Below are 57,671 nucleotides of genomic sequence, written 5' to 3'. Positions count from 1 at the left end.
ACACCATTCATTGTTGCATCAACAACAAGATGTGGTGTTAACTCGTTATCTACAATCCATTCATAAAATGCACGTAACAAGTATGGGCGACGGGGCATCATTGAACTAATATCCATTAGTTCGTTAGACGCAGTTCACGCTCAACTTCAGTCAATGAAGCTAGGAATGAATCACGTTCAAATACACGGTTCATGTAGATCTTAAGTTCTTTAGCACCAGGGCCTGATAATTCAATACCCATAGATGGTAAACGCCATAATAACGGAGCTAAGTAGCAATCCACTAAGCTAAACTCATCACTCATGAAGTATGTGTATTCAGCGAAGATTGGACCTAGCATTAGAAGGTCATTACGCAGTTTTGCGCGTGCTGCTTCAGATTCTTCAAAAGATCCTTTTGCAACTTTCTCTGCTAATGAATACCAATTAGTTTCAACACGGTGCATCATTAGACGGCTGTTACCACGAGCAACAGGGTAAACAGGCATCAATGGCGGATGAGGGAAACGCTCATCTAAATATTCCATGATGATATTAGAGTTGTATAAAGCAAGCTCACGATCAACAAGTGTCGGTACAGTTTTGTAAGGGTTTAATTCTACAAGTTCTGCTGGTAAGTTGGATGGATCAACCAATTCAACTTCAACACTTACTCCTTTCTCAGCCAGTACGATGCGTACTTGGTGACTGTACATGTCAGAAGCGTCTGAAAAAAGCGTCATTACTGAGCGTTTGTTGGCAGCAACAGCCATTGAGCCCTCCGGTATTTATCTAGGAGCAAAAAGCACCGAATTTAGGTGCCTGTCAGCTATCTATTTAGTATGAAATAGTAGTGACACAAAAACAATGGAGGCTTAGCCTCCATTGCGTACAATTAACGATCTAGAATATCATGATTAGTGGACATCGCGCCAATATTCTTTCTTAAGCAAGTAAGAAACAAAAGCAAATATCACTAAAAACCCCATAACCCACCAACCTAAGCGATGACGCTCAAGTTGAACAGGGTCACCTGAATACTCTAAAAAGTTAACCAAATCAAGAACGGCTGCATCATACTCGCCAGGACTCAGCTCACCTGTGCCATCAGATTTCACGCCAATAACAACTTTACTCTCCACACCATCAATCATGGTTGTCTCATAAATCGGTGTTGTAACTCCTTGAAGTTCCTGTAGTACATGAGGCATACCAACGCTTGGGAATACCATATTATTGACACCAAATGGACGAGTTGGATCAGCATAGAATGTACGTAAGTAAGTGTATAACCAATCCGTACCACGTACACGAGCTACCAGTGTTAAGTCTGGTGGCGGCGCACCGAACCAATTCGCTGCTTGTTTTTCAGGAATCGCATTTTCCATTAAATCACCAATTTTGGCATTTGGCTCAAAAACAAGATTATCCATCATAAGATCAACGGGAATACCTAGATCTTCAGCAACACGGCCATAACGTTGATACTGAGTTGAATGACAACCAGCACAGTAGTTCATGAATAATTTCGCACCATTTTGTAGCGATGCTTGATCACTAATGTCGTTATTCGCATTATCTAGTGGAACCTTTGCACCTGCCGCTATTGCCATTGATGGCAACAAAGCGAAAAGTACTAAAATCAACTTTCTCATTTGAATATCACCCTTTCTGGCAGTGGTTTCGTCGCTTCATTTTTACTGTATACAAACAGCAGAACGAAGAACATAAAGTAAGTCAGACTGAAAATTTGTGCTAATAACGTATAAGTAGGCGTCGCAGGTAATGCACCAAGGACACCAAGAGCAATAAAGCTAACAGTAAACTGTGCAATATTCAGTAAATGCAACTTACTACGGTAACGGTATGAACGAACTTTACAACGGTCGAACCAAGGAAGAAGGAATAGCACAACAATCGATGCACCCATAGCGACAACGCCTAATAACTTATCAGGAACCGCACGCAAGATTGCATAGAATGGCGTGAAATACCAAACAGGAGCAATGTGCTCAGGAGTTTTCAATGGGTTTGCCGCTTCAAAGTTAGGCGGCTCAAGGAAGTATCCACCCATTTCAGGGTTAAAGAACAACACATAACAGAAGAAGAATAAGAAACCAGCTACGCCAATCATATCTTTTACCGTTCCGTATGGATGGAAAGGCACCGAGTCAATAATGTTATATTTGCTCGTATAGTATTCATGAAATTTAAATTGTGTTTTATGCTCACCCTTGTCATCTTTTGCTTTTGGTATTTTCAACTCAATACCATCAGGGTTATTAGAACCAACTTCATGCAGAGCGAGTACATGTAATACGACTAATAGCAATAATACAATTGGGAGAGCAATAACGTGAAGCGCAAAGAAACGGTTCAGCGTCGCACCTGAGATAACGTAATCACCACGGATCCACAATGTTAAATCATCACCAATAACAGGAATTGCTCCAAACAGTGAAATGATAACCTGAGCACCCCAGTAAGACATTTGTCCCCATGGAAGTAAGTATCCCATGAACGCTTCAGCCATTAACACTAAGAAGATTAACATACCAAATAGCCATAGCAATTCACGAGGCTTCTGGTAAGAGCCGTAAATTAAGCCACGGAACATGTGCAGGTAAATAACAACAAAAAAGGCTGACGCACCTGTAGAGTGCATATAACGAAGTAACCAACCATAATCAACATCACGCATGATGTATTCAACAGAGGCAAATGCACCCTCACCAGAAGGTACATAGTTCATGGTTAGCCAGATACCAGTCACGATCTGGTTAACTAAAACCAACATAGCTAATGAGCCAAAGAAATACCAAAAATTAAAGTTTTTTGGCATTGGGTATTCAGATAAATGCTTTTTATACGCATTCATCACTGGTAGACGTTTTTCTACCCAATCGAATAACGGTTGCATTAGGCTTCCCCTCCTTCATCAACCCCAACTAGGATACGAGTATCACTAAGGTACATGTGTTTAGGAACCACTAGGTTCAATGGCGCAGGCACCCCTTGGAATACTCGACCTGCCATATCAAATTTAGAACCATGGCACGGACAGAAGAAACCAGAGTTAACCCCTTTAACTTGTTCACTAAAACTGTCAGGTAAATAGGTTGGTGAACAGCCAAGATGAGTACAAATACCAACGGCTAAAAATATTTCAGGCTTAATCGAACGATAAGCATTTTGTGCGTATATAGGTTGCTGCTCTTCAACTGAAGATGGATCTCTAAGTTCGCCATCAATTTCAGCCAATGATTGTACAAGAGCTGCTGAACGACGGACAACCCATACTGGTTTACCTCGCCATTCAACACGAACCATCTGCCCATCCTCGAGCTTACTGATATCGACTTCAACCGGAGCACCTGCAGCTTTCGCTCTTGCACTCGGATTCCAAGATTTAATAAAAGGTACGGCCACCGCTGCTGCTCCTAAACCACCAACAACTGCAGTTGTTGCTGTTAAGAAACGGCGTCGACCATTACTCACTGGCGCATTGCTCATCCAACTTTCTCCCATGTGCTCTTTATGTAGTTTTTATTATGTCCATACATTGTCGAGCTACGGCTAACTTCAATGGTGTGATACAACAGGATTTAGATGTTATAAATTCTTAAAATAACCACAGAATTTGTTCATATATTATTACGCTGTTGTTTTTACCCATAAATGATAAAGAAAACCTTACTTTTTGACAAGACAAAGCTACTTTTTTGCAACATTTGTGAGATAGGTAGACTTTTTATGGTGAGAAGGGAGAAAAGATAAGAAAAGTAGAAAAAATTCAAGCTATGAAGAGTATTTTACCTCACAAAAACAACAAAAGCCCAGCATAAATGCTGAGCTTTTGAACACAATATCCAAGTGGCTCTGAAAACAAAGCCACTGGTAAGCGTAATATTAACGCTTAGAGAATTGTGGTTTACGACGTGCTTTACGTAGACCAACTTTCTTACGCTCAACGCAACGAGCGTCACGCGTAACATAGCCAGCTGCGCGTAGTGCAGGACGTAGTGATTCATCGTATTGCATAAGAGCGCGTGTGATACCGTGACGGATCGCACCAGCTTGACCAGAAATACCACCACCAGAAACAGTGATGAATAGGTCTAGTTTATCAGTCATTTCAACTAGCTCTAGAGGTTGATTAACAACCATACGTGCTGTTGGACGACCGAAGTAAACTTCAAGGCTACGCTTGTTGATTACGATGTTGCCAGTACCCGGTTTGATAAAAACACGAGCTGCTGAGCTTTTACGGCGACCAGTGCCGTAGTATTGATTCTCTGCCATTGCCATAATCCCCGATTAAATGTCTAGTACTTGTGGTTGTTGAGCAGTGTGGTTATGCTCAGCGCCAGCGTAAACTTTAAGTTTACGGTACATAGCACGACCAAGAGGACCACGTGGAAGCATACCTTTAACAGCTAATTCAATAACCATTTCAGGTTTACGATCGATCAGTTTCTCGAAAGAAATAGATTTTAGACCGCCAGGGAATTCAGTGTGACGGTAGTAGATTTTACCAGCCGCTTTATTACCTGTTACGCGTACTTTCTCTGCGTTGATAACGATGATGTAATCACCAGTATCTACGTGAGGAGTATATTCTGCTTTATGCTTGCCACGTAGGCGAGATGCGATTTCAGTTGCGATACGACCAAGAGTTTTACCTTCAGCGTCTACAACATACCAGTCACGCTTTACAGCGGCTGGTTTAGCAACGAAAGTTTTCATGCTAATGATACCCGTTATTAAATAATTTCACTGATTAGGAGCTTTCGCTCCCACTGTATATTTTTGAGCCCAGTCATCACCCCTTCGAGTGGTTGGCACTCTTGGCAATTACGCCAGTACAGTAACGGTGGGTCGGAGGATTATAGTGAAGCGTGAAGAAAAAATCACCTTTTTTTTGAAGATATTTCACATATTATGAAAAAACAGCAAAAAAAATGAAATTTGACTCTCATCACACCAAATCCCCGCTATAAATTATAAAAATATAGGAGGTAATGATTAAGATAAATGTTCTTTTGCTAAGTATTCGTGGCTTTGCATTTCAACTAGACGAGACTGACAACGTTTAAATTCAAACGTTAAGCGCCCTTTTTCATAAATAGCAGCTAAATCAACTTCTGCTGAGATGATCAATTTGACGTTTCGTTCATAAAACTCATCAACCATGGCAATAAAGCGACGAGCAGCATCATCATTAAGTTCCCCCATGATTTTTACATTAGACAACAAAACCGTGTGATATAAATGCGAAAGCTCAATGTAATCGTGCTGGCTACGTGCACTCTCACACAGTGATTCAAAATCAAAATGAACCACACCATCCCCTTCCGCTTTTACTTCTAGTTGCCGATGATTTATCTCAATGGTTTTTGCCTTGTATTCGCTTTCTGAGGTCAGCTTGTCAAAATATATTTTCATGTTATTTTCCGCTTTCGCATCTAATGGAAAATGAAAAATTTCAGCTTGCTCTAACGTTCTTAATCGATAATCAATGCCACTGTCGACATTAACAATGTCACAATACGCTTCTATTAATGCGATAGCAGGAAGAAAGCGTGCTCGCTGCAAACCATTACGGTACAGGTTATGTGGTTCAATATTTGATGTTGCGACTAAAGCAATCCCACGCTCAAATAAAGCTTCTAATAAAGTAGCCAGAATCATTGCATCTGTTATATCTGAGACAAAAAACTCATCAAAACAAATAATGTCTGCCTCTTGTTTGAATTTATCAGCAACAATAAGTAAAGGATCAGACTGTTGTTTTAGTTCACCCAGTTCATCATGCACTCGTTGCATAAAACGATGAAAATGAACACGCATTTTTCTTTCTGTAGGTAATGCATCATAAAAGGTATCGACTAAATAAGTTTTACCACGGCCTACTCCGCCCCAAAAATAAAGTCCTTTTTCAGGCACGAGTTTTTGGGGTTCGTTTTTTTTAAAAAATCGTTTCCAAGACTTTTTTATTGGTGCTTGAGGAACTTTTAATTCTAAAAGCCGTCGATATAAATCATCAAGATGTTCTACCGCATTTTGTTGAGCGCTATCATGCATAAACCCCTCTTGATTGAGATCTTGCTGATATTTTTCTAATGGTGTCATCACTTTTCATCTTTTCTTTTGTTGATTGACTCCCTTCATAGTAGCATGGACTCAACTCACACTATGAGTGGGCTAACTCACAGTTATACCAATCTAAATATGCAGTTACTAAGGTTAGTATTAAATCGACTCATATTAATAAAAACAGTAAGGAGTACTTCATGGCGTGGACATACGCTTTAATTGGCTTAGCTATTGGTATTACCATTGGCTTTATAATTTCTCGATTTACAGTTCCTAGTATCAAAGATCAAAAATCATTAAAACAAGATTTAGAAAAATCTAAGTATGAGTTGGAACAGTATCGTCAAGAGTTGGTGGACCATTTCGCGACAAGTGCCACCATGCTAGAAGCATTAGCAAAAGATTTTAATAAAATGTATGACCACATGGCGTCAACATCTAAAGAATTAATGCCAAACTTGCCAGAGCAAGATAATCCATTCTCAGCTCGCTTGGATGAGATGACTCTTTCACCAGAGTTAAATAAAAAAATGGCTCATGTAAAAGATGAAATTAATAGCCCACCAAAAGACTATGCGAATGGTGCAAGTGGCTTATTAAAAGATGAACCACTTAGCGATGTAAGCGCAAAAAAAGAAGATAAAATCGCTTAAAATTTGCATTTACTATGAACTTTTACAAAGGCTTTTGAGTCGAATAAGTACACTTTGTTTAACTAAGAGTACATTATCGATGAAAAAGCCTTTGCTTGTTTTAGGTGCTTTAACTTTAAGCATCAGTGCAATTCTTACCCCTATTCAATCTCAAGCGGCCTTACCCCTTGCGGTCAACTCTCAGCAACTTCCTAGCCTTGCACCTATGCTGGAAAAAATCACACCAGCAGTAGTCAGTATCTCCGTTTCTGGAACTCAAGTATCAAAACAACATATACCTGAGCAGTTTCGTTTCTTTTTAGGGCCAGACTTTCCTGCTGAACAAGTTCAAGAGCGACCATTTAGAGGTCTTGGTTCTGGTGTCATCGTTGATGCTAAAAAAGGCTATATCGTAACAAACCATCACGTTATTAACAGTGCGAAAGAAATCCTTGTTCAATTGCATGACGGTCGTGAATACACTGCTGAATTGATTGGCAGTGATGAAATGTCCGATATTGCTTTATTAAAGCTAGAAGAAGCCAAAAACCTAACTCAAATCCAATTAGCTGATTCTGATAATCTACGAGTTGGAGACTTTAGCGTTGCAATAGGTAACCCATTTGGTCTAGGGCAAACCGTTACCTCAGGCATTGTTTCAGCCCTTGGACGTAGTGGATTAAACCTTGATAATTTTGAAAACTTTATTCAAACCGATGCGGCAATCAACAGCGGTAATTCTGGTGGCGCACTGGTGAATTTGAATGGTGAACTTATTGGTATTAATACGGCTATTTTAGGACCAAATGGCGGTAATGTGGGGATTGGATTTGCTATCCCATCTAATATGGTTCGTAATTTATCAGAGCAAATTTTAGAATTTGGTCATGTAAAACGCGGCATACTTGGCGTTCAAGGTGGAGAGCTTACTGCTGAATTGGCAGAAGCCTTTGATTACGACACCAATCACGGTGCCTTTGTTAGTCAAGTCATACCAGAAAGCGCAGCAGATAAAGCGGGAATTAAAGCTGGTGATATTCTTATATCGATTAACGGTAAAAAAATTCAAACCTTTGGCGAATTACGCGCCAAAGTCGCCACTCTAGGTGCGGGAAAAAAAGTGACCTTAGGGCTGATCCGTGATGGAAAAGAAAAAAGCGTCACAGCAACACTGAAAGAAGCGGAACAAGTAAAAGCGAAAGCCGAAAAGCTGCATGATGGCTTAAAAGGCGCCGAACTAGAAAACACATCCCATTCAGATCCTGTTGAAGGCGTGAAAATCAGCAGTATCCAAAAGGGGTCTATGGCTCAGCGTTATGGTTTACAAAAAGGAGATATCATTATTGGTATTAACCGAAGCCGCGTAACTAATTTACAGCACTTTAGAAAGCTATTAGAAGATAAACCACCTGTACTTGCTCTTAATATTCAGCGTGGAGAACAAACGCTTTACCTTGTGATTAAATAATTAAAGCCAAAAAAGAGAATAAGTGTTCAAGTGAGCGCTTATTCTCAACATCTACTTTTTTTAAACGTTCAATGTTATCCTAGCCCACTATTTTATGATTCTTAAAGGTTAGGAAGGCAATGCTTTCATTCTTATTGCGCTCAGCTATTATTGGAACAGCGACAGCTGCCGTTCTGCTATTTGCATTCCCTAATCTTCGCTCATCCATTACGACAGAACAACTTCAAGCAAATCAAGCCCCACAGCAAATAAGTAATCAAATATCATTTAATTATGCGGTTCGTCGAGCTGCACCTGCGGTTGTGAATATTTATAGCCGAAAATACAATGATGAAGACCGCCTTCGTTTAGACACAGAAGGTTTAGGATCTGGCGTTATTGTAAGTGACAAAGGCTATATAATTACAAACTATCATGTGGTTGCCGACGCTGATCAAGTGATTGTAGCCCTGCAAGATGGCCGCTTATTTAACTCTCAGTTAATTGGTAAAGATAAACGTACTGACTTAGCCGTATTACAAATTAAAGATGCTAACCTCCCTGTCATCCCATTAAATCCAAACTATCAAGCGGATATTGGTGATGTGGTTCTTGCTATCGGTAACCCCTATAACCTAGGACAAACTACCACGTTTGGTATTATTTCAGCAACTGGCCGCGCGGCATTAAATGCAGATAGAACACAAGGTTTAATCCAGACAGATGCTGCGATAAACCGTGGTAACTCAGGTGGAGCCTTAGTGAATACTCGGGGAGAGTTAGTTGGTATTAATACCGCCTCTTTCCAGCAGGCAACTGAGCTTGAAACCTATGGGATTTCATTTGCCATTCCTTATGCTCTGGCTGATAAAATCATGCGCCGCTTAATTGCAGATGGACAAGTTATTCGTGGTTATATAGGCATTGATGGTCGAGATATTAACCCGGCAATGGCTCGCTTAATGAATGCAGATAATATTAATGGTATTTTAGTTTTAGGCGTTGCGCCAAATAGCCCAGCAGAAAAAGCAGGGATCATAACTCAAGATATAATTACGAGCATTGATGGGAAAAGTATCATTAATCGACAAAATGTTACGGATATTGTGACCGAATTACGCCCAGAAACTGAGGTTGATGTTGATGTTATTCGTAAGGGAAAACCGCAAACCATTAAAGTTACCATTGCAGAAGATCCTTCAAACTGATCAACTTCAACATTATCAAAACAAAAAAATAGCGCATTGATCATGCGCTATTTTTATATTGAAAAACAACTACGGTTATACCATTCTGGATAAGTAGTTGTTCTGATAATTGCCTAGAAAAAATCGATTTTAACAAGCAAGAATGATCAAATACTTATGTAGATTGGTATTATTCACTCTCTTCAGTTACGATGTTCTCACCATTAATATCAATGCGAGTCACACGTTGCAACCCTCTTGGTAATAAGCTACCACGACGACCACGTTCGCCACGGAAATTATCCAGATCTGTAGGTTTCAAACCTAACTTACGCTTACCCGCATATAAGGTAATGGTTGCACCTTGAGGCAGTGGTAATAAGTGAGACAAGAACTCTTCACGAGACTTCGAACGCGCTGCTGGAATATTGATGATCTTATTCCCTTTACCTTTACCTAATTGTGGTAAATCTTTAATAGGGAACAGCAGCATTCTACCTTCATTTGTAATCGCTAAAATTTCATCATTATCTAAATCAGAAACCGCTTCAGGGTTCATCACTAACGAGTTTTCAGGAAGCGTCAATAACGTCTTACCATTCTTATTCTTCGATAGTAAATCACTTCCTTTACAAACAAAACCATAACCCGCATCAGAACTGATTAACCACGCTTGATCTTCTTCGCCCATAACAACATGAGTAATTTGGCTGCCCGCCGTAATATTCAATCGGCCTGTAATTGGCTCGCCTTGGCTTCTTGCTGAAGGCAAGGTATGGGATTCCAATGCGTAACTTCGACCGTTACTACCCATAAATACCGCAGGCGCATTACTCTTACCACGCGCATGAGCTAGGTATTTATCACCCGACTTATAGTTTAACGTGGTTGGGTCAACTTCATGCCCTTTCGCGTGACGGATCCAACCTTTGTCAGAAAGAACGACAGTAATGGTTTCGCTTGGAATTAAATCACGCTCTGTTAATGCTTTCGCTTCTTCACGCTCAATTAATGGAGAACGACGATCATCACCAAACTTCTCTGCATCCGCTAAGATTTCTTTCTTAATTAACGTATTTAGACGACGCTCAGAACCTAATAACTTCTCAATTTGATCTCGTTCTTTCGCTAACTCATCTTGCTCACCACGGATCTTAATCTCTTCCAGTTTTGCTAACTGGCGAAGTTTAATCTCTAAGATGGCTTCCGCTTGAATTTCAGTTAAATCAAAGCGTGTCATTAATTCGTGCTTTGGATCATCTTCGGTACGAATGATTTCGATAACTTCATCGATATTCAAATACGCAGCCAATAGACCATCTAAAATATGCAAACGCGCTAAGATTTTATCAAGACGATGCTGTAAACGCTTACGAACCGTCGTGCGACGGAATTCAATCCACTCATTAAGAATGCTAACTAAGCCTTTAACTTGCGGACGTAAATCCAAACCAATCATATTTAGGTTCACACGGAAACTTTTTTCAAGATCCGTAGAAGCAAATAGGTGGTTCATTAACGGTTCAGCATCAATACGATTTGAGCGTGGAACAATCACGATACGCGTCGGGTTTTCATGATCTGACTCATCACGAAGATCGTCTACCATTGGTAGCTTTTTCGCTCGCATTTGACTTGCAATTTGTTCTAATAACTTACTGCCTGAAACTTGATGTGGCAATGCAGTAATAACAATATCACCGCCTTCTTTATGCCACACTGCACGCATTTTAATACTGCCACGGCCAGTACGGTAGATTTTCTTAATATCGGTATGAGATGAAATAATTTCAGCTTCAGTTGGATAATCAGGTCCTTGGATAAAGTTCATCACTTCATCTAAATCAGCTTTTGGATTATCCAATAAATGCACCGTCGCATTCGCAACTTCACGCACATTATGAGGAGGAATATCTGTAGCCATACCAACCGCAATACCCATGATGCCATTCAGCAATATATGAGGAAGACGCGCAGGTAAGATCTTAGGCTCTTTCATCGTACCATCAAAGTTTGGCTGCCATTCAACCGTACCTTGGCTTATCTCACCAAGTAAGACATCAGCAAACTTCGATAATTTTGATTCGGTATAACGCATTGCTGCGAACGATTTCGGATCATCCGGCGCACCCCAGTTACCCTGACCATCTACCAATGGGTAGCGGTAAGAGAAAGGCTGGGCCATTAGTACCATCGCTTCATAACAAGCAGAGTCACCGTGTGGGTGGTATTTACCTAATACATCACCAACCGTACGTGCCGATTTTTTGTATTTTGCATTCGCAGATAAACCAAGTTCTGACATCGCATAAATAATACGACGTTGAACGGGTTTCAAACCATCACCAATATAAGGTAATGCACGATCCATGATTACGTACATGGAGTAATTTAGATAAGCGTCTTCTGTAAACTTGCGCAGCGGCAGCTGTTCAACACCTTCCAAGGACATTTCTGAACTCATATCTTATACCTCTGCCTGATCGCCATTAGATTGCAACCAAGCACGACGATCGTCTGCACGTTTTTTACCTAAAAGCATATCCATCATTTCATTGGTCTTTTCATCATCATCAATGGTTAATTGCACCAAGCGACGAGTGTTTGGATCCATGGTTGTTTCACGAAGTTGAAGTGGGTTCATCTCACCCAATCCTTTAAATCGTTGCACGTTAATTTTTGCACGCTTGTTACTTAAACGATCTAACACGCCTTCTTTTTCTGCTTCATCAAGGGCATAAAAAACTTCTTTACCACAGTCAATACGATACAGCGGTGGCATTGCCACATAAACATGTCCAGCACGAACCAGAGAAGAGAAGTGTTTTAGATATAGCGCACATAGAAGAGTCGCAATGTGCAGACCATCTGAATCGGCATCGGCAAGGATACATACTTTACCGTAACGTAAGCCCGATAAATCATCTGAGTCAGGGTCAATGCCTAACGCCACAGAAATATTGTGAACTTCTTGAGAGGCCAATACTTGATCAGCGGATACTTCCCATGTGTTTAGAATTTTACCACGCAGTGGCATTACCGCTTGGAATTCACGATCACGCGCTTGTTTTGCAGAACCACCCGCCGAGTCCCCTTCCACTAAGAAAAGTTCGGTACGAGCTAAATCTTGAATTGAACAGTCTGTCAATTTACCTGGCAATGTAGGACCTGATGCAATCTTCTTACGAACAACTTTCTTAGCTGCTCGCATACGGCGGTGTGCATTGGCAATACAGGCTTCAGCAATCAGTTCTGCAATTTGTGGTTTTTCGTTCAACCATAAACTAAAGGCATCTTTTACAACACCAGAAACAAATGCAGCACATTGACGTGAAGATAAACGCTCTTTGGTCTGGCCTGCAAACTGAGGATCTTGCATTTTAACCGACAAAACGTAAGCACAGCGATCCCAAATATCATCCGCAGTTAATTTCACACCACGTGGTAATAAATTACGGAACTCACAGAATTCACGCATTGCATCTAAAAGACCTTGGCGCATACCATTTACGTGCGTACCACCTTGAGCCGTAGGGATAAGGTTTACATAGCTTTCAGAAACAAGTTCTCCGCCTTCAGGCAACCAAGTTACGGCCCAATCTGCAGCTTCACCTTTACCTAAGAATGCGCCCGTAAATGGGTCTTCAGGTAATAATGTATAACCACTAACGCCCTCTAATAGATAATCTTTAAGGCCATCTTCATAACACCATCTATGTTCTTTATCGTTTACTTTGTCTTTAAAAACAATCTCTAAACCGGGGCATAGTACTGCTTTAGCTTTTAGATTATTAATAAGACGAGTCACTGAGAACTTCGGTGAATCAAAATAGCTTGTATCAGGCCAGAAATGTACACTAGTACCACGATTACGACGGCCACAAGTACCTACAACCGTTAAATCAGAAACCTTATCGCCATGTTCAAACGCAATTTCATATATTTGACCATCACGACGGACAGTAACTTCTACACGCTTTGATAAGGCATTTACTACCGAGATGCCAACCCCGTGCAAACCACCTGAGAATTCGTAGTTTTTACCTGAGAATTTACCACCAGCATGTAACTTACAAAGGATCAGTTCAACACCTGATACTTTCTCTACCGGATGGATATCAACAGGCATACCACGTCCATCATCAATCACTTCTAAAGATTGATCGGCGTGTAAAATTACTTCAACTTTTTTCGCATGTCCGGCTAACGCTTCATCAACACTGTTATCTATAACTTCTTGCCCTAAATGGTTTGGGCGAGTGGTGTCGGTATACATACCAGGACGGCGACGAACGGGCTCAAGGCCATTTAGAACCTCAATGGCTCCTGCATTATATTGTTCAGTCATATCTCGGAAGGCTTCTTAAAATTTGTCACATAGTCTGAAAGGGAAGGAGGAAAGTCAAGTAAACGACCCTATTCCACTCTAAATATGTGGCTTTGTATTAAAGATTGTATAGATACTGTGTCTCTAGCGTAGAGAAAGCGTAACTATAAATTTAGAAATTGAATAATTTGTTCGGGGTAACGCTCAAAATCAACAAAACTGTGGTCACCCTCTTTTTCTATGGTTTGTTTGCAGGCTGAATATTTGTCTACCGCTTGTCGATAATCAAGCACTTCATCGCCTTCTTGCTGTAATAACCACAAAGAGTTCGGGGTATCAATCAAATCAACACGCAATGAAAAGAGTTCTTTCATGTGTTTTTCTTCAAGGAAGTACTCTTCTTGTGTATACGGGTTCACTTGAGTTCCTAAATAATCCTCAAGCAACTCATAAGGCTTCACGGCTGGATTAACTAACACCGCTTTACATCCATAGCGATGGTTTAACCATGTTGATAAATATCCGCCTAGCGAACTGCCGACTAAGCCTATTTGGTAGTCAGTTTGGTACTTTTCGACCAATTGAGTTAAATACTGAGCGGCTTCTTTTGGATAAGAAGGCAATCGAGGTGTTATCACCTTAATGTCTGGACGTTGCGCTTCACAATAACGAGTCATGACTTGCGCTTTATGGGATAACGGTGAGCTGTTAAACCCATGAATATATAAGAGTAAACTTGGTTTTTTCACTTAATAGCCTCCAGCATCACTGTCAGCAGAAAAATTACAATTCTCTAAACGGTGTACTTGCGTCTCAATTCTTCCATCAGGCAGTAAATCCAACGTTCTCCAGCCTGGTGCTTGTGAGTCTAAGGCAAAATCATCAGAATCTGGAAGAAATTGTATACAGGTTGAAGGCGTGGCAAGTAAACGGGCACCATTAACAATACAGTCAAGTTCTTGGTGAATATGGCCACATACAATGCCACTGACATTGTCATGCTGACCAACGACACTCCAAAATTCATCATTGTCTTTTAACTGATGCTGATCAAGCCATGCGCTACCCGCAGGCAGTGGGTGATGATGCAATAGCACTAAGGAATGACGGTCTGGATTTTGGGATAGCACGCTATCAAGTAAAGCTAGTTGCTCTTTTGATAATGCCCCATGAGGCACTCCTACCACTTGGCTATCCAGAATAATTAGTTGCCAGTGCTGACCTATAAATAAATGCTCACAAGCTTGGATTTGCGAGGAGGGCAGAACTCCACCCATACTAGGTTTATAATCATGATTACCTGGTAACCAATAACATGGCTTTACTAATGGCTTAATTCCATCAACAAAATGTTGATATGACTGCACAGTATGATCTTGAGAGATGTCACCCGTTGCGATAATCGCATCAAAATTTGGCGTGCGTTGCTGTACCTGTTCAACAACAGTTTGAAAACTTTTTAATGTAGGTACACCAAGAAGCGCCCCATCTTCAGGCGCAAACAAATGCGTATCTGTTATCTGTAACAACCGAACTGGGCCGTTTTCGTTATTTAGTAATGTTTCCGAGAGCAAAATAGCTACAACCTTTTAATTCTTTTCTAAAAAAATGGGTTCTTGGCTTATCCCATTTTTCAAACAAAACGTTAGCCAGTCACTTAAAAACTGGTTTAATTGATGCTTTTCATCTTTTTGAAGCATCTTCCCATTTGGGTAATCATATTTCGCTTTAATGTAGGCAAGTTGCTGGCTCGCACACACCTCTGCAACTCTCGCATCATGATAAAGCCTTACTGTTAACTTCGGAAGTGGGTATGTTGGTTTCTCATCTATTTGATAAACTTCAACTAATGTTGTATATACCGTCACCTCCAGTACCTTAATCTGATACTGTTGCTGACAAACTTGATAGCAAGTTAGTGCACCTATTTTTTCATTCTTTGGTAAAAGTGACACCAATTTAGCGTAATTAGTTTCATATACTCTCATCAAGCTTGCTAAATCTACATGGTATTTGCGCATGTTATTACGCATTCCACTGTGATTGTAAGCGCGAAACATTTAATTCTAACCACTGAAGCGCAATAATTGAGGCAGCATTCTCAATTATGCCACGAGTCACTAATGTGTAAGCTTCTTCTCGGGTCACAACATGAACCCGAATGTCTTCATTTTCTTCTTCTAAGCCATGAATACCAACCGCTTTAGAGGCATCAACACAGCCGACAAACACATCTATCTGCTCTGTGCAACCGCCAGAAGAGGGGTAAAAATGAGAGATTTTCTCTAAATGAGAAACCTCAATGCCAGCTTCTTCATTGGCTTCTCGAATGGCAACCTGCGCTGCGGTTTGATCTTTATCTATCATTCCGGCAACGATCTCATACTGCCAAGGAGAATCAGACTCTAGTGCACCAACTCGAATTTGCTCTATTAACACGACACTATCGCTTACCGGATCATAAGGCAGTAACGCCACAGCATGCCCGCGCTCAAACAACTCTCTTTCGATTACCTCACTCCAACCACCTTGAAATAGTTGATGGCGAAAGCTCACTTTTGTCATTTTGAAAAAGCCATTATAGAGCGATGCTTTCGACAAAATATCAACATCACCTGAACTAAATTGGCTTTCTAATTGTATTTTTGATGATGAATTCATTTTGCTCTCCGCATTTTGTGGCTCAGTTTTATCACTCATCGAGGACGGCAACAATTTTTTAACTCAACTTTTTTGATAATGCTTACATTTTTTTTAGATGCTTTCCACATTATTAAGATACCAAAAGTCGATAAAACGTAAAAAAACGTAATCTTTACAGCCAGAGTACTGAGAGTTAAGGTACACTCTATGTACTATATTATATAAAACAATTTTTGCAGGACAAACCACCATGAGAAAACTGCTTCCACTCTTAATTGGAATGGCATTAGGTAGTTTCAGCTCTTTAGCTGCTGCCGATGACCTTGCGCAAGTATACAATCAAGCTAAAGAAAATGATCCTCAACTTCTAAGAGCTGCTGCAACTAAAGATGCTGCTTTTGAAGCAGTAAATTCATCTCAAAGTTCATTATTGCCACAAGTTAATTTAACTGCGGGTTACAATATGACCCGTAGTAATTACGATCCTAATGAGCAAAATGTATTAAACGCAGGCATTTCACTATCCCAAGAACTATACCAACGTTCTAGCTGGGTAAGCTTAGATATCTCAGAGAAAAGCGCTCGCCAAGCTGATTCTGCGTATGCTGCGGAGCAACAAGGCGTAATTTTACGTGTTGCTCAAGCGTATTTTGATGTGTTACGTGCTAATGATAACCTTGAATTTGTACGTGCAGAAAAAGCAGCGGTTGGTCGCCAACTTGAGCAAACGAAACAACGGTTTGATGTGGGTTTATCTGCAATTACCGATGTTCATGATGCACAAGCACAATACGATAGCGTATTAGCAAATGAAGTATTAACAGAAAACCAACTAGTTAATAGCTACGAAGATCTTCGTGTTATTACTGGAAAGGGTCATACCAAGTTAAGCGTGTTAAATACAGAGCGCTTCTCTGCTAGCCCTTCAACACAAAGCTCTGACAGCTTAATTGATGAAGCACAACAAAAAAACTTAACTCTACTGGCTGCTCGTATCAGCGCTGATATTGCAAAAGATAATATCTCTCTAGCAAGCTCAGGCCATATGCCGTCACTGACTTTTGATGCGTCGTATGGCTACACGGATATTTCAGGAACACACTCTCCTCAACGAACTGATTATGATTATAATGATTTAAAAGCAGGTATTAATTTAGTTGTTCCTATTTATACTGGTGGTAACACGAGTTCATTAACGAGCCAAGCTAAGTTTCAATACGTTGCGGCAAGCCAAGAATTAGAAGCAACTTACCGTGATGTGACGAAAAATGTTCGTGCATTTAACAACAATATCAATGCGTCAATTGGGGCATTAAAAGCGTACGAGCAAACGGTAATCTCGGCAAAATCAGCATTAGAAGCAACAGAAGCCGGTTTTGATGTTGGTACACGTACGATTGTTGATGTATTAGATTCAACGCGTCGTTTGTATGATGCTAACCGTAACCTAGCAAACGCTCGTTACGACTACATCTTAAGTGTCCTTCAGCTAAAACAAGCGGTTGGTACATTAAGCGAGCAAGATATCATGGATATCAACGCAGGTTTAAAAGCAAACAAAACCACGCAAGCTAAATAAGCCAATACCCATCGTATATTTTTATGATGGGTATAGCCCAAACAAAAAAGCTACATTACTATAATGTAGCTTTTCTTTTATGCATTACGGATGATATTAACCGCGACCACCTTTAATTGCTTCAATGATGCCTGTTGTTGAACAACCATCTTCAAAGTTTAAGACTTTCACTTCACCGCCAGCAGCAATCACTTCTGCACCACCAGCAATATCTTCGATTGTGTAGTCACCACCTTTTACAAGTAACGTTGGCAATACTTCAGAAATAAGACGCTGAGGTGTATCTTCAGAGAAAGGAACAACCCAATCAACCGCACCTAGCCCTGCCAATACCGCCATACGACGATCTGTTGGGTTAATAGGACGACCTGGGCCCTTCAAGCGCTGTACTGATTCGTTAGTGTTAACCGCTACAATAAGACGATCGCCTAATTCTGCTGCGTGGTTTAGATAAGAAACATGACCTGCATGTAAAATATCAAAACAACCATTGGTCATGACTACTCTTTCACCACGATCACGAGCTTGTTTTACCGCATTAACCAAAGCATCTTCACTGATAATTCCAAAACCAGAATCTTGGCTGCCGTGAATCGCTTCTGCCAGTTCAATGGTTGATAGCGTCGATGTACCCAGTTTACCAACAACTACACCTGCTGCTGCATTCGCTAATGCACACGCTTCATCAAGTGGTTTGCCTGTTGATACTGATGCTGCTAAAACAGAAATAACCGTATCGCCAGCGCCCGTTACATCAAACACTTCGCGAGCTTGAGTAGGCAAATGTAATGGCTCCATATTACGACGAAGTAATGTCATACCGTGCTCACTACGTGTTACTAATAACGCTTCAAAATCAAACTCTTCGATAATCTGTTGGCCTTTGGCAACCAAATCGTCTTCGTCTTTTACTTTGCCAACAACCGTTTCAAATTCAAGCATGTTTGGGGTTAATAATGTTGCACCGCGGTAACGTTCAAAATCGGCGCCTTTAGGGTCGATAAATACAGGAACATTGACTTTGCGTGCTTCTTGGATCATTAATTGAACGTGCTCTAATGCCCCTTTTGCATAATCAGATAATACAACCGCTTTTACTTTTGATAACGCAGCTTGCATACGGCTGATTAAAGGCTCAGCAGGAACATCATGGAAGCTTTCTTCGAAATCCAAACGGATAAGCTGTTGACCACGGCTCATCACTCGTAGTTTGGTAATCGTTGGAAACTCAGGAAGAGAAACAAAATCACAATGCACTTTTAATGACGCTAATGTCGCTGTTAATGCTTTTGCTGGTTCATCATCCCCAACAAGACCAACAAGATGAGCATTACCGCCTAACGCAGCAATATTCATCGCAACGTTTGCTGCACCGCCAGGACGCTCTTCAATATTATTTACTTTAACCACAGGCACTGGTGCTTCTGGTGAAATACGATTCGTTGGACCACCCCAATAGCGGTCAAGCATTACATCACCAACAATCAACACACCGGATTGTTCGTAATTAGGAAGTGTCGGTTTCATTCTTTTCTCCGGGTAATAAACAGCAAATCATCTACCATTATTGGTTTGTGCTATCTATCAAAATTATCTGCTATAAATGGTAGCATTTACGCAAGTTCTGCGCCAACTTAGAAAGAGTAAACTCTAGGTTTAGTAAAACTTACTCACCAAACCATTGATTCCAAGCAGTTACTACTGTTTTTCTCTCTTCATTAAAACCTGTATCGGCAACATCGGCATCAAAACCTAATAAATTGCGATGATGGATTTCGTTTCTCATTACGCAATAAGCATGAATTAAGGATTGAGATAACTCCTCACTCATGACGTCCTGCTCCGCAAAGCTTTCAAATATACGAACATTGTCAGACCATCGAGTGAGTTTTGGCGCTTGGTTAGCGTGATTTAACACTAAGTATTGGGCTAAAAACTCAATATCAGTAATACCACCTGCATCTTGCTTCAACATAAAGCGTCCTGCTTTCTTTCCGCCTAAATGATCTCGCATTTTCTCGCGCATCTCGACAACGTCTTGTTGTAATTTTTGTTCATCTCTCTCTAGGCAGAGAATATCATGACGCGTTGCATTAAATGCAGACTGCAACGTCATATCCCCATAAATCATACGAGCACGAACCAGAGCTTGGTGTTCCCATGTCCATGCCTCTTCTCTTTGGTATTCATCAAATGCTTCACTGGTGCTCACCAATAAACCCGATGCGCCTGATGGGCGTAAACGTGTATCGACTTCATATAAAATTCCAGAAGGGGTTCGCACAGAGAAAATATGAATAATTCGTTGTGCTAATCGCAAATAAAACTGACGACCATCAATCTCTTTTTTGCCATTAGTATAGGTATTCACATCACAATCATGCATGAAAACGATATCAAGATCAGAATTATAACCAAGCTCCCAGCCGCCAACTTTACCGTAACCAATTACCGCAAAGCCTTTACTGTCTCGCCCTTCAAGGTGCGTTGGCTCGCCAAATTTTTCAGTGACTTGTAACCAGGCTTGATTAACCACCGCTTCAACTATCGCTTCTGATAAGTAGGTTAAGTGATCACTGACTTTCATTAATGACAAACCACCCGCGATATCGGAGGCTGCAATTCTAAGTAAACACACCTGCTTAAACTGACGTAACGCCTCCATCTGCTGTTCCATGTCATCTTCAGGAATGCGGGCAAGAAATTCATTCAATTCAATTTTATATTGGCTCAACTCAATTGGGTTATAGAGTTGATTAATATCCAATAGTTCATCCAACAATATCGGATAACGAGTCAATTGCTCAGCGACCATTGGACTTGCTGCACACAAACGAACTAAATGTTGTAATGCGCCATTGTGCTCATCAAGCAATTCTAGGTACGTGGTTCTTGTGGCAATTGCTTGGATCAATTTCGTTAATCGAGGCAAAGTGTCACTTGCGTCTTCTCGGCTAATCACAATGCTGAACAATTTGGGCATTAAATGCATGATCGCTTCACGCCCTCTTGGGCCTAGCGTTTTCTTTTTAAGTTCACCTTTAAACTCAATAATATGACGAGTGAGCGACTCTGCTTGTTCAGCATTCAACTCTTGTAAGATATTCTCAAGCACTTCAGGGTTATGTGCCATGTCCCATAATTCGACATACGACTTATCAATGCTATTTTCTTGTTCTTCTTCATCATGGCCAATCAAATTTTCAAACACAGAATGTATACTACTCATGTGCTTTTCTATCGCGCTATATAGCTCATCCCAATTAGCCACTCCCATCGCAAAAGCCAAGCGGGATTGATCTCTCTCATCCATGGGCAATGTCTGAGTTTGCTTGTCTCCAATTGCTTGTAATAAGTTTTCTAAACGACGTAAGAAACAATAACCCACGGTTAAATTATCAACTTCTTGGATTGATAATTGGCCTAGTTCTTTAATTGCTTCTAACGTTTCTAATAACCCGCGACCACGTAAAGAAGGCTCTCTGCCACCACGGATTAATTGAAAGACTTGAGCTATAAATTCAACTTCTCGAATACCACCAGGACCAAGTTTAATATTATCATTCAAGCCACGACGACGAACTTCGGTGGTAATCATCGACTTCATTCGACGTAAGGCTTGAATAGCGCCAAAATCAATGTAACGACGGAAAACAAATGGGCGTAACATTTGGCGAAGTTCTTGATAATGGCTGTAAGTTTCTTTGCCCATCACTCGCGCTTTTATCATCGCGTAGCGTTCCCAATCGCGGCCTTGTTCTTGATAGTAATCTTCTAACGCTGCGTAACTCATGACTAATGGCCCACTTTCCCCAAATGGACGCAAACGTAAGTCAACACGATAACAGAAGCCATCAAATGTGGTTTGATCTAATGCTTTAATGATCTTCTGACCTAAGCGAGTAAAGAATTGTGCATTCGCTATACTTCGACGAGCGCCTTCGGTTTCTCCATTTTCAGGATAGGTGAAAATCAAATCAATATCTGATGAGAAGTTTAATTCTCCACCACCCAGCTTCCCCATCCCTATGATCAACATAGGTTGCGCCTCACCTTGTGCGTTTCTTGGTGTTCCCCAATCAATGCACGCCTGCTTGTAAAGCCATTGATATGACTCGACAATCAAAGCTTCAGCTAATAAAGAAAGATGAGATAAACTGATTTCTAAAGACCAATGATTGCCCTCTTTCTCATGAGCTAACGTGAAGTCACGCCACGCGATATAGGCCATTTCACGTCGTCTAAAATAGCGAAGTTCCCGCATCAAGGCATTTTCGTCATTACATTGAGATAAACACTCTTGTAATCGAGAACGATAATCTTCACTACGATCAATCACTTCAAACATTGATGGGAAGCGTTGGCATAACACTTCGTCTTGCTGAAATGCCTCATGCAAGAAATCACTGCACCCTAAGGCTATCAAGAGCTGCCCCTGTAATGTATTAGGCCACTGCTGTATATGGGAAAGATGAGTTAACTCTTGTTGACGACGTTCTGCTAATGACGCTAATGAGGATGGCAAAGACATGATATTCCTTATCGAAAATTCCTTATGACCGCCAAGTACGATCAGACTGTTGATACTGTGCCAAATTTTGTTTTTCGCCGCAAATAAAAACGCCTACAACTGAGTGTAGGCGTTAATTAAATTAAGTTAGTTTGTCTTAAAGTTTAAAGACTTTCATTTTTGCTTCTAACTCTTCTGCGTTTTTCTGCATTTCTTCGGATGTTTCGGTTAGCTCTGTCATCACAACAACAGACGCATCTACCAGTTCACGAACATTGGTTAAGTTTTGATCCATCTCTTCTGCTACTGAACTTTGCTGATCTGCTGCACTTGCGATTTGGAAGTTCATTTCATTAATATGGTTTACTTGATTAACAATGCTGTCTAACTCTGTGCCTGCATTGGTTACAAGCTCTACACCTTCCGCAGCTTCAACCACACTTTTTTCCATCAACTCAACCGCTTGGTTTGCACTGTTTTGTAATTGAGTGATCATCTCTTGAATTTCAACGGTAGCACCTTGCGTGCTTTGTGCTAGGTTTCTTACTTCATCGGCAACGACAGCAAAGCCACGCCCTGCATCACCCGCTCGAGCCGCTTCAATCGCTGCATTTAATGCAAGTAAATTGGTTTGCTCAGAGATACCACGAATCGTTTCTACCACCGAGCTGATTGACATCACTCTTTCTTCTACTTGATTAACCACCTCAGCAGAAGCAGCAATATCACCTGATAATGCTTGGATCTTAACTATCGTACCTTCAACAAATTCTTGACCTACTTTTGCTTGAGTTTGTGCCTGCTCGGTACCAATAGAAGCATTACGCGCATTCTCAGCCACATTCTGAACCGTTGAATTCATTTCACTCATGGCTGTTGCTAGCTGATCAATTTCAGCAAACTCTTCTTGAGCCGCTTCTTTTGTTCCTTCCATACTGATGGTCATTATTTCCGTCAACCCAGCGAGCTCTTGAGATGCTGATAACTGAGTTTCAACCACAGATTTAAGCTGTAATCGTGTTTTATTTAGCTCTCTTGCCAAATCACCAAACTCATCTTTGCAGTTCATCTCAACAGGCTCTGAAAGATTTTGAGCGGCAATCTGTTTCATTGAAGCATTTAAATACTTCATTTGACGCAGCATAATGCTTGAAGCGCTCAATAAAATAACCATGAAAGAAACGATCATCGCTAATGTTTGCCAAATCACTTGCGTTAAATACTCTTGATAATATTGTTCAGCAACATTTGAAGATTGTGAAGCCACAACGACCCAATCATGGTTTGGAACTTTTACTGCCGATTCAAAACGAGAATGCTCATTTAATGAATATGCTTTTTGAGAAGACAACTCACTGAATAACTGCTGCAAAGAAGCCCCATCATCCAGTGTATTATTAAAAGAAGAAAGTGAACGGATAGATTGATGTCCAAATACCTCACCATTCTTACGATTAATCACATAAATATAATTACCGTCTTTCCAGCCTTTTGATTGACTGGTGATCGCTTCAGCGACTAAATCGTTTCCTTCTGAGTTATAATTTAAAAGACGATTTACTAATTCAGCATTAGCAATGGCTGATTCTTGCGCTCGTTCTTTCTGAATAGTAATAACAGATTGGTAAAAGTTATTCGCATCCCACAATTGTTTTGTTACTAATAGAACCGTACTAAATACCATTAACATGACCAACTTTGGCACCAATTTAATATCAGTGACCAATCTTTCCCATGGCTTAAAGGTTATTGTTGACATCCTCACTCCCTGCTCGCTTTCAGAATCAATTTTTTTAGTGCATGATAAATAGATATCTGCACAAAAACTACGCGTATCAATATTGTATCGACGGATAGGTATAAATAATTAACATGAATCATAACAAAATTGACCTAAGACCCTTGAGCTTAATGTCACTGATACTTTCCTTTTTATCACTAATTGTGATCTCAAGCCTGCTGTTCGTACCACTAGATCACACCAGCCGCACCATGCTAATCGCACTCGACACTATTATATGTGGTCTCTTTCTCTTTCAGCTTAGTCTTGATTTATTTCGTAGTAAGCACCGTCGCCAGTATTTAAAAGATCACTGGATAGATTTTATTGCGAGCATCCCCATTATCGAACCTATTCGTTACGCTAGGATTTTTCATATTTTACGTATATGCCGTTTACTTCGCTCTAGCCAATCTTTGTTAAAACAAATTCAGTCAAATCGAAAAGAAGCCACTATTGCTTCAATTTTAGTATTAATGGTGACACTTATTTCTTTGGGTTCTGTCTTTATGTTGATGTTTGAAGGATCAAACCCTGAAGCAAACATACATACCGCAGGAGATGCGATATGGTGGGCCTTTGTTACAATATCCACCGTCGGTTATGGTGACCATTATCCAGTGACTGTTGCAGGGAAAGTGCTAGCGGTGTTGATTATTTTATCTGGGGTTGGCATCTTCGGTATGATCTCGGGGTTGATAACCTCAATTATTACAGAGCCTGCAAAAGTAGAACAAAGACGACACGAGCAGAAAGAAAAACACGATCGAGATGAGAAGCTTCACTTATTATTACAACAGCAAAGTGAAATACTAAAAAAACTAGAACAACTAGAACAACTAGAAAATAAAAAAGAGAAGTAATCAAACAGGGTTGCTTGCTAACTTCTCTTCTTTTTACCGCTTAATCTAAATCAATTAAGAGTAATATAAATACTATTGCCAGTATGGAGGGTATTCAAGCCCTGCTCTGCGAGTTTGTTCCATTGCATGTAAGATCGATCGTTCTTGGCGAAGTAACCAGCGCTGTAGTTGCTCTCGCTCTTCTTCATCTTCAAGCGACTGCACTCGTGAACGAAGTGGCTCCAAACTCATTAGATCACCAATACCTTGTAATAGATCTAACCAAGGTAAGCGAAAGCCTTTTCTTCGCTCATCATCATAAATTAATGCAAAACAGGTTCCTGTCATTAGATTTCGACGTAAACGCATTTTTTGCTTAAAATAATCAGTAGGTAATAACTGATTTGATGTTGAAAACGCTGAATCTAATGCTTCCCATGTTCTATCTAATAACGTACCTGAATGGCCATCAATAGATTCTTGTAATATTTGACGCTTCTTATCATCTAAAAATGGCTGCCAATCTCGCGTTAAGATCCAACGACTCAAATCAAGCAACAAACCACAGTAGCGAGCTGACATTAATAAAGAAAGCATTTCATCTTGGCTTGGTAAACTCGCTGCACTCTCTTTTAAACTTGCAACAAGAAATTTACGAGCATCCAGTTTTCTCAGCACATTCCCTTTCTCTTCAATTAAGTAAGCAAGGTGCTCTGATTCATCTAACCAATGCAACTCTTCTTCTAGCCATTTAAGCTCTTGGCGTAATAATTCACTCGCACGTTTTGGTACCATTTCACCAAAAACTAAAAAGATTTGTCGTAAGAAAGCAATCGCAATGCGAATTTCTTGTAGTGCTAATTTATCTTGAGTGTCGATATAAATCTGCTCATGATAATGCCAGTGTGACAATGCGTGCTCTAATGAATTAACAAAACACGTTTCAACGCTGTCTGTTGATTCTGTTCTTACTAACGTTAGCGGTTTTACATTATCAGCTGGTGTATCCATGGCTAAACGATAGCCTTTCGCCGCTTTACTTTGGTTACCTAAACGCATCCCACCAGAGCTGCATAAGTCTCTAGCGAGTGTAAATAATGCATCAGTTTGACCTGATTTAAGCTCAAGCTCTACTTCACAAATTGGCGTAGTTTTATCACCAGAAATCACCTCACCTTGGTCAAATGCCAATTCAATTTCACTGCCATCAGGCATAGCAACTAACCATTGTTGACGAACAAAATTGGTAGAAAAAAGAGGAGAAAGTTGCTGCTGAAGATCTTCTAAAGCAATGTCATCAGGCCATGCATCGGAAGGATGTAAATAGACGTTTGGAATGTCAGAATCGTGATCTGCATTGTATTCTGGTCGCTGATGTAATCCTGCTACAACACGCCCTGCTGTCTTTAATGTTTGCACTCGCTCATCATTAAAGCGTCGGATTCTAAGCCCGGTATCATGCTTACGAAGATGCTGCTCAGGAGTATCAAAATAGATGTTTCCTAAGTGAAGACAACTCTGCTCTATGACTCTTGCACCTGAAATTTTGTCTATAATGGTGTCTACAAACTCAGGAAAAACAAAAAATTTTAGTTCTATTTCAGTTTCCATAATGACCTCATAACCGTTGTCTTTCCAAGGATATGGCTTAAACTGTCCGGTATCAAGCTAGAAATAATGCCAAAACCATGATCTAAAGTAGTTTTATTGATAGTGGGATTGGGTTAACATTCGCGCCTTTATGGCCATCGTCTAACAATTCACCATTAGGTGCTACTTGTTTTATAGGTTAAGAAACCATGCCAGTAAATACTATTATGGGGTTATTCGCAAAGTCCCCAATGAAACCTTTGCAGCGACACGTTGTTTGTGTCAATGAATGCTGCTCACTGCTTGTTCCGTTTTTCGAAACGTGTGCAAAAGGTGATTGGGAAAAAGCGAACGAACTTCGTGCACAAATTTCTCATTTAGAGAAAGAAGCGGACGTACTAAAACGAGAAATTCGTTTAAAACTTCCTCGTGGTTTATTCATGCCTGTTGATCGTACCGATATGCTCGGTCTATTAACTCAGCAAGATAAACTTGCAAACCTGGCTAAAGACATCGCAGGTCGCGTTGTTGGTCGCCAACTTGAAATTCCAAGCTCTATGCAGGATGCATTTTTAGCTTATGTTCAACGTTGTTTAGATGCGGCTAATCAAGCGCAAGAAGTGATCAGCGAATTGGACGAGCTATTAGAAACCGGCTTTAAGGGACGTGAAGTCACTTTGGTTGCTGAGATGATCAATAAATTAGATATCATTGAAGATGATACTGATGAATTGCAAATTCAACTGCGCCAGCAACTCATGAGCATCGAACACAAGTACAATCCGATCGATGTTATGTTCCTTTATAAAATTCTTGAGTGGGTTGGCGGCATTGCCGACCAAGCACAGCGTGTTGGTTCTCGTTTAGAACTAATGCTATCTCGCTCATAAGTTTGTGATTCAGTAACAGGTAATACAATGGATATTCTTGCTAACTACGGCACGACCCTAATTTTAGTTGCGGCCTTCTTCGGCTTCCTTATGGCGATTGGTATTGGTGCAAATGATGTTGCCAATGCAATGGGCACCTCTGTAGGGTCTAAAGCACTAACAGTAAAACAAGCAATCATCATTGCTATGATCTTCGAATTTGCAGGGGCATACCTTGCAGGTGGCGAGGTTACAGATACAATTCGTAAAGGGGTAATTGATACCTCTCTTTTCGCTCATCAGCCTGAAGTATTAGTTTACGGCATGATGTCAGCCCTTCTTGCTGCTGGTACTTGGTTATTGCTTGCCTCGTACATGGGCTGGCCTGTATCAACGACTCACTCTATCATCGGTGCAATCATCGGTTTTGCTTGTGTTGCTGTGGGTACCGAAGCGGTTGATTGGAGCTCAGTACAAGGTATTGTTGGTAGCTGGCTAGTTACCCCACTGATCTCTGGTATCTTTGCTTATATGATCTTTATCAGTGCTCAACGACTGATATTTGATACTGACAAACCACTCATGAATGCAAAGCGTTTTGTTCCTGTTTACATGTTCATTACGACAATGGTTATCGCTCTAGTTACTATTAAAAAAGGCCTAAAACACGTTGGTCTTCATTTAAGTAACGGTGAAGCATGGGTTGCCTCTGCTGGTGTGTCTGCTTTAGTGATGGTTGGTGGTTACATCTATATCTCTCGTAAATTTGCAAACACGGTAAATGATGACAAAGACAGCCGTGGTTTTACTGGCGTTGAAAGCATCTTCAGTACATTAATGGTTATCACTGCATGTGCAATGGCATTTGCTCATGGCTCTAACGATGTTGCTAATGCAATTGGTCCACTGTCTGCTGTTGTTTCAACCGTTGAACATATGGGTGAAATCACAACGAAAAGTACAATTGCTTGGTGGATCCTTCCTCTAGGTGGTATTGGTATCGTTGTTGGTCTTGCAACATTAGGTCATAAAGTAATGGCAACCGTAGGTACAGGTATCACTGAACTAACACCAAGCCGTGGTTTTGCTGCTCAGCTAGCAACAGCATCAACGGTAGTATTAGCTTCAGGCACTGGTCTTCCTATCTCAACAACGCAAACTCTTGTAGGTGCTGTATTGGGTGTGGGCTTTGCTCGTGGTATTGGCGCATTAAACTTAGGCGTGGTACGTAACATCGTAGCATCTTGGGTTGTTACTCTGCCTGCTGGTGCTCTATTAGCAGTTGTTTTCTATTACCTAATGCAAGCTGTCTTTGGTATAGGTGCTTAAGTAAGCCTAATCAATTTTGAAACAAATGCACAAAGAGGAGAGTAAAATCTCCTCTTTTCTTGCATCTGGTTCCAAATATTTTTAGTATCTATACCTTCGTTTGAATCGCGATTAATACATAGATAAATTTTTTACGTAAGCGATTCAGGATCTACTTTTCAAAGGAATATTATTGTGAAGCATTTTATTAGCCTGATTCTACTTGCTTGGGCTATTGCTGCGCCAGCGCAAGCTCAAACTCGTTATATTTCTGATAACCTGTTTACCTACATGCACTCAGGTCCAAGTAACCAATTTAAAATAATTGGTAGTGTGAATGCTGGTGATCGTATCACTCAACTAACAGCAAATAAGAACTCTGGCTTTACTCAAATTGTTGATACTAAAGGCCGTAAGGGGTGGGTTGAATCTAAATTTGTTTCTCGTCAAGCAGGTCTAGGTGAACGCTTACCAAAAGTTGAAGCTGAACTTACCTCAGTTAAAGCGCAATTAGCTAACGCTCGTAAAGCGGCAAATGATGAAAAAGCAGGACTTGCTGATAGTTTGACTCAACGTAATCAACAAATTCAAAACTTAGAAAAAACCTATAATGATGTGAACAATCAGCTAGTGAGTTCTCAATCTGAAGTTCGTGAACTACGCGCTAAACTAGATACTCAAAAAGAAGACTTATTACTTAAGTACTTCATGTATGGCGGTGGCGTTGCTGGTATTGGTCTGTTATTTGGACTTCTACTTCCTCACATGATCCCAAGCCGTAAGAAAAAGCAAAACGGCTGGGCTTAATCGACGCTAAGTCCATTAAGAAATAATCAATTCAAAAAAGCTCAGGAAATCCTGAGCTTTTTTATATCTGTTCTAAATAATACCATTCTGGATAAGTAGTTGTTCAGATAATTGCGCAGAAAAAATCGATTAGAGCAAGGCATAAATTACAGTAACTAGTGGTTCTAATTACAAAATTTATAACACAGATATAATCGATTTTAACAAGCAAGAATGATCAAATACTTATGTAGATTGGTATAATATGTCTTAAACAATTAAGTTTGATTACCCTTTCCATTCATACAGAGCAGGAACTTCAATTTTCTTTCCTTTAAACTCAATCACAACATCCCGTGGGTTAATCTCTAGTAACGTGATTGCAGGAGTAATACTGCCACCAATATTAACTTCTTTACCATTAACCTTTACCCAACGATGGCTAGGCTTGTTAGTGTAATTATGAGTTTGAAAATTAAGTGGAGGCAGGCGCCCTGAGAGTTGTGAGCCACTGTTATCTAACTCAAGATAACCGTTACTTTCTAATGGCTCATCCTCAATAGCCTCATTATTGTCATATTCAGCGGGATCATTCAAAACCGACTCAAACCGTGCAGCCAACTCTGGTGATAACCCTGATAAATCGAGCTTATTGATATCTAGCGATAAAGTGGTATCACTACTCAGGCTTTTTACTTCCTCCCGATTACTTTGAGGTTGAGTAACCGGAATTTTAGTTGAGATTGCTGTAATTACGTCAGATTTATCATTCTGCGATAAACGCTGTAATGCTAATTTTTGAGCTTGTATAGGCAGATCATTGGTCTTAATGCTTGGAAAATCCAATTGCATATATGTCAACTCAGGCAATGGGGTTTCCTGCTTGCTAGCTTGATAATAAGGAAGGGCTATATATACTGATACCACTAATGGTGGTAATATCACAAGTGCCGATAATGACCTCCATGATAAACGAGATAGAGCCATATTATTCACCTCCTTGTAATACTGGAGCATTAACATTCACAATGCTATCTAGCCACATTTGTGTTTTCGAACCAACGATACCATCCGTCTCAAGACCAAAAATTTCTTGGAATTCTTTCACTTGTAGTTCAGTCTCTTTGCTAAATACATCAGAGTTATTGATTGGCTGCTCTAGCGCGAAAGAAAGTAAGCGATTTAATGCTAAAATAGCCTCTCCTTTATCACCTAATTTCATTGCTCTCTCAGTAATAATCGGTTTTTGCCAAAGCTGTGTATAGGCGCCATTCCAATGTTGCTCAAACCACTGATGTGATACTTTCACCCTCTTAGAAGGTAATAATAATTCAACTCCCTGTGAATTTACGCGGTAAAGAATAGCCAATAATTCCTCTCCAGAGGGCTGTTGTAACCAAACTAACGCAGAGCGATTTAATAACAACAAATCCGCCAACGTACCATTGCTCTCCACACAATATAATTGCGCTCTTTTGGCATTAGGACAATTCGCTTGAAACTCATTCACCGAATACCCCCAAACCGATAGTAAGGCTTGAAAAGCACTGGATTGCGAAGAAAAACCCTCTAGTGGTTTCTCAATAACCGATTTAACAATTGGATAATTTGATTCTAAATATTGAGGTAGGAAGCGATAACTGCCAATGGTCAATAGTAAAGATACACCTATGGCAATGAGTAAAGGAAACCATAACGGTGGTGCCATAGGCGCTACACGTGTTGACATAGGCGCTACACCTGGTGTCTCTACCTGCCAATCAAGTACCAGTTTACACGCTTCCTCAACGGCTTGATGATCAACCTTCTGTGTTCCTTTTTGGTAACTAATCCATAACGCTTTATCACACAATAAGTTAACGATACGAGGTATACCCTTTGAACGACGAACAATCATCCTTATCGACGAGGCAGAGAATAAAGATAGTTGTCCTTCAGCAAGACTTAGGCGATGCTTTATATAAGACTCGGTCTCTTTCTGTGTTAAAGGCAATAAATGGTATCGTGCCGTAATTCGTTGTGCGAGTTGACATAAGTTTGCTTGCTGCAACCTTTGTTGTAACTCTGTCTGACCACTCAAGAATACTTTTAATAACGTATCAGTGTCGGTTTCAAAGTTAGTTAATAGACGCAGCTGCTCTAAAACATCAGCCCCTAAATGCTGGGCTTCATCAATTGCAATAATGGTTTGAAAACCACGTTCATGCTCTGTTTTAAGAAAGTCAACAATACTGTCTTTTAATTGTTTTAACGGTGCATTTTCAGTATAACTAATCTTAAACTCATCACAGATTGCCTCTAATAACTCTTGAGCACTAAACATCTGATTCAAAATTAAGGCAAGATGCACATTGCTATCTAATTGAGAAAATAATGCGCGTAATACGCTTGTTTTACCCGTACCGACCTCTCCTGTTAATAATACAAACCCACCACCTTGCCCTAGCCCAGACAATAAATAATTCAGCGCTTCTTTATGGCGTTCACTCAAATAGAGAAAACGAGCATTAAGCGTCATTGAAAATGGAAGCTTATTAAAGCCAAAAAAGTCTTGGTACATAAAGATGCAATGTGTCCTATCTAGAGAATTCTAAGAATAAAAGTCAATAAACCATTATTGTACGGTATCATTGGAAAGAAGAAAGTAAAGAAAGTTCTCTTTATCTTGGTAGCGAGTAGGGCAAAACGTGGATATTTATTTAGTTGGTGGCGCCGTTCGAGATTCACTTCTCAATATTGAGGTAAAAGATAAAGACTGGGTTGTTGTTGGCTCTACACCAAACAAAATGGATTCACTTGGCTATCAAGCGGTTGGCCAAGACTTTCCTGTCTTTCTTCACCCAAAAACCAAAGAAGAATATGCCCTAGCAAGAACAGAGCGTAAAAGTGGTCAAGGGTATAAAGGGTTTACTTGTTACGCGGAACCCGATGTTACGTTAGAAGAAGATTTACTGCGCCGCGACCTTACCATTAATGCGATTGCTAAAGCCGATAATGGTGAACTCATCGATCCTTACAATGGACAAGATGATTTAAATAATCGCTTATTACGCCACGTATCTGACGCGTTTGTCGAAGACCCACTGCGGGTATTACGTGTCGCTCGATTTGCTGCTCGCTTTCATTCTCTCGGTTTTACTGTCGCACCAGAAACCATGACCTTAATGAAAACCTTGGTAGAGAGTGGAGAGTTGTCTCACCTAACGCCTGAGCGCGTATGGCAAGAATGGGAGAAGTCACTATCGAGCCAACACCCTGAGGTCTTTCTTTCCGTACTAAAAGAATGTGGTGCTCTAGCGGTTGTATTACCTGAGTTGAATGCATTGTTCGGTGTGCCTCAACCTGAAAAATGGCATCCAGAAATTGATACGGGTGTTCATACATTAATGGTGGCTCAACAAGCCACATTACTAAGCCAAGACTTACCGACTCGTTTTGCAGCTCAAGTCCACGACTTAGGAAAAGGCATTACGCCAGAGTCAGAATGGCCAAGCCATAAAATGCATTGCCATACTGGTATTAAAATCATTAAGCAACTATGCAATCGTGTTCGGGTTCCCAATGAATATCGAGATTTAGCGTTACTGGTTTGTGAGCATCACACCAATATCCATCGAGCTTCTGAGCTTCGTGCTCAAACCTTTATTAAAATACTCGATAAAATGGATGTATGGCGTAAGCCTGAGCGCTTAGAACCTATTTTACTTTGTTGCCAAGCTGATCATGCGGGACGGTTAGGACTAGAGTCAGAACCTTACCCACAAAAAGCGCGTTTTAAAATGGCGTTTGATGCTGCAAAAAGTGTGGAAGTGAAAGAAGTGGTTGCTGCTGGATTTAAAGGCGCTGAGATTAGAGAAGAGTTGAGTAAAAGACGAGTTGAAGCAGTGAAGAGTAAGTTGGATATCAAATAAGCTATACGCTACGCTGACTAGAACGCTTCGCTCTAGGAACTATAAAAGCTAAGGTTCAGGTTTCAGGTTTCAGGAAAATCAAAACCAAGTACACCTGAGACCTGCAAGCGTAGCGCCCTGAAGCCTAGAACATTGCCACGCCAGCAATACTCGCTCTTATCGTTTCTAGTTAGCGAAGCGTATAGCCTCTAGTTTCTAACCGAAACTTAACCAAGCAAACAAGCCGGCACCTAACAACAAACGGTAGATAACAAACGGCGTCATTCCCATGCTTGAAATCAGCTTCAAGAAAAAGTGAATACAAATATAAGCACTGATAAAAGAAACCACCACACCGGTACTTAATAGACCAAAATTAATTGAAATATCACTCATCGCCAATTTAAGACCAAGATAAGATCCGGCAAGAGTAATGATTGGGATCGACATTAAGAATGAAAAACGCGCAGCCGCTTCACGAGTAAAGCCTAAATAAAGAGCAGCAGTAATAGTAATGCCTGAACGAGAGGTTCCTGGGATCATCGCCATCGCTTGAGCAATACCTAAAAATAACGCTTTTTTCCACGTCATTTCATACTCGTCTTTAACTAACTCTGAGTTTTTATCAACCCACCAAAGTAAAAGGCCAAATACAATCGTTGTGGTTGCAATAACCCACGCACTACGTAAATACACTTCGATAAAATCTTTAAACAACAGACCACAAAGTGCAGCCGGAATAGTCGATAAAATGATTAACCAAGCTAATTTAGATTCTTTGTTGTGCTCTTTTTTAACAATAGAACCAACCCAAGCAGTTAATAAGCTCACTACCTCTTTTCTAAAATAAATAATCACCGCCGCTAAAGTACCCACATGAACAGCAACATCAAAGGCTAAGCCTTGATCTGGCCACCCAAGAACAGCGGAAGGAAGAATAAGATGAGCGGAGCTCGAGATAGGTAAAAACTCAGTAAATCCTTGCAGCAACGCAAGAAAAAATGCTTCAAGATATGTCATGATAGTCCATTAGAATGTTAAGTTTAATAAAGCTGGTTTTAATGATTGAGAATAAGGAAATTCAGCCCAAATTTCACTGATGGTACGTTGTGTACTTGGGATAATCAGATCTGGATTCAGTTCTACCATTGGTAAAATAGCAAAGGCAAACTTAAACAGATCCTCTCGAGGTAATTTGGGATCCGATTCTGAAACCAAATCACCATACAAAAGAATATCTAAATCTAATGTTCGATCTTGGTTCTTCTTCGCATTGACTTCTCTGCCCCATTTAATTTCAATCGCACGCAATAGAGCACCAAGTTCACCCAGTGAGTGATTCACCTTTAGCTCAACGACTAAATTGAAAAAATTATGACCAGAAAAACCCACAGGCTCAGCTTCATATACCGTTGACACTTTTGTTACTTCACCAAGTTGATGTAATTCATCAATGGCTATTTTTACATTTTTTTCAGGAGAAATATTGGAGCCAATACCAATATAAGTTGTGATCATTTGCTTCCTCGCTCAATCACAACCCCAACACTGTGTGCATTTACCACTGCACCTGGTTTAGATAAATGAATGCGGATCCAAGGCACTGAAAAACGAGTCATAATAAGATCTGCGATCTCCTCTGCAACACGCTCAACTAATAAGAAGCGACCGTTTTGAATATGAGCCGTCACCGCCTCACTCACTTCTGCGTAGTTTAAACAATGTTGAACATCATCAGATGCTGCTGCAGGTTTATTGTCATGAGCCATATCAATATCTAATACAAGCTTTTGTTTAATGCCTTGTTCCCATTCATAAACGCCAATGGTTGTAATAACTTCAAGCTGTTTTATAAATACTAAATCCATCTTTGATCACACTTTTTATTAAGAGGTCGGATACCCATCAAAAGAAAAACAACGTAATATTGATATTACCTTGCTCGATATGTTCAGCAATATACTATAAAAATGATTTTTGTTCGCTCCTGATCACTTAAATAAAGGCTCATTCATGACCCCTCTTGCACTAATTATGATCATCATCGCCTATCTGCTAGGATCGATCTCTAGTGCGGTTTTAATTTGTCGATTGAAAGGGTTACCTGACCCTAGAAAATACGGTTCTCATAACCCTGGCGCGACCAATGTCTATCGTCTCGGTGGTAAAGGTGCCGCTGGTTTGGTTCTTCTCTGTGATATCTTAAAAGGTATGCTACCGGTTTGGGGAGGCTACTTTCTTGAGATTAACCCTCTTCTATTAGGCATCATTGCTATTTCGGCCTGCTTAGGTCACATGTATCCGTTATTTTTTCATTTTAAAGGGGGAAAGGGAGTCGCAACGGCCCTTGGCGCACTTGCTCCAATTGGGTTGGATTTAACAGGAATGTTATTTGGTAGTTGGGTTATTACGATATTAGTCACTGGCTACTCTTCTTTAGCCTCGATGCTTACCGCGTTACTTGCCCCTTTATTCACTTGGTTTGTAAAACCTCAATACACGCTACCTGTTGCTATGCTTTCTTGCTTAATCGTTCTCAAGCATCATGAAAATATACGCCGTTTCTTTGCCGGCGAAGAAAAGAAAATTTGGCAAAGAAAAAGGGACTAATTAGCCCCTTTATATAGATAACGATCTTTTACAATCTAAGTGGATCATCTTATTTTTTAATTGGCTCTAACTGATCTATTGGCCAACGAGGTTTAGCTTGAACCGCCAAATCCGTTGTTTCACCATTCTTCAGACGTTGCATACCCGCATAAGCGATCATCGCACCATTATCGGTACAAAATTCAGTTCGAGGGTAGAACACCTCTCCACCAATTTTTTTCATCATCACTTCAAGCTCTTGACGTAAGTATTTATTCGCACTTACACCACCAGCCATTACTAAACGTTTCATGCCCGTTTGTTTTAATGCACGACGACATTTAATTGCTAATGTATCAACAACCGCTTCTTGGAAAGCAAACGCAATATCAGCACGAGTTTGTAAATCATCATCATTCGCACGAATCGTATTCGCAGCAAATGTTTTCAAACCAGAGAAGCTAAAATCCAAACCTGGACGATCTGTCATAGGACGAGGAAACTTAAAGCGTCCTTTTGTGCCGCTCTCAGCCAGTTTTGATAATAACGGTCCGCCTGGGTAATCTAGCCCCATTAATTTAGCTGTTTTATCAAACGCTTCACCAGCAGCATCATCCACAGATTCACCTAAAATTTGATATTCACCAATGCCCTTTACTTCAACCATCATGGTGTGACCACCAGACACAAGCAAAGCAACAAATGGGAATTCCGGTGGTACATCTTCAAGCATTGGTGCAAGTAAATGACCTTCCATGTGGTGAACAGGAATCGCTGGAACATCCCACGCATATGCAATGCTTCGACCAATCGTAGAGCCAACTAATAATGCACCAACAAGCCCAGGACCTGCAGTATATGCAATACCATCGATGTCATCTTTAGTCAGACCTGCATCATTTAATGCCGCTTGAATCAAAGGGATCGTCTTTTTAACATGGTCACGAGAGGCCAATTCAGGTACGACACCACCATAATCTGCGTGCAGTTTTACTTGGCTATACAGTTGATGAGCTAATAGCCCTTTTTCATCATCATAAATCGCAATACCCGTTTCATCACACGAGGTTTCAATGCCTAAAATTCGCATATTTTTCTCAGTTACCTGTTAATTTATCGCCATACTACCTTCATCATTACACGACCTCAAGCGACCTGATCGCTAGAGAAGACAAAATAAACAAAGAAATTACTCAATTCTTAATCAAGAGTACTTTACAAAACGTCTTGATCGGATTAAAATTCGGCACCAATTTGAATAATAGCTGGTTAATTATAACTACCAGCGAATTGACTAACACCTGAGGTGAAAGGCATATGCCAGTAGTTAAAGTACGTGAAAACGAACCGTTCGACGTTGCACTACGTCGTTTCAAACGCTCTTGCGAAAAAGCAGGGGTTCTTTCTGAAGTTCGCCGTCGTGAGCATTACGAAAAACCTACTACAGTACGTAAACGCGCTAAAGCAGCAGCTCAAAAGCGTCACGCTAAGAAGCTGTCTCGCGAAAACGCACGTCGCGTTCGCCTGTACTAATAACTTACCTAAATTTAATTAGGATTAAGTTATGGCTCTAATTGAACAACTCAAAGACGAGCAAAAGTTAGCGATGAAAGCCAAGGATAAATTACGCCTTGGCACTATTCGTTTAGCTTTATCTGAAATAAAACAACGTGAAATCGATGGTCATACAACGTTGTCTGACGATGATATTATCGCTGTTTTAACTAAGATGGTTAAACAACGTCGTGATTCAGTATCGCAGTTCTCTGCCGCTGGTCGTGATGATCTTGCTGAAAAAGAAAGTGCTGAAATTACAGTGCTTGAAGATTTCATGCCACAAGCACTTACCGATGAAGAAGTTGCCGAGTTATTAGACAAAGCAATTGCAGAATCAGGTGCTGAAGGAATGCAAGATATGGGCAAGGTGATGGGCGTGTTAAAACCTCAAATCCAAGGCCGCGCTGACATGGGTAAAGTAAGCCAATTAGTTCGTTCTAAACTGGCTTAATAATACTCTATTTATAAAGCAAGCCGTGCTATCTTTAGATATGCACGGCTTGTTTGTATCTACAGGAAAAGAAAAATGGCTGGACATATCCCTCGCAGTTTTATTGATGAGCTTTTAAATCGACACGACATTGTCGATATTATTGACGCAAGAGTAAAACTGAAAAAACAAGGGAAAAACTACGGCGCATGCTGTCCATTCCATAATGAAAAATCCCCTTCTTTCTCTGTTAGCCAAGAAAAACAATTCTATCACTGCTTCGGTTGTGGTGTTCACGGCAACGCAATTGACTTCCTTATGGAGTTTGACCGCTTAGAGTTTGTTGAAGCCATCGAAGAACTTGCTTCTATGCTGGGTCTTGATGTTCCTCGCGAACAACGCAGTGGATTTAATGCCCCTTCAGGCCCAACAGCCAGTACTGAACAAAAACGTAGCCTCTACGATTTAATGGGCGGTATCAGTCAGTTTTATTGCTCCCAATTAAAATCCGCCGCTAATATTCATGCCATTAATTATCTAAAAGATCGTGGACTTTCTGGTGAAATAGTACAGAAGTTTGGTATCGGCTATATTGCTGATGAATGGGAATTGGTGAAGAAAAACTTCGGCCGAGATAAAGCGTCACAAGATGCTTTAGTCAGTGGTGGGATGTTAATTGAAAGCGATAATGGCCGCCGTTATGACCGCTTCCGTGGTCGAGTTATGTTTCCAATTCGAGATCGTCGAGGTCGCGTAATTGGCTTTGGTGGACGAGTAATTGGTGAAGGCACTCCCAAATATTTAAATTCACCTGAAACACCTATTTTCCATAAAGGCAAAGAGCTTTATGGTTTATACGAAGCACTGCAAGCTTATAAAGATTTACCACAAGCCCTTGTTGTCGAAGGCTATATGGATGTGGTTGCATTAGCCCAATTTGGGGTGGATTATGCGGTCGCCTCTCTAGGTACGGCAACTACTGGCGATCACATGCAACTTCTTTTCCGTCAAACAAGCACCGTTGTTTGTTGTTATGATGGAGATAGAGCGGGCCGAGAAGCAGCATGGCGAGCGATGGAACAAGCACTGCCATACTTAAATGATGGTCGTCAGCTTAAATTTATGTTCCTACCGGATGGCGAAGATCCTGATACTTATATTCGCCAACACGGTAAAGCTGCCTTTGAACAAGAAATAGCCAGCGCTGAATCTTTAATTGAATTCATGTTTAGAACCCTAGTCGACCAAGTTGATACTGGTAGCCGAGAAGGGAAAGCCAAGCTAACGACACTTGCGGTTCCTCTTATTGATAAAGTACCAGGCGGCACCTTACGCCTCTATTTACGTGAGCAACTTGGCAAAACGCTTGGAATTATGGATGAAAGTCAATTACAGCAACTAATATCTAAACAGGGTGCACCAGAAACAAAACGACTCGCACAACCTGAGATAAAACGCACACCAATGCGTGAAGTAATAACTCTCTTGCTACAAAATCCAAATTTGACTCAGTTGGTGCCAGATTTAGACAGTGTAAAAGAAATACCACTTCCAGGATTAAGTTTATTTCTTCAATTACTTGAAAACTGTCGACATAATCCCCATATAACTACAGGCCAATTATTAGAATATTGGCGTGGTGATAATAATGAGAAATTATTATCACGCTTGGCTGCTTGGGAACTCCCAATAGACCAAGATAACATACAAGATTTATTTATAGATTCATTGGACAAAGTATTGGCCCAGTGTATCGAAAAGCAAGTGGAAGCTTTACAGACTAAAGAAAGAAGCGTCGGCTTATCAGTCGAAGAAAAACGAGAGTTAGCTGAGTTAGTTATTAACCGTCTCGTCTAAATACCTCTAGTCCTGTTTAAGCCATACACCAAGATTATGGTGTGATAAATGATTACTCAGTAGTCATAAATAGATACATTTGCTATTATTAATGGTTTGCATTTCGCATACTAATTCCTTCACACAGACCAGAAGTAGGATACCGTCTATGGATCAAAATCCGCAGTCACAGCTAAAATTACTTGTAATCAAAGGCAAGGAACAAGGCTATCTGACCTACGCAGAAGTTAACGATCACCTACCAGAAGAAATTGTAGATTCTGAGCAGGTTGAAGATATTATTCAAATGATCAATGACATGGGCATCAAAGTGGTAGAAACCGCACCTGATGCTGATGATATGTCATTAAATGATGATGATGCCGTAACTGATGAAGATGCAGCAGAAGCCGCTGCAGCCGCACTATCAAGTGTAGAAAGTGAAATTGGCCGTACAACGGATCCGGTTCGTATGTACATGCGTGAAATGGGTACCGTTGAACTTCTTACTCGTGAAGGCGAAATCGACATCGCCAAGCGTATTGAAGAAGGCATCAATGAAGTTCAGTGCTCTGTTGCTGAATTCCCAGGCGCTATTTCATACCTATTAGAACAATTTGATAAAGTTCAAGCTGAAGAGATTCGTCTTACTGATATCATTTCTGGTTTTGTTGATCCAAATGATGATGGTTCTGCAGCACCAACAGCAACACACATCGGCTCAGAACTGAGTGAATCTGATCTAGACGATGAAGATGATGATGGTGAAGAAACTGAAGACGAAGAAGAAGAAGATGTAGGTATTGACCCAGAGCTTGCTTTGGAGAAATTTACAGAGCTTCGTACTTCTTATCACAATATGCAGCTTGCTTTTGAAGAGCATGGCCGTGATAACGCAAAAGCACGCGAAGCGATTGGCGAGCTTACTGACGTATTCCGTGAATTCAAGCTGATCCCTAAACAGTTTGATTACCTAGTAAAAGAAATGCGTGGCAGCATGGATCGTGTTCGTACACAAGAGCGCTTAGTTATGCGTATGTGTGTGGAATACGGCAAAATGCCTAAAAAATCATTCATTTCACTTTTCTCTGGTAACGAATCATCGATTGAATGGTTTGATGAGATCATGGCTTCAGACAAGCCATACGTTGAGCGTTTAAAGCGTTACGAAGAAGACATTCGTCGTTCAATCTCTAAACTAGACAGCATCGAAAAAGAAACAGGTTTACCTGTAGAGAACATCAAAGACATCAGCCGTCGTATGTCTATCGGTGAAGCTAAAGCTCGCCGTGCAAAAAAAGAAATGGTTGAAGCAAACTTACGTCTTGTTATCTCTATTGCTAAGAAATACACGAACCGTGGTCTTCAGTTCCTAGATCTTATCCAAGAGGGTAATATTGGTCTAATGAAGGCAGTAGATAAATTTGAATACCGTCGTGGTTACAAGTTCTCTACGTATGCAACATGGTGGATCCGTCAAGCGATCACTCGTTCAATCGCTGACCAAGCACGTACGATCCGTATTCCAGTTCATATGATCGAAACGATCAATAAACTGAACCGTATCTCGCGTCAAATGCTACAAGAAATGGGCCGTGAACCATTACCAGAAGAACTTGCAGAGCGCATGCAAATGCCTGAAGACAAGATCCGTAAGGTTCTGAAGATCGCTAAAGAGCCAATTTCAATGGAAACACCAATCGGTGACGATGAAGATTCGCACCTAGGTGATTTCATCGAGGATAACACCCTTGAACTTCCAGTTGATTCTGCAACTTCAACAAGCTTGAAATTTGCAACTAACGACGTTCTTGCAGGCCTAACTCCTCGTGAAGCAAAAGTACTTCGTATGCGTTTTGGTATTGATATGAATACTGACCATACTCTTGAAGAAGTAGGGAAACAATTTGACGTAACGCGTGAACGTATTCGTCAAATCGAAGCAAAAGCGCTTCGTAAATTACGTCATCCAAGTCGTTCAGAAGTATTACGTAGCTTTTTAGACGAATAATTAAACATAATTATTTGTTAATAGAATCAAAAAGGTGGGCTTAGGCTCACCTTTTTTCGATCTAGATGCATATTTTCAATCAACTGATTAAAAAGCAAACGCCTTATGTCTAGACACTGTTTTCATCTTACCCTATAATCACCTCCTACAAAGGCCCCTTAGCTCAGTGGTTAGAGCGCACGACTCATAATCGTTCGGTCCCCAGTTCAAATCTGGGAGGGGCCACCAAATTTAGAAAGGCGTAATAGGTTAGTACCTACTACGCCTTTTTGCTATCTGACGTTTCTGGGTCAGGTAACGGGTCAGACAAGCCCAATGCACTCATATCCTCTTGTCGCTATCCCATAGTAATCTGAGACTCTCTGTGTTGCCAAGTTTTGTTTATTGCACAACAACGACAGGCATAGAAAGAGCAAAGTCATAATACCTAATCAGCACTCTTTGACGACATACTTCGACAAATTAGGTAAAGCTTAAGATATCCATGTTGGGAGACGTTAATCTGTTTTAGATAAAAAACAGAATCAAACAGGAAAATAGTCTCATCATACAACAGGCATCGTTAGCTCACCTTTGGACAGAACCTTCTTAGAGTAATCACTTAAATTAGAAAGTTGCGGATTACTTTTGGTATGGAAAAGCCGCTTAGTGCGGTGTCCTGTTTTTCAGGTGCAAATCACCTACGGGGCGATATCGCTAGTACTTGAAGTTCTAAGTTAGGATTTACTTTGATCCCATTTTTTACACCACGTTTAACTTTGACAGTGTGGACAATTCCTATTCGCTCTATTTGTTCTGTTGAAAGGTATTTCCTGCCATTCATGTCCGTTAACGCAAAGCCACCATATAGACTTAGATGATAAACCAGCCACATCAAATGAGGTTAACTCCCCATTTTTGGTAGGATGCCACTCTTTATTAAGTTCTGGACACTTGTAGCCTATTGATTGACATGCATTGCAAACTTGAGTTCCCTTAGTTTGTGTGTGTATATCCCTTTCATATTCATGGTTGTTTTCGCACTTCCATAGCACCTTAATTTTTAAATTAGGTGTCACTTCCGTTGTTGTTAAAGTGTTGTTTGAAGACCACAGCTTTGCAACTTGTGGGTGCGTTGTGGCTAAGCAATTTTCATTCGTGATAGGATGACGTTCACATTGGGGACATTGATCGTATCCTTGCATTTTATTGATTTTCTTCTTCCACTTATGGCCGATTCTGCACATCCAATCCACCTCTAACTCAGATTTTATGCTGACATGCTCTGGCAATAACGGAGCGTTCTTCTCATAGTCCCACAGCGTTAAAATGGTGCAGTCTATAGCAGCAGAGTTATCAATGTTTAAATTTCCTATGTTGGCAACAGCTTGATCAAATAATTCAGCGTTTTTAGCTTTGCGTTGTGCTGCTCTTTCTAAACGATATTGAGAGGCGCACACTTTACACTGTATATTCATTCTTTTTTGCGTTTTAGAATGTGGTGCTTCTTTCCACTCAGTTCCGTGCTCACACTGCCACCAAACATTAACGGTAGACTTGGCTGCTACATCAAATGGCGTAAGCTCACCGTTTTTGGTGGGATGCCAAACTGGTATTAAATGAGGGAATCGATAACCCAATGAGGTACAACTTGGGCATGATTGAATCCCTTTTGTTTGCCCTGAAACCGATCTTTCATATTCGTGATTATTTGGGCAAACCCATAAGAATTTGTGGTGCGATTTAGCGGTGACTTCTGTTGCTTTAATTGGGTTGTTAGATGACCATTGTTTTGCAATTTCTGGGTATTTCAATGCCAAGCTGTTCTCCGCTGTAACTGTGTTCGCTTTGCATATATAACAATCGTTGCTCTTTACTACACTGCAAACTTTATCATCAAAGCTATGCCCTTTCTTGCAGATCCACGACAAGATTAACTCTGAATCAAGAGGGACGGATTCAGGGGTTAGCGGCGCATTCTTTTCATATCTCCAAAGTTCTATTATTTTTTGGCTCGTTGCTGCTGAATTTTTAATATCTACTTGCCCCATAGAGGCAATTGTGTGCTCTAAGAGGGTTTCGTTATCTGATTGCTTCTGCTTTTTTTTCTGATGTTTAAAATCTGATTGGCACTTTAAGCATTGAGTGTTAGACGACTTGCTTAATCTAGCGTGAGGAGACTCTTTCCATTCAGTGCTATGCTCGCATATCCACCAGCATTCAATTGTTGATTTTGCGGGTATATCTAGTGCGGTTAAGCTTCCATTTTTTAATGGATGTAGCTGCTTTGCCAATTCTGGAAATCGACAACCGAGTGATTGACAGACAGGACAAATTCGCTTACCTATTACTTGAGTATTTATGACTCTTAAGTATTCATGTCCTTTATCGCATTGCCATAAAGCTTCTTTAGAGGAATAGGCGGTCACTTCGGTTGGTTTGAGTTCGTTATTTGAAGACCAAAGCTTTGCTACTTCAGGGTAGAGAGTTGTAAGACAGTTTTCAGTATGGGCAATATTTCCTGAGCAAGATGGGCAGCCGTGCCCTTTGAAGATATGAGATATTCTAGTTGTCCAATTATCATGACCCAGACCTTTATAACATTTCCAAGAGATTTTAAAACCTGAATAACGAGTAAAATTCTCTGGTCTTAGGGGATAATTTTCTTCATAGTCCCAAAGATCTAAAACATTCACACTTGAAGCTGCTGAATCTTCTATGTTGTTGGGCGTGGATAAGTTTACAATGCACTCATGAAAGCGTTTTGCATTTCGCTGCTTAGGTTTTTTAAGGTACTCGTTTGCCTTTGCTAACTCTTCTTCCGATAGCGCTAAATTGAAACTGAGTAAGGCCTTTAACAATGCCACCACATCGGTAAAATCGATGACTTTATCGTGATAAATAACGTCGTTTTTTGATAGAGATTGTAAAGGAAATTCTCTAAGCCTTATTAGGGTAATGCCTTTCTTTTTAAGCTCTTTCGTTTTTTTCTTGTCTAATTTTTCTTTGCCTTTGTGCCAATAACTCCCGTCGATTTCTATGCCTATACTGTGTTTAGGTAAATACACATCACACTCGTATCCATATGACCTATCTTGATGTTTAACATCATCGAATATCCATTCTAGCTCACAAAGCACGTAAATTTCTGGTTTAGAAGATGTAGGTGAACAATGTGGACAGCCTGTTAATTTATTGGTTCTAGAGGATGATGTAGCTTCCCATTCGTGGCCTAATGAACATTGCCACCATACCTTTTTATATGAACCATAGGTTATTTCAATGGGTTTTAACTCTCCATTCTTAGTTGGATGCCATTGATTCGCTATCTCAGGAAAATTCACCTCTAAATTATTGGTTCGGCTTGCTAATTTATTTACACAATAAGGGCAGCCTGTAGGCTTTTCAGCGTTGGTTCTGTTTTTTATTTGAGCTTCCCAAACATGGCTAGGATCGTTTTTGCACATCCAAAATGGGCGAAAATCATTGTATGGTGAGATGCTAAACGGATCTATGCTGTTTTTAGTAGGATGCCACTCTTCTAACAACTCTGGGTACAGCGCCCCAAAGCTTTTCTTTCGGTCCATTCGTCGGTTGACGCAATAGGGGCAGTTATAGTCTCTTTCGGTGCGCTTTTTCACCTGCATATCATAAACATGATCGGAATCATTTGGGCAGTCCCACCACACCACTTTGTCGGATTTTGGAAGAACTTCCGTAGGTTTTAAACCATCGTTTAGCTCGACGTTCCACTCTGGTATTAAGTCTGGGTAGCAAGCAGCCACACTATATTCAGGTGAGGGCCATTTTTTTGAGCAGTAAGGGCAGTCATTTCCTTTAAGTGACATTCTTACTTGTTCTTTTACTATTCTTTCCCACTTATGTTCTGGATTATCTTGGCAACGCCAATTGATAACAAAATCAGATTTAGGGAAGTATTCGCTTGGTATGCGCGGTTTATTTAGCTCAAAATCAAAAAAAACAGCAACTTGAGGGTATTTACCTTCAAGGCTGTTTTCAAATTTAGGTAGTCTTCTGGGCTTTTTCATAAGCGCTGTATTAGCCTTGATTAATCGAGTAGGAGGAGGCCTCACGTTTAAACTTAGGTGTAATTATTCTTGGCATGTAAATCTCTTTATTTGTATGAAATCAAACCTATAAACAGGCTTCCAATTTAAGTATACCTTTACAACTACATAGACCAAACCTGATATTTTTAAGCTTTGTAGCGGAACACTATCCTCACTACAAAGCTTATCTATTCCTTCACATCAGATCACAAGGTAATTGGGACTCTAACCAAGCATCAATATCCACAGTTCGCCAACCTATCACCCTATTACTCAGTGCTATAGGCTTTGGTAGATGATTCGATTTTCTCCATCGCCAGATGGTTGTATTGCTCACCCCTAGTAACCTTGCCAACTCATCCTGCCTGATAAATAATTTATTACTCATTGTTTTATTCTCTATTGTTATTCTTTGAAAACACTATAATGACAATACAGACCGAGCATAATACGAAACATACGACAAACCATGTTGACAGATTCATTTATCGATCTACACGCATCGCGTATAGCTCTAAGAAAACAGATAGAAAAACAAGCTAATGCGCTACAGGAACAAGCTCGTGTTGAAAATATAAAAATTACTCAACGTAAACGTGCTAGATATCTTTACGCAATTACAGCCTTAAAAAACATTGTTCTTGAGCCATTTTTCATTAAGGCATTTAAAGCAGAGTTCAAGTCTTTAAAAACGTATGAATCACAAACAATCAATGAGTTAGATTCCTTAGTTATTGCTCACGGTGGGCTGAATCGCACAATTCAACAAGTCGAAGAATTTCTCGCAATTCGAGGGCTATGGACAACCAACTATGATGAAATTGACTATGCAGATGAGGTATTGCAAAGTCTTTGGAAAGTAAGAGCATTAACACCGCAGTATAAAGAAAAAACCTACTGGAACACGGTTCTTCCAACATGCGCTTTATGCTGGCGATTACCTCAAAGTTCTCATTATTATTGTTCTGAACATCACCCTAATCGTGATCAGAAGTCTTATAAAGCAGCAAAACATAAAGTTTTTCGTGCTTTAACACAGCTTGATAATATTTATATTGAATCTAAATCCGAAAAACATAAAGAAGCGGGATCAAATAGCCAGAAAGCATCTAATTTATACCGTTTACTTGGTGGTTTTGCTCCCCACCCTCGCTATTTCATAAAGTTTTGTAAGAACCATGTTCTACAAACAACCTGGATCGAGCTTGCAAAAAGCATTACAACCACCACTCAAGAGCTTTACCCTGCTACCTTTAATTGTATAAAACGTATAAAACCTCAAGATTACTCTTGTTGGAAAAACTGGTGTGTAGCAATAATTCGCGCATTAGATCCTTTACAGCCAGAAGCTTGGGTCGTTAGAGAACAAGATAAACATCTAATAAATGTTGAGTATTGGATGGCGATCGTATCTACGTTACATCGCTATGAATGCACACATCGCTATGAGTCTTTACCTGTGAATTTTGGCCCAGAGAAGGGTTATAGAAGAAACGAAGAACAATGTTCTTCAATAAAGCAATTGATTGATATGCAGCGCTTGGAAACAGGTAAAGTTAATCTATCAGAAGTAGCACGAACGCTAGGGCTTAGCAGGCAACGTATACATAAGATCGTTAATACCCATGGGCTATTAGTCAAAAAATAAAGTATATGAGTATTAAAGGCGACTTTTAGATGTTTGAAGGCTTCACTTAGTTAACGCATTGTATTTTTTATTCGTGATAATAATTAAATAGTAAAGAAAGAGAAGAACACTGTTCCATCGTTACTTACCGCATATGTTCGGTACGCAGATGATTAAACTCATATAGTCATGAAGTTAATAACTCATACTGTCTCATTCCGTGTGCTGACCAGCACGCGCGATAAAGTAGTGATATTCTAGACTCTACTCTCTCCCTATTTATACAAGTTGATCGTTCATATAGAGGAAGCGAAATAACAGTGTTCCAACGTTATTTACAGCATATATTCAGTACAAAAATGATTAAACTAATGTACCCTGAAGCTAACAGCTCATACTTCCTCATTGCGCGTGCTGACCAGCACGCGCGATAAAGTGGTGACACTCTAGACTCTACTCTCTCCCTATTTATACAAGTTGATCGTTCATATAGAGGAAGCGAAATAACAGTGTTCCAACGTTACTTACAGCATATATTCGGTACGAAAATGATTAAACTAATGTACCCCTGAAGCTAACAGCTCATACTGCCTCATTGCGTGTGCTGACCAGCACGCGCGATAAAGTGGTGAGATTCTGAAGACAGATCACCACACTATTTGATTGTACATATAGAAGAGACGAAGAACAGTGTTCTTCAATAAAGCAATTGATTGATATGCAGCGCTTGGAAATAGGTAAAGTTAATCTATCAGAAGTAGCACGGACGCTAGAGCTTAGCAGGCAACGTATACATAAAATCGTTAATACCTATGAACTGTTAGTCAAAAAATAAAGTATATGAATATTAAAAACGATTTTTAGCGGTTTGAAGGCTTCACTTAGATAACGCATTGTATTTTTTATTCGTGATAATAATTAAATAGTAAAGAAAGCGAAGAACACTGTTCCATCGTTACTTACTGCATATGCTCAGTACGCAAATGATTAAACTTATATAGCCATGAAGCTAACAACTCATACTGTCTTATTGCGTGTGCTGACCAGCACGCGCGATAAAGTGGTGACACTCTAGACTCTAATCTCTCCCAATTTATACAAGTTGATCGTTCATATAGAGGAAGCGAAATAACGGCGTTCCAACGTTACTTACAGCATATATTCGGTACGAAAATATTAAACTAATGTACCCCTGAAGCTAACAGCTCATACTGTCTCATTGCGTGTGCTGACCAGCACGCGCGATAAAGTGGTGATATTCTAGACTCTATTCTTATTTACCAGCTTGATTATGCCCACTGAAAAATGCTGAGTTATTAGTTATAGATAAGTGTTGTTCTAAACATAATCCAGATAACAAGCTTTGATGGTTCGAGGGCAAGGTAAATACCAAATCAATGTTGAGTACAGATCGAGATCGTATCTACGTTACATCGCTATGAATGCACATATATCGATGAGTCTCTGCCTGTAAATTTTGGCCCAGAGAAGGGTTATAGAAGAAACGAAGAACAATGTTCTTCGATAAAGCAATTGATGGATATTCAGCTTTTGTTCTAGTTGAGATGATTAAGAAAATGGCTCATATTTCTCAGTTTTTTAAGTGCCTATTCAACGCTATGCATACGTTTTAACGTTGTTTCTTTAAGCCGCCTGCGAGGCGGATAGTTTCACACAATTGCTAATTTACTGATTAACTTGGCTATGTGTTTACGTTTTAATATTGCTTCTTTAAGCCGCCAGCAAGGCGGATAGTTTCACATAATTGCTAACTTATTGCTTAACATGGCTATGTGTTTACGTTTTAACGTTGCTTCTTTAAGCCGCCTGCGAGGCGGATAGTTTCACATAGTTGCTAACTTACTGCTTAACATGGCTATGTGTTTACGTTTTAACGTTGCTTCTTTAAGCCGCCTGCAAGGCGGATAGATTCACATAATTGCTAACTTATTGCTTAACATGGCTATGTGTTTACGTTTTAACGTTGCTTCTTTAAGCCGCCTGCAAGGCGGATAGATTCACATAATTGCTAACTTATTGCTTAACATGGCTATGTGTTCACGTTTTAACGTTGTTTCTTTAAGCCACCAGCTAGGTGGACTAGAGCGCTAGTTGCTTGCTCTGAAGTCAATTTATCTAACTTAACCTCATCTGTAAAGAAATTTAACTCATTGACTTATAAAATATTTTATATATAACAAGCACAAAAAAGACAAGCATAAACGCTAAAGATTTGTTTCTGGTTGATAATAAAGCTTTTATCTGAAGGCGTTCTTTACCCTCCTCGCTAACAACTTTTTTTACGTAAGCGTCAGTTACTCGGAGTGCTGAGAGGTGAACGAAAGTCGTTAGGCTTTGGTTCACTTTAGCGCCTAACGACATATCAGAAAAAAGCCAAGCTCTCGCTCTATCCCGAATGGACGGATAGCGTTTTCGGCCAAGATGTTGTTGATACGTAGTTCACTGATGGTACACGGTTACACAACTACAGATCGACACATCGCTATAAGCCTTTACCTGTGAATGTTGGCCCAGAGAAGGGTTATAGAAGAAACGAAGAACAGTGTTCTTCAATAAAGCAATTGATTGATATGCAGCGCTTGGAAACAGGTAAAGTTAACCTATCAGAAGTAGCACGAACGCTAGGGCTTAGCAGGCAGCGTATACATAAAATAGTTAACACCTATGGGCTGTTAGTCAAAAAATAAAGTATATGGATATTAAAAACGATTTTTAGCGGTTTGAAGGCTTCACTTAATTAACGCATTGTATTTTTTATTCGTGATAATAATTAAATAGTAAAGAAAGCGAAGAACACTAGCAAATTATTAACCTACTCGCTGATATCTACATACTGCGCGTGCTGGCCAGCACACGCGGCACAATAGGTGGAAATTAACTTCATTCCTAGCTCCCAAGAATAACTGACAACAAATTATTAATCTACTCGCTGATATCTACATACTGCGCGTGCTGGCCAGCACGCGCTGCACAATAGGAGAAAATTAACTTCATTCCTAGTTCCCAAGAATAACTGACAGTAAATTATTAGCCTACTCACTGATATCTACATACTCCCCGTGCTGGCCAGCACGCGCGGCACAATAGGAGAAAATTAACTTCATCCCTAGCCCCCAAGAATAACTGACAGAAAATTATTAACCTACTCACTGATATCTACATACTCCCCGTGCTACCCACTGAAAAATGCGAGTTATTAGTTTATAGATAAGGGTTGTTCTAAACATAATCCAGATAACAAGCTTTGATGGTTCGAGGGTAAGGTAAATACCAAATCAATATTGAGCACAGGTCAAGTTCGTATCAACGATACATCGCTATGAATGCACATATATCTATGAGTCTCTACCTGTATGGTTCAGAGAAGCGTTATAGAAGAAACGAAGAACAATGTTCCAGCAGCGAGCATTCTAAATCGTTTCTTGCCCTTTATTGGTTAGAGCAAACACTCATTCACACTTGGTTAATGCGTGTTTACTCGACTAAAATTAATGCTAGCTTTTTCGTCTCGACGCTAGCGTAGATTTGCTGAATTATGAGAGCAGCGCTTCAACTACTAAGTCACACGGTTTGGCTGTAGGGTTGCTAATATGTTTGAGAGAATGATTTCATTAGCCTTTTGGAAACCCTCCGTTAAACTCACGTCTCTATTCATCACTGAATCATTATCAAATTCAATCATATTGAGGCTTAAGCTGTTTTTTAACATTGTGAGTTTTTGTTCTGCTAAACGTCTTCGGGAGCTTTCAAACCTGAATGGTAAAACTGCAACTAATGTTACATTTTTTGAACTCATATTCGTTAAATTAGTAATCGCAAAAATTGAGTTCGTCCCTGTGTTACCGCCTAGTCCGACTACAACAATAATATTCGTCTTTTCATAGGTATAACTGAGAATTTCATTTTTCATACGTTCGACCGTATCGGTTAGTCTTAGATCTCTTTTTGTCTCAGAGCTTAAAGCTAGATCCAGATAAACACGATTTGTAGCTAAATGTTTGTCTAATGACTTACTATCCGAGTTAATTAGAAGCAGTTCTGGACTATCAGGCATCTTTTCAACGAGGTACTGACTAATATTTGTTCCTGCGCCACTCACACCAATGATTAATGTTTTTGTCATTTCGACTCCTTATTAGGCAATAAACTAATGAGAAAATCACGCCCCTCTTTCGCCTTTTTGGATACTGCACTTGGATGATAGGTGCGATAAGACTTGATCCGTTGGTCTCCAAACTTTAAATCAAAAGTCCACAATTGTTTACTTGATAGACCATGCTCATCAAAATAGTTTTTAGGATCTAAACACACATTATTTTCGCCATCTATAGGAAAAATCTGACGGCGTGCAGCTACGGAAGATTTATCGAACCCATTCATAAATAAGATAATATCGGGCTTTAAGATCTCTATTTGAGCACATAATAATCTTTCAGATAAGTTTACTATTTCTTCGAAAATAGGGGACTTAGTTGGGATAGTTTTATTTAAAGCAAAGCAGAATAGATTGGCATAAATTAACCCTTCAGTTCCTGACTTTTTACCCACAGTTCGAGTGAAATTATGAAAAGCTTTTCCTCGTGAGTTCTTCTTTTTTAATTGATTGAAGAAAAAGGAGTTATGGCTTTTTAAAGCTTGGTCGACACAACTTTCTAAATCTACCAATTCAACGCCTATTTTCTCATTCCATTTCCACCCTTTTGTTTCTCGCCCAATGATCATTATTTTATTTTTTGCATTGCCGTAGTTCGGATGAATAGATGTTAAAAATAGCCCAGATAGTCCTTTGGTCGATGGGTTATTTGATTTATTTGGAACTAAGTAGGCAGCATCTATGCCTTTGAGTATGTCGAGGTACGCCTCTCTCAGCTCTTCATTTTTTGTCATCATAAATCGTCCTTAAGCTATTTATATTAATTGTGACTAAATTTATTAATTAGTGACGCTCCCTGTGTTTTAGATAGTTGAACCATAGTCATTCTAAAGTTGAAATTAGATTTGGTAGTATCTTTACAACCTTTTGCTGAAAGTGGTTTTTTCAGGCGAACAAAATCAAGTAACTTTTGGGCATACCATTCATTTGAATTTCCGTTGTGATCGCGCTTTTCTAAGTCACCATTAGCCTTACCATATCCAACGATACCTACACCACTTTGGTATAAGAAAACAACGTCATCTTTTCGCAAGTATTTGATGTTATCCTTCCAGTTTCCGTAAAATGCCGATGCTTCAGCATTTTCCAGCATAGTGTAGTGGTCACTCTCCGAATTATTAAAGTTAGTATTCAATAAAAAGTAACGTTGAACCGTGGATTTCGCTTCGTCTTTAAAGGCTTTGATTTCTTCTTGCTCTTTTAACTGACTCTCAAGTTCAACTAAACCACCATCTATAAAAGTTGTAATGAGTTCAGATCGGGTTTTGTTTAAAACCTGTGCTAGCTCTTCTAATTGATTTACAGTTGTTGTTTGTAAGCGAATTGAAAGAAGCTGAGATTCAGATGGGGTATTAATCATATTTTTAATGTGGTTTGCTAGTGACATAAAGACCTCTACTATAATACAAATTGTAATACAAAATACTACATTGAAATGTATTACACAGAATCGATATCGTCAAGGTGTATTTCAAAATGTATTACAGATTGCACTTGGAAGTTGTTTAAAGTTTTAGTTACTTTTCCTAATACTGAGTACGCCTATTAAAGTTATTCCTTCCACACCCGACCTAGCTGGCATTATTAGTTCAACCAGCACAGGAATACGTTTCATTTGAACTGCATAATTGACAATGCTAACAAAACGGCGTAACTCTCTTTTAAAACCTCCATTACGCCAAAAATGTGCATACACAAAAATAACATAAGCTAACGATCATTAGTCTAACGTTCATTAGCTTAACGCTCACTAGAGCAAATAATTAACCTAGGAGGTACTTACGTATATAGCTAGTACCTCATACTGAACAAATATGAGCTTTAATCCTCCATCTTCGGCTGAGACAACCTCATTTGAATTGCGCTATTTTCCACCAATAGTTCCGCGACTTGCTCTTCAGATGCTTTTAGTTTGTTCTCTGCTATTCGTAAGCTAACAAGCATTTCCTCGTGCTCTTTTCGTAAGGTTGTATTTTGATTTTCTATTTTTTCTAATGATTTATTTACTGATTTAAGCTCTGTTGTCTCAGCTACTAACTTCTCTTTAATAAAATCAAAGTTAACCGTCAAGTCAGATAATTGTTCTCGCAATATTTCAATTTCACTCAGTACCACCTTAGATTGAGTATCTAAGACAATATAAGCCTCCTGGCTGCTTGAAAGCTTTTCCATAAGCGCTTGATAAGACTTAATCTCAGTATCCAAATGCTCACTCAACAACAGATTTTTTTCCTGTAATTGCCGATTTGTCGCATTCCAATCGATTTTTTCATTCCCTAACTCTTCTAATCTATCTTCAAGTTCTTCTATTGTATCTTCTTGAATTTCACCCTCTTCAACCTGTATACGTACTCGATTTTCAATTTCAACTGCTGCTTCCTCTGCTATTGTTTTTGCCGCAATAGCGGCTTCTGTAGCATTTTCTGCATATTTTAATCGAGTTCTGACCAACTGCTCATGATGACGGTATGCAGCACTATTCATCTTAACCATTACATCTTTCAATGCATCGCTGAATTCAGTTTCAAGACGATTAAATGTATCCTGAATTTCAACAGGTAACTCTGTGTGAACTTGATTTCCAGATTGAAGATTTATACTTACTTCGATTTTCTTTTCAACCACTTCAGGGATTTTTCCCTCTTCTCTCAATCTATCTAAATCAATTTTAAGATTAGTCGTTTTCCCTCGATTTAGCACCTCTCGTAAATGCCACCCACTTGGTTCTAAACCCCTGTCGACTATTATTTTTGCCGCATTGATAACATCATCATCTGTATATGATTTCTTCCTAGCCATTTTTATGAACCTTATTTTTATTCTTATTAGGTTAATTTGTTAAGTTAGTTAGTTAGTTAGTTAGTTAGTTAGTTAGGAACTTAACTAACTAACCTTACTTTTATAATTAGTAACTTTTATCTTGTAGGTATTTATAATAGGTCGCCCTTCCAACATCTTGAGATTTACAAGCTGCCGAGATCGTTTCACCGTCTGCTACTAATAACTTCACTGCTCTACACTTTTGAGCTGTTTCTACATTTATTGGGCGGCCCTTATACCTACCTTCTTTTTTTGCTTTTGCTATTCCTTGCTGTGCTCGCTTCTGTCGAGTTTCATAATCATCACGAGCCATTGCCGCTCCCAGATCAAGCATAAAGTTAGTTAACGCTTGTTGAATTGCCGAGACTGATTCGTCTGACTCTACAAGTGTTTGATGCGTCATTGATTGGTCAACAACAACAATGGATAACCCTTTCGCTTTTATCCTACTCTTTAATGTTTCCCAAGTTTGAAATGGTAAGCGGGTTAACCGATCCATTTTTTCGATTAACAGAACATCACCATCTTCTGAGTCTTCAATTAACTGATCGAGCTTTGGACGCTCTGTTGTTGTACCTGAGATATTCTCTTGATAGAAAGAAGCAATCTGAAGATTTCTTACTTTTACAAACTCTCGTAACTCATTTTTTGCGCGAGATGAATCCTGATCGCTTGTTGAGGCTCTTAGATAAGCTCTTATCATGTTCTTATGTCCTATAAATGTCAGTTTGTCTAATTTAAACCGTCCATTAATTACTGTCTATTTTATACTGTCTTTTAATGTTTGATATGTGAAGCTCGCTATGTCTATTTTAAGTATGGTTATAATAGACACTAATATGGACTATTTTATCTCATTCCCTGATAGTTCTTTCTTAATGACTTTTTCTGCCATATCACTTTCCAATAATTTCCCCACAGATACGGCTAATGGCTGTAAAAATTCGGGCAAGCTTTCATTCATAGATACCAAAAGCATATTCATATATTTCTCAACTAACTTTGGTCTTTTGTTGGCTTTTGCTAATAGTGAAAAGAACCCATACTCAATAACGTCTACTATTACCTTTGTTACTTGCTTTGTTACAATCTCTAATTGTGCTTTCAACAAATTAATGGTTTCTAATACTCGTTTTAGTTCTAGATGTTGTTCTGCTAGTTGAATCGCCATCTGAGATGATTTTTCCTGATGCTGCATCTTTAATACTTCAAATTGCACCAACTCCTCACTATATTCGATTTCTGCCATAATCAATCTATCTTGAGCTTGGGCTAATTGCTTTTCTGTCGTAGACAGTTGGATCTGCACCTTATCTAATTCAGCTCGTTCCTTTTCTAACTCTTCCCTCACCATGCTTTCTAAATTAAAACTACGCTGAGATTTTGGAAGACTCGCTTGAATATTCATTAACTTACGCTGTTGTGAACGGCGTTCTACCTCTGGACTAAATTCTGCATTTAGTCCCAATGTATTCAGATAATAATTATTAATAAACGCATAAAACATTCGATCAAACTCAAAAAGCGCATTCTTGTATTTTCGACCTTTTTCTTTTTCTTCTACAGGTAGCGCACTTGTCCAATGCACAGGGCCAAACGAGCGCTGGAATTTAACGGCTTCATTGTATTGTTGTTTCAATAAATCACGCTTTTGAGTCCGTTGATTTAACGTCGATATATATAAATGGCAATGCGCTCCCGTTGATACATGTTGCCGTCTTTCATCATGGTGCCCAAGACCTAGCTTTATTTCATAGTCAGGAAAATAATGCCGATAAAAGGAACTAACAATATCAATGTACACCTGCAATGGCATAATGTTTGTGCCAATCTCCCAACGCCTTGGAATCGTAAAAACAACTTCTTGGAGGTAGCTTTGATTAATTCTTGGCTCTGCACCACATAGCATATTATGTAAATCATGATACTCCGCCAGCATCCTCATTCTTTGTTTCTTTCCCCACATTACAGGCGGTCTTGCCACTACACGATGCCAATAGCTAGGAGGAATAGCTTGATCATCAGGGAAATTTAACCAAACTTGAAATAAATCAGCAGCTTCGTTATTTCCATTTTTCCTTTCAGATGCAATTGCATTTTTCAGCTTACGTTTAGACTCAGCTCTTTGCCTTAACTTCATATCTCGTTTAGCTATTTTAGGGTCAGGAAGAAGATTATTTAAGAGTTCTTCTCTCTCATATTGATCTAAGCTATTTAAAAATACTGTATTCCCACGCCTTGTTAAAATGTTCGATTGAGCCAGCTCTTCATACCATTGTGAGCTTTTATCTTGCTCACTAGATAATCGTAAAGAATGGCTAAGTGACTTCTGAAGTTTCTTTCGATCGACATTACTATAGGTAAAGTTCAGTACACTAAAAAAAATATGAATCATTTTCATGATAGCCTCCAAATAGAATGGTTTGACCTTCTACTTCGACTTCACCATGATTTATAAACAGGTCTACATTGTATGGGGATCTTAATCGTCGTAAGCTGATCGGTAATTTTATATACGCCATTGCATGTCTTCTTATCGTTGCTTTTGCGAACACTAACGAAGAAAAATATGACTGTAAATGATATAAATTCATTAGAATCAATCCATTATAAAAAGACCGATATTTATCAAACGGATCGATATATAGAACTTTTTGGACTAAAAAGATATTTTTAAATAACAATAGGTGACAATAATGAAGATTGCACATATAGATAAAGAGGTTAGAGAAAAACTACTAGAACTCTTTGCTGATGAACAGATGTCTGAAGAATGGATCACAACACCAAAAGTGATATTCAATGGGTTAAGTCCATTAGAAGTCTTAGATTCTGAACAAGGTAAAACCAAAGTTCTCGATGCAATTCAACGGATCACGTATGGGGATTTTTCCTAATTTATTAGAACAGATCTAATTGAAGAGTTGATATGCCAAACTTGGCAGACGATGTGCCAAACTTGGCAGACGATGTGCCAAACCTGGCAGACGATGTGCCAAACTTGGCAGACGATGTGCCAGACCTGGCAGGTAATGTGCCAAACTCGGCAAAAGAAGACGTGGTTTATAACTAATAGATTGGTAGTGCAGCTCATCAAGTGACATATTCGTTTAT

General features: G+C 39.7%; 49 protein-coding genes and 1 tRNA gene (1 of these 50 running past the window's edge). 18 read left to right on the top strand and 32 right to left on the bottom strand.

The features are described 5' to 3' along the window. The 8 genes from sspB to zapE form a co-directional block, all read right to left on the bottom strand. Nucleotides 1–116, bottom strand: the 5' end (the start) of a protein-coding gene (gene sspB / locus F8B77_RS11070; protein WP_151655389.1) for a ClpXP protease specificity-enhancing factor. Its footprint begins 343 nt before the window's first position; 116 of the gene's 459 nt are visible here — the first part of the coding sequence; its start codon is at nucleotides 114–116; its stop codon lies beyond the left edge, outside the window. Then, a complete protein-coding gene (sspA, locus tag F8B77_RS11065; RefSeq protein WP_151655388.1) occupies nucleotides 116–751 on the bottom strand; it encodes a stringent starvation protein SspA in 636 nt (211 codons plus the stop codon). The genes sspB and sspA overlap by 1 nt, the downstream gene beginning before the upstream one ends. A gap of 144 nt (nucleotides 752–895) precedes the next feature. Then, entirely contained in the window at nucleotides 896–1,633 is a 738-nt protein-coding gene (locus F8B77_RS11060) for a cytochrome c1 (protein ID WP_151655387.1), read from the bottom strand. Further along, entirely contained in the window at nucleotides 1,630–2,898 is a 1,269-nt protein-coding gene (locus F8B77_RS11055; protein WP_151655386.1) for a cytochrome b, read from the bottom strand. Before F8B77_RS11055 ends, F8B77_RS11060 begins: the two co-directional genes overlap by 4 nt. Continuing rightward, the gene (gene petA / locus F8B77_RS11050) at nucleotides 2,898–3,491 is read right to left on the bottom strand and encodes a ubiquinol-cytochrome c reductase iron-sulfur subunit (protein ID WP_151655385.1); all 594 of its coding nucleotides are present in this window, start codon (nucleotides 3,489–3,491) and stop codon (nucleotides 2,898–2,900) included. Before petA ends, F8B77_RS11055 begins: the two co-directional genes overlap by 1 nt. A 396-nt stretch (nucleotides 3,492–3,887) precedes the next feature. After that, nucleotides 3,888–4,280, bottom strand: coding sequence for a 30S ribosomal protein S9 (gene rpsI, locus F8B77_RS11045; protein WP_060994077.1), 393 nt, complete (start codon nucleotides 4,278–4,280; stop codon nucleotides 3,888–3,890). 15 nt (nucleotides 4,281–4,295) lie between these two features. Continuing rightward, a complete protein-coding gene (rplM, locus tag F8B77_RS11040) occupies nucleotides 4,296–4,724 on the bottom strand; it encodes a 50S ribosomal protein L13 (protein ID WP_130043953.1) in 429 nt (142 codons plus the stop codon). A 279-nt stretch (nucleotides 4,725–5,003) separates the two neighbouring features. Then, nucleotides 5,004–6,110: a cell division protein ZapE gene (gene zapE, locus F8B77_RS11035; RefSeq protein ID WP_151655427.1), complete on the bottom strand. Its 1,107-nt coding sequence runs from the start codon at nucleotides 6,108–6,110 to the stop codon at nucleotides 5,004–5,006. A 161-nt stretch (nucleotides 6,111–6,271) separates the two neighbouring features. On the opposite strand from zapE, the gene zapG reads away from it, so the two are divergent. From zapG to degS, 3 genes are all read left to right on the top strand, one after another. Continuing rightward, nucleotides 6,272–6,727: a Z-ring associated protein ZapG gene (gene zapG / locus F8B77_RS11030; RefSeq protein ID WP_151655384.1), complete on the top strand. Its 456-nt coding sequence runs from the start codon at nucleotides 6,272–6,274 to the stop codon at nucleotides 6,725–6,727. A gap of 79 nt (nucleotides 6,728–6,806) precedes the next feature. Further along, complete coding sequence (locus tag F8B77_RS11025) at nucleotides 6,807–8,174, top strand: Do family serine endopeptidase (RefSeq protein WP_151655383.1); 1,368 nt, start codon at nucleotides 6,807–6,809, stop codon at nucleotides 8,172–8,174. Between the two features lie 119 nt (nucleotides 8,175–8,293). After that, nucleotides 8,294–9,361, top strand: coding sequence for an outer membrane-stress sensor serine endopeptidase DegS (gene degS / locus F8B77_RS11020; protein WP_151655382.1), 1,068 nt, complete (start codon nucleotides 8,294–8,296; stop codon nucleotides 9,359–9,361). Nucleotides 9,362–9,530: 169 nt separating this feature from the next. Here the strand turns inward: degS and parC are convergent, their stop codons facing one another. The 6 genes from parC to nudF all read right to left on the bottom strand — a co-directional run bounded on the left by parC (nucleotide 9,531) and on the right by nudF (nucleotide 16,328). Further along, the gene (gene parC / locus F8B77_RS11015) at nucleotides 9,531–11,804 is read right to left on the bottom strand and encodes a DNA topoisomerase IV subunit A (RefSeq protein WP_151655381.1); all 2,274 of its coding nucleotides are present in this window, start codon (nucleotides 11,802–11,804) and stop codon (nucleotides 9,531–9,533) included. Between the two features lie 3 nt (nucleotides 11,805–11,807). Continuing rightward, nucleotides 11,808–13,688 (bottom strand): DNA topoisomerase IV subunit B, encoded by a 1,881-nt coding sequence (parE, locus tag F8B77_RS11010; protein WP_151655380.1) that lies wholly within the window; start codon nucleotides 13,686–13,688, stop codon nucleotides 11,808–11,810. 143 nt (nucleotides 13,689–13,831) lie between these two features. Next, entirely contained in the window at nucleotides 13,832–14,416 is a 585-nt protein-coding gene (gene yqiA, locus F8B77_RS11005) for an esterase YqiA (protein ID WP_151655379.1), read from the bottom strand. After that, nucleotides 14,417–15,241, bottom strand: a complete 825-nt coding sequence (gene cpdA, locus F8B77_RS11000; RefSeq protein ID WP_151655378.1) for a 3',5'-cyclic-AMP phosphodiesterase — start codon at nucleotides 15,239–15,241, stop codon at nucleotides 14,417–14,419. It abuts the gene before it with no gap. Nucleotides 15,242–15,256: 15 nt separating this feature from the next. Continuing rightward, the gene (locus F8B77_RS10995) at nucleotides 15,257–15,688 is read right to left on the bottom strand and encodes a DUF1249 family protein (RefSeq protein WP_167512807.1); all 432 of its coding nucleotides are present in this window, start codon (nucleotides 15,686–15,688) and stop codon (nucleotides 15,257–15,259) included. A gap of 4 nt (nucleotides 15,689–15,692) precedes the next feature. Further along, on the bottom strand, nucleotides 15,693–16,328 hold the full coding sequence (gene nudF, locus F8B77_RS10990; protein WP_151655376.1) for an ADP-ribose diphosphatase: 636 nt from the start codon (nucleotides 16,326–16,328) through the stop codon (nucleotides 15,693–15,695). A 232-nt stretch (nucleotides 16,329–16,560) separates the two neighbouring features. Here nudF and tolC point away from each other — a divergent pair, with 232 nt between their 5' ends. Further along, on the top strand, nucleotides 16,561–17,889 hold the full coding sequence (tolC, locus tag F8B77_RS10985) for an outer membrane channel protein TolC (protein ID WP_151655375.1): 1,329 nt from the start codon (nucleotides 16,561–16,563) through the stop codon (nucleotides 17,887–17,889). A 96-nt stretch (nucleotides 17,890–17,985) separates the two neighbouring features. Here tolC and hldE read toward each other — a convergent pair whose 3' ends face one another. From hldE to F8B77_RS10970, 3 genes are all read right to left on the bottom strand, one after another. After that, nucleotides 17,986–19,416 (bottom strand): bifunctional D-glycero-beta-D-manno-heptose-7-phosphate kinase/D-glycero-beta-D-manno-heptose 1-phosphate adenylyltransferase HldE, encoded by a 1,431-nt coding sequence (gene hldE, locus F8B77_RS10980; protein WP_151655374.1) that lies wholly within the window; start codon nucleotides 19,414–19,416, stop codon nucleotides 17,986–17,988. Between the two features lie 139 nt (nucleotides 19,417–19,555). After that, a complete protein-coding gene (glnE, locus tag F8B77_RS10975; RefSeq protein ID WP_151655373.1) occupies nucleotides 19,556–22,420 on the bottom strand; it encodes a bifunctional [glutamate--ammonia ligase]-adenylyl-L-tyrosine phosphorylase/[glutamate--ammonia-ligase] adenylyltransferase in 2,865 nt (954 codons plus the stop codon). 136 nt (nucleotides 22,421–22,556) lie between these two features. Then, nucleotides 22,557–24,158: a methyl-accepting chemotaxis protein gene (locus F8B77_RS10970; RefSeq protein WP_151655372.1), complete on the bottom strand. Its 1,602-nt coding sequence runs from the start codon at nucleotides 24,156–24,158 to the stop codon at nucleotides 22,557–22,559. Nucleotides 24,159–24,271: 113 nt separating this feature from the next. Here F8B77_RS10970 and F8B77_RS10965 point away from each other — a divergent pair, with 113 nt between their 5' ends. Next, complete coding sequence (locus tag F8B77_RS10965; RefSeq protein ID WP_151655371.1) at nucleotides 24,272–25,042, top strand: potassium channel family protein; 771 nt, start codon at nucleotides 24,272–24,274, stop codon at nucleotides 25,040–25,042. Between the two features lie 72 nt (nucleotides 25,043–25,114). On the opposite strand, the gene F8B77_RS10960 is transcribed toward F8B77_RS10965, so the two are convergent. Beyond that, nucleotides 25,115–26,632 carry a CYTH and CHAD domain-containing protein gene (locus F8B77_RS10960; RefSeq protein ID WP_151655370.1) on the bottom strand — a complete coding sequence of 506 codons (1,518 nt, stop codon included), beginning with the start codon at nucleotides 26,630–26,632 and terminating at the stop codon, nucleotides 25,115–25,117. Between the two features lie 188 nt (nucleotides 26,633–26,820). Here F8B77_RS10960 and F8B77_RS10955 point away from each other — a divergent pair, with 188 nt between their 5' ends. The 3 genes from F8B77_RS10955 to F8B77_RS10945 all read left to right on the top strand — a co-directional run bounded on the left by F8B77_RS10955 (nucleotide 26,821) and on the right by F8B77_RS10945 (nucleotide 29,595). Further along, nucleotides 26,821–27,501: a TIGR00153 family protein gene (locus tag F8B77_RS10955; RefSeq protein ID WP_130043936.1), complete on the top strand. Its 681-nt coding sequence runs from the start codon at nucleotides 26,821–26,823 to the stop codon at nucleotides 27,499–27,501. Between the two features lie 27 nt (nucleotides 27,502–27,528). Continuing rightward, nucleotides 27,529–28,809 carry an inorganic phosphate transporter gene (locus tag F8B77_RS10950; protein WP_151655369.1) on the top strand — a complete coding sequence of 427 codons (1,281 nt, stop codon included), beginning with the start codon at nucleotides 27,529–27,531 and terminating at the stop codon, nucleotides 28,807–28,809. A gap of 174 nt (nucleotides 28,810–28,983) precedes the next feature. Further along, complete coding sequence (locus tag F8B77_RS10945; RefSeq protein WP_151655368.1) at nucleotides 28,984–29,595, top strand: TIGR04211 family SH3 domain-containing protein; 612 nt, start codon at nucleotides 28,984–28,986, stop codon at nucleotides 29,593–29,595. Nucleotides 29,596–29,862: 267 nt separating this feature from the next. On the opposite strand, the gene F8B77_RS10940 is transcribed toward F8B77_RS10945, so the two are convergent. Together F8B77_RS10940 and F8B77_RS10935 are read right to left on the bottom strand one after the other, a co-directional pair. After that, the gene (locus F8B77_RS10940) at nucleotides 29,863–30,561 is read right to left on the bottom strand and encodes a general secretion pathway protein GspB (RefSeq protein WP_151655367.1); all 699 of its coding nucleotides are present in this window, start codon (nucleotides 30,559–30,561) and stop codon (nucleotides 29,863–29,865) included. Between the two features lies 1 nt (nucleotide 30,562). Then, entirely contained in the window at nucleotides 30,563–32,134 is a 1,572-nt protein-coding gene (locus F8B77_RS10935; protein WP_151655366.1) for an ExeA family protein, read from the bottom strand. 127 nt (nucleotides 32,135–32,261) lie between these two features. On the opposite strand from F8B77_RS10935, the gene F8B77_RS10930 reads away from it, so the two are divergent. Continuing rightward, nucleotides 32,262–33,485, top strand: a complete 1,224-nt coding sequence (locus F8B77_RS10930; RefSeq protein WP_151655365.1) for a multifunctional CCA addition/repair protein — start codon at nucleotides 32,262–32,264, stop codon at nucleotides 33,483–33,485. Nucleotides 33,486–33,680: 195 nt separating this feature from the next. Here F8B77_RS10930 and F8B77_RS10925 read toward each other — a convergent pair whose 3' ends face one another. The 3 genes from F8B77_RS10925 to folB are packed head-to-tail and all read right to left on the bottom strand — an operon-like array spanning nucleotide 33,681 to nucleotide 35,332. Continuing rightward, nucleotides 33,681–34,484, bottom strand: coding sequence for an undecaprenyl-diphosphate phosphatase (locus F8B77_RS10925; RefSeq protein ID WP_151655364.1), 804 nt, complete (start codon nucleotides 34,482–34,484; stop codon nucleotides 33,681–33,683). Nucleotides 34,485–34,493: 9 nt separating this feature from the next. Then, entirely contained in the window at nucleotides 34,494–34,982 is a 489-nt protein-coding gene (folK, locus tag F8B77_RS10920; protein ID WP_130043929.1) for a 2-amino-4-hydroxy-6-hydroxymethyldihydropteridine diphosphokinase, read from the bottom strand. After that, on the bottom strand, nucleotides 34,979–35,332 hold the full coding sequence (gene folB, locus F8B77_RS10915; protein WP_122033710.1) for a bifunctional dihydroneopterin aldolase/7,8-dihydroneopterin epimerase: 354 nt from the start codon (nucleotides 35,330–35,332) through the stop codon (nucleotides 34,979–34,981). The genes folK and folB overlap by 4 nt, the downstream gene beginning before the upstream one ends. A 145-nt stretch (nucleotides 35,333–35,477) precedes the next feature. On the opposite strand from folB, the gene plsY reads away from it, so the two are divergent. Continuing rightward, nucleotides 35,478–36,074, top strand: a complete 597-nt coding sequence (gene plsY, locus F8B77_RS10910) for a glycerol-3-phosphate 1-O-acyltransferase PlsY (RefSeq protein WP_130043927.1) — start codon at nucleotides 35,478–35,480, stop codon at nucleotides 36,072–36,074. A gap of 49 nt (nucleotides 36,075–36,123) precedes the next feature. Here the strand turns inward: plsY and tsaD are convergent, their stop codons facing one another. Then, entirely contained in the window at nucleotides 36,124–37,143 is a 1,020-nt protein-coding gene (tsaD, locus tag F8B77_RS10905; protein ID WP_130047157.1) for a tRNA (adenosine(37)-N6)-threonylcarbamoyltransferase complex transferase subunit TsaD, read from the bottom strand. Nucleotides 37,144–37,370: 227 nt separating this feature from the next. Between tsaD and rpsU the strand changes: the two genes are divergently transcribed. The 5 genes from rpsU to F8B77_RS10880 all read left to right on the top strand — a co-directional run bounded on the left by rpsU (nucleotide 37,371) and on the right by F8B77_RS10880 (nucleotide 42,115). After that, the gene (gene rpsU / locus F8B77_RS10900) at nucleotides 37,371–37,586 is read left to right on the top strand and encodes a 30S ribosomal protein S21 (protein ID WP_130043925.1); all 216 of its coding nucleotides are present in this window, start codon (nucleotides 37,371–37,373) and stop codon (nucleotides 37,584–37,586) included. Nucleotides 37,587–37,617: 31 nt separating this feature from the next. Next, nucleotides 37,618–38,061, top strand: coding sequence for a GatB/YqeY domain-containing protein (locus F8B77_RS10895; protein WP_130047158.1), 444 nt, complete (start codon nucleotides 37,618–37,620; stop codon nucleotides 38,059–38,061). Nucleotides 38,062–38,136: 75 nt separating this feature from the next. Beyond that, nucleotides 38,137–39,897, top strand: coding sequence for a DNA primase (gene dnaG / locus F8B77_RS10890; protein ID WP_151655363.1), 1,761 nt, complete (start codon nucleotides 38,137–38,139; stop codon nucleotides 39,895–39,897). Nucleotides 39,898–40,045: 148 nt separating this feature from the next. Then, a complete protein-coding gene (gene rpoD / locus F8B77_RS10885; RefSeq protein WP_242504742.1) occupies nucleotides 40,046–41,887 on the top strand; it encodes an RNA polymerase sigma factor RpoD in 1,842 nt (613 codons plus the stop codon). A gap of 152 nt (nucleotides 41,888–42,039) precedes the next feature. Further along, nucleotides 42,040–42,115: transfer RNA gene (locus tag F8B77_RS10880), tRNA-Ile, on the top strand. Between the two features lie 524 nt (nucleotides 42,116–42,639). Here the strand turns inward: F8B77_RS10880 and F8B77_RS10875 are convergent. Then, complete coding sequence (locus F8B77_RS10875) at nucleotides 42,640–45,915, bottom strand: zinc-ribbon domain-containing protein (protein WP_151655362.1); 3,276 nt, start codon at nucleotides 45,913–45,915, stop codon at nucleotides 42,640–42,642. A gap of 217 nt (nucleotides 45,916–46,132) precedes the next feature. After that, nucleotides 46,133–46,324, bottom strand: a complete 192-nt coding sequence (locus tag F8B77_RS10870) for a helix-turn-helix transcriptional regulator (protein ID WP_151655361.1) — start codon at nucleotides 46,322–46,324, stop codon at nucleotides 46,133–46,135. An 81-nt stretch (nucleotides 46,325–46,405) separates the two neighbouring features. Here F8B77_RS10870 and F8B77_RS10865 point away from each other — a divergent pair, with 81 nt between their 5' ends. Beyond that, on the top strand, nucleotides 46,406–47,584 hold the full coding sequence (locus tag F8B77_RS10865; protein WP_151655360.1) for a MarR family transcriptional regulator: 1,179 nt from the start codon (nucleotides 46,406–46,408) through the stop codon (nucleotides 47,582–47,584). Between the two features lie 3,556 nt (nucleotides 47,585–51,140). On the opposite strand, the gene F8B77_RS10860 is transcribed toward F8B77_RS10865, so the two are convergent. From F8B77_RS10860 to F8B77_RS10835, 6 genes are all read right to left on the bottom strand, one after another. Next, entirely contained in the window at nucleotides 51,141–51,707 is a 567-nt protein-coding gene (locus F8B77_RS10860) for an FtsZ/tubulin family protein (RefSeq protein ID WP_151655359.1), read from the bottom strand. Continuing rightward, entirely contained in the window at nucleotides 51,704–52,474 is a 771-nt protein-coding gene (locus tag F8B77_RS10855; RefSeq protein WP_151655358.1) for a hypothetical protein, read from the bottom strand. The genes F8B77_RS10860 and F8B77_RS10855 overlap by 4 nt, the downstream gene beginning before the upstream one ends. A gap of 23 nt (nucleotides 52,475–52,497) precedes the next feature. Beyond that, nucleotides 52,498–53,124 carry a hypothetical protein gene (locus F8B77_RS10850; RefSeq protein ID WP_151655357.1) on the bottom strand — a complete coding sequence of 209 codons (627 nt, stop codon included), beginning with the start codon at nucleotides 53,122–53,124 and terminating at the stop codon, nucleotides 52,498–52,500. A gap of 434 nt (nucleotides 53,125–53,558) precedes the next feature. Beyond that, on the bottom strand, nucleotides 53,559–54,536 hold the full coding sequence (locus F8B77_RS10845; RefSeq protein WP_151655356.1) for a coiled-coil domain-containing protein: 978 nt from the start codon (nucleotides 54,534–54,536) through the stop codon (nucleotides 53,559–53,561). 106 nt (nucleotides 54,537–54,642) lie between these two features. Then, nucleotides 54,643–55,260: a recombinase family protein gene (locus F8B77_RS10840; RefSeq protein ID WP_151655355.1), complete on the bottom strand. Its 618-nt coding sequence runs from the start codon at nucleotides 55,258–55,260 to the stop codon at nucleotides 54,643–54,645. A 141-nt stretch (nucleotides 55,261–55,401) separates the two neighbouring features. Beyond that, complete coding sequence (locus F8B77_RS10835; RefSeq protein ID WP_151655354.1) at nucleotides 55,402–56,958, bottom strand: hypothetical protein; 1,557 nt, start codon at nucleotides 56,956–56,958, stop codon at nucleotides 55,402–55,404. Between the two features lie 295 nt (nucleotides 56,959–57,253). On the opposite strand from F8B77_RS10835, the gene F8B77_RS10830 reads away from it, so the two are divergent. After that, nucleotides 57,254–57,454, top strand: coding sequence for an MbcA/ParS/Xre antitoxin family protein (locus F8B77_RS10830; protein WP_151655353.1), 201 nt, complete (start codon nucleotides 57,254–57,256; stop codon nucleotides 57,452–57,454). Between the two features lie 32 nt (nucleotides 57,455–57,486). Beyond that, nucleotides 57,487–57,630, top strand: a complete 144-nt coding sequence (locus F8B77_RS17540; protein WP_167512806.1) for a hypothetical protein — start codon at nucleotides 57,487–57,489, stop codon at nucleotides 57,628–57,630. Nucleotides 57,631–57,671: the final 41 nt, after the last annotated feature.

This window comes from Aliivibrio finisterrensis (assembly GCF_008933155.1).
GTDB lineage: Bacteria > Pseudomonadota > Gammaproteobacteria > Enterobacterales > Vibrionaceae > Aliivibrio > Aliivibrio finisterrensis.
Note: the sequence above shows the minus strand (reverse complement) of the source record. Positions and strands in the feature narration are given on the sequence as shown.

Bases quoted from the DNA above. Each gene is read 5' to 3' on its own strand.
- hldE (WP_151655374.1), bottom strand. From the start codon at position 19,416: ATGAAACCGACACTTCCTAATTACGAACAATCCGGTGTGTTGATTGTT.
- parE (WP_151655380.1), bottom strand. From the start codon at position 13,688: ATGACTGAACAATATAATGCAGGAGCCATTGAGGTTCTAAATGGCCTT.
- folB (WP_122033710.1), bottom strand. From the start codon at position 35,332: ATGGATTTAGTATTTATAAAACAGCTTGAAGTTATTACAACCATTGGC.
- F8B77_RS11060 (WP_151655387.1), bottom strand. From the start codon at position 1,633: ATGAGAAAGTTGATTTTAGTACTTTTCGCTTTGTTGCCATCAATGGCA.
- zapE (WP_151655427.1), bottom strand. From the start codon at position 6,110: ATGACACCATTAGAAAAATATCAGCAAGATCTCAATCAAGAGGGGTTT.
- F8B77_RS11055 (WP_151655386.1), bottom strand. From the start codon at position 2,898: ATGCAACCGTTATTCGATTGGGTAGAAAAACGTCTACCAGTGATGAAT.
- F8B77_RS10850 (WP_151655357.1), bottom strand. From the start codon at position 53,124: ATGTCACTAGCAAACCACATTAAAAATATGATTAATACCCCATCTGAA.
- F8B77_RS10995 (WP_167512807.1), bottom strand. From the start codon at position 15,688: ATGCGCAAATACCATGTAGATTTAGCAAGCTTGATGAGAGTATATGAA.
- F8B77_RS10895 (WP_130047158.1), top strand. From the start codon at position 37,618: ATGGCTCTAATTGAACAACTCAAAGACGAGCAAAAGTTAGCGATGAAA.
- F8B77_RS10855 (WP_151655358.1), bottom strand. From the start codon at position 52,474: ATGATGACAAAAAATGAAGAGCTGAGAGAGGCGTACCTCGACATACTC.
- F8B77_RS10965 (WP_151655371.1), top strand. From the start codon at position 24,272: ATGAATCATAACAAAATTGACCTAAGACCCTTGAGCTTAATGTCACTG.
- F8B77_RS10950 (WP_151655369.1), top strand. From the start codon at position 27,529: ATGGATATTCTTGCTAACTACGGCACGACCCTAATTTTAGTTGCGGCC.
- tolC (WP_151655375.1), top strand. From the start codon at position 16,561: ATGAGAAAACTGCTTCCACTCTTAATTGGAATGGCATTAGGTAGTTTC.
- F8B77_RS10955 (WP_130043936.1), top strand. From the start codon at position 26,821: ATGCCAGTAAATACTATTATGGGGTTATTCGCAAAGTCCCCAATGAAA.
- F8B77_RS17540 (WP_167512806.1), top strand. From the start codon at position 57,487: ATGCCAAACTTGGCAGACGATGTGCCAAACTTGGCAGACGATGTGCCA.
- zapG (WP_151655384.1), top strand. From the start codon at position 6,272: ATGGCGTGGACATACGCTTTAATTGGCTTAGCTATTGGTATTACCATT.
- F8B77_RS10875 (WP_151655362.1), bottom strand. From the start codon at position 45,915: ATGAAAAAGCCCAGAAGACTACCTAAATTTGAAAACAGCCTTGAAGGT.
- petA (WP_151655385.1), bottom strand. From the start codon at position 3,491: ATGAGCAATGCGCCAGTGAGTAATGGTCGACGCCGTTTCTTAACAGCA.
- F8B77_RS10925 (WP_151655364.1), bottom strand. From the start codon at position 34,484: ATGACATATCTTGAAGCATTTTTTCTTGCGTTGCTGCAAGGATTTACT.
- folK (WP_130043929.1), bottom strand. From the start codon at position 34,982: ATGATCACAACTTATATTGGTATTGGCTCCAATATTTCTCCTGAAAAA.
- F8B77_RS10940 (WP_151655367.1), bottom strand. From the start codon at position 30,561: ATGGCTCTATCTCGTTTATCATGGAGGTCATTATCGGCACTTGTGATA.
- F8B77_RS10845 (WP_151655356.1), bottom strand. From the start codon at position 54,536: ATGGCTAGGAAGAAATCATATACAGATGATGATGTTATCAATGCGGCA.
- nudF (WP_151655376.1), bottom strand. From the start codon at position 16,328: ATGAATTCATCATCAAAAATACAATTAGAAAGCCAATTTAGTTCAGGT.
- F8B77_RS10865 (WP_151655360.1), top strand. From the start codon at position 46,406: ATGTTGACAGATTCATTTATCGATCTACACGCATCGCGTATAGCTCTA.
- rplM (WP_130043953.1), bottom strand. From the start codon at position 4,724: ATGAAAACTTTCGTTGCTAAACCAGCCGCTGTAAAGCGTGACTGGTAT.
- rpoD (WP_242504742.1), top strand. From the start codon at position 40,046: ATGGATCAAAATCCGCAGTCACAGCTAAAATTACTTGTAATCAAAGGC.
- degS (WP_151655382.1), top strand. From the start codon at position 8,294: ATGCTTTCATTCTTATTGCGCTCAGCTATTATTGGAACAGCGACAGCT.
- plsY (WP_130043927.1), top strand. From the start codon at position 35,478: ATGACCCCTCTTGCACTAATTATGATCATCATCGCCTATCTGCTAGGA.
- F8B77_RS10835 (WP_151655354.1), bottom strand. From the start codon at position 56,958: ATGAAAATGATTCATATTTTTTTTAGTGTACTGAACTTTACCTATAGT.
- F8B77_RS10830 (WP_151655353.1), top strand. From the start codon at position 57,254: ATGAAGATTGCACATATAGATAAAGAGGTTAGAGAAAAACTACTAGAA.
- F8B77_RS10970 (WP_151655372.1), bottom strand. From the start codon at position 24,158: ATGTCAACAATAACCTTTAAGCCATGGGAAAGATTGGTCACTGATATT.
- F8B77_RS10960 (WP_151655370.1), bottom strand. From the start codon at position 26,632: ATGGAAACTGAAATAGAACTAAAATTTTTTGTTTTTCCTGAGTTTGTA.
- tsaD (WP_130047157.1), bottom strand. From the start codon at position 37,143: ATGCGAATTTTAGGCATTGAAACCTCGTGTGATGAAACGGGTATTGCG.
- dnaG (WP_151655363.1), top strand. From the start codon at position 38,137: ATGGCTGGACATATCCCTCGCAGTTTTATTGATGAGCTTTTAAATCGA.
- rpsI (WP_060994077.1), bottom strand. From the start codon at position 4,280: ATGGCAGAGAATCAATACTACGGCACTGGTCGCCGTAAAAGCTCAGCA.
- rpsU (WP_130043925.1), top strand. From the start codon at position 37,371: ATGCCAGTAGTTAAAGTACGTGAAAACGAACCGTTCGACGTTGCACTA.
- glnE (WP_151655373.1), bottom strand. From the start codon at position 22,420: ATGTCTTTGCCATCCTCATTAGCGTCATTAGCAGAACGTCGTCAACAA.
- parC (WP_151655381.1), bottom strand. From the start codon at position 11,804: ATGAGTTCAGAAATGTCCTTGGAAGGTGTTGAACAGCTGCCGCTGCGC.
- F8B77_RS10870 (WP_151655361.1), bottom strand. From the start codon at position 46,324: ATGAGTAATAAATTATTTATCAGGCAGGATGAGTTGGCAAGGTTACTA.
- sspA (WP_151655388.1), bottom strand. From the start codon at position 751: ATGGCTGTTGCTGCCAACAAACGCTCAGTAATGACGCTTTTTTCAGAC.
- F8B77_RS10860 (WP_151655359.1), bottom strand. From the start codon at position 51,707: ATGACAAAAACATTAATCATTGGTGTGAGTGGCGCAGGAACAAATATT.
- F8B77_RS10840 (WP_151655355.1), bottom strand. From the start codon at position 55,260: ATGATAAGAGCTTATCTAAGAGCCTCAACAAGCGATCAGGATTCATCT.
- F8B77_RS10935 (WP_151655366.1), bottom strand. From the start codon at position 32,134: ATGTACCAAGACTTTTTTGGCTTTAATAAGCTTCCATTTTCAATGACG.
- F8B77_RS11025 (WP_151655383.1), top strand. From the start codon at position 6,807: ATGAAAAAGCCTTTGCTTGTTTTAGGTGCTTTAACTTTAAGCATCAGT.